Source organism: Pseudomonas sp. SbOxS1 (genome assembly GCF_013416725.1).
GTDB lineage: Bacteria > Pseudomonadota > Gammaproteobacteria > Pseudomonadales > Pseudomonadaceae > Aquipseudomonas.
Window position 1 is genome coordinate 1 of the sequence record NZ_JAAVXC010000014.1, and the last position, 57,671, is coordinate 57,671.

Sequence of the window (57,671 nt, forward strand, 5' to 3'; positions counted from 1 at the left end):
TCAAGATTAAATTCCAAAACCCCTATCTGCGCATGCAGGTAGGGGTTTTGTTTTTGTGCTCCGTTTTTCTGTAGGAGCGAGCCTGCTCGCGATGAACCTGAGTACGCCACGGGGTGTCAGGTTTCCCGCGTCATCGTTGACGACCATCGCGAGCATGCTCGCTCCTATCTCCTACAAATGAAGCCAATCGCCTTCAATGTTAAAGTCGCCCCTCGATTTGCGCTTTCCAAGGAAGCCTTTATGCCGGACGCAACGTCCCTCAGTGCTGGTTTTATGGTGGTCCATGGCAATCGCCTGGACGAGTTACGCAGCCTGGTAGTGAGCTGGATGCGGCGCTACCCGCTGGCTCCCCTGGAAAATGAAATCGCCCTGGTGCAGAGCAACGGCATCGCGCAATGGCTGAAGCTGGCACTGGCAGAAGACGCTGAAGATGACGACATGGGCGGCTGCGGAATCGCCGCCGCCATCGATGTGCAGCTCCCCGGCAGCTTCATGTGGCAGCTCTACCGGATGGTCCTGGGTCGCGACGAAATCCCGGCCAAGTCGCTGCTGGATAAAGCCCCCCTGACTTGGCGCCTGATGCGGTTGTTGCCACAGTTGATCAATCAGCCACACTTCGAGCCGCTACAGCGGTTTCTTACCCATGACCCCGATTTGCGCAAACGCTATCAACTGGCTGAGCGACTCGCGGATCTGTTCGACCAGTACCAGGTGTACCGCGCCGATTGGCTCGAAGACTGGGCGCAAGGTCGTCACCAGTTACGTAACGGCAGGGGCGAAGCCAAGCCGCTGACCGCGGCCAATGCCTGGCAGGCAGAGTTGTGGCGCGCACTGTTGCTGGATGTCGGTGAAGAGGGGATGGCGCAAAGCCGTGCCGGCGTGCATCAGCGGTTTATCGAACGCATCAACAGTCTCGACGTTGCTCCGGTCGGTTTACCGTCCCGGGTCATCGTGTTCGGCATCTCCTCGCTACCCGCCCAAGCGCTCGAGGCCCTGGCCGGGCTGGCCCGGTTCAGCCAGGTTCTGCTGTGCGTGCACAACCCCTGCCGTCACCATTGGGCGGACATCGTCGCCGACAAAGACCTGCTGCGCCATCAATACAAACGTCAGGCGCGCAAGAGCGGCATGCCGGGCGTGCTCGACCCGCAAACCCTGCATCAACACGCCCATCCTTTACTGGCTGCATGGGGCAAGCAGGGGCGGGACTACATCAACCTGCTCGACAGCTACGACGATCCCAACAGCTATCGCTCGGCGTTTCGTGACGGGCGCATCGACCTGTTCAGTGACAGCCAGCCGCTGCACATGCTCAACCAGTTGCAGGACGACATCCTTGAGTTGCGCCCACTGGGCGAAACCCGTGAATGCTGGCCAGCCGTAGACCTGCAGAAAGATACGTCGATCCGTTTCCACATTGCCCACAGCGCCCAGCGCGAAGTGGAGATCCTGCACGATCAATTGCTCGCGCGCTTCAGCGCCGACTCACATTTGCGTCCCCGGGATGTGATTGTCATGGTCCCGGACATCGATGCCTATGCCCCGCACATCCGCGCGGTGTTCGGCCAACTGGAGCGCCACGATCCGCGCTTCGTACCCTTCACCCTCGCAGACCAGGGGCAGCGCGGCCGTGATCCGCTGCTGATTGCGGTGGAGCATCTGCTCAAGCTGCCGGACAGCCGTTTCCCGGTCAGCGAGATTCTCGACCTGCTGGACGTCCCCGCGCTCCGGGAGCGCTTCGGCGTAGAGGAACGCGACCTGCCAACCCTGCATCGCTGGATCGAAGGGGCGGGCATCCGCTGGGGGATGAATGCCGAGCAGCGTGCAGGCCTGGGCCTGCCTGAGGCACTGGAGCAAAACAGTTGGCGTTTTGGCCTGCGGCGGATGTTGCTCGGGTACGCCGTAGGCAGTTCCGGTGCCTGTGGCGGCATCGAACCCTACGACGAGATTGGTGGTCTGGACGCCGCGCTCATAGGCCCGCTGGTGGCGCTGCTGGATGCCCTGGAAATTGCCCATCACGAACTCTCTCGACCGGCCTCGCCCCAGCAATGGAGCCTACGTTTACAGGCGTTGGTGGCCCTGTTCTTCCGGGCCAGTAACGAGCACGACGAGTATTTGCTGACGCAGCTGGAAACGTTGCGCGAAACCTGGTTGGAGAACTGTGAGTCAGTCGGCTTGCAAGACGAACTGCCGCTGACCGTCGTCCGTGAAGCCTGGCTGGCCGGCCTCGATCAGGGGCGGTTGTCCCAGCGCTTTCTGGCCGGAGCGGTCAACTTCTGTACCTTGATGCCCATGCGCGCGATCCCCTTCAAGCTGGTGTGCCTGCTGGGGATGAACGATGGCGACTACCCGCGGGCACAGCCGCCACTGGACTTCGACCTCATGGGCAGCGACTACCGGCCCGGCGATCGCTCGCGGCGTGAGGATGACCGCTATTTGCTGCTGGAGGCCTTGTTGTCGGCACGCGATCAACTCTATGTGAGCTGGGTCGGTCGCAGCATTCGCGATAACAGCGAGCGCCCGGCATCGGTGTTGATCGGCCAGCTCCGTGACCACCTGGCCAGCGGTTGGCGATCGGCCGATGCCGAGCAAGACTTGCTTGAGGCCATGACCCAGGAACATCCGCTGCAACCCTTCAGTGCCCGTTACTTCCACCAGGGCGATGCCCTGTTCAGCTATGCGAGTGAGTGGCAGGTGCTCCATCAAGCCAGCGGGCCAGCGCCTGTTCACGGGATGCTCGATGCCCACGTCCAGGAGGAGCCGTTGAGTCTTGGGCAGTTGCAGGATTTCCTGCGCAACCCGGTGCGACATTTCTTCAGTCAGCGATTGAAGGTGTTCTTTGAAGCGGCCGAAGCGCCTTTGGCCGATGAAGAACCCTTTGTCCTCGATGCCTTGCAACGCTATGGCCTGAGCGACAGTTTGCTCGGCGCGGCACTGGCAGACCTGGATAACACCGACCGGGTGCTGGAGGCGCACGCCAGTCGCCTGCAAAACAGTGGGCTGCTGCCCATGGCGGGGTTTGGCGAATGCCTGCAACGCGAGCTGATCGAACCCTTGCCGGACCTGCTTGCACGTTATCAACAGCTCCTGGCCCTGTGGCCAACGCCCCTGACCAGTGCCCTGCCAGTCAATCTGCAAGTGGATGACCTGCGAATCGAGGGCTGGCTCAGCGGCCTGCATCAACGTGCTGACGGTGGCTTGCTGGCAGTCACGACGATCCCCAACAGCATCGGTTCGGTCAAGACCCGTAAATGGCATCGGCTGACACGGCCGTGGGTCAACCATCTGGTGGCGTGCGCCAGCGGCATGCCGATGACCACCGCCTTGGTGGCCAGTGACGACAGCCTGCTGCTCGACCCGATTGCACAGGACAGTGCCTTGCGTATCCTGGGTGATCTTTTGCTGGCATGGCAATCAGGCATGCGCCAACCGCTGCCGATTGCGGTCAAGACCGCCTTCGCCTGGCTTGGGCAAACCGATCCGGCCAAAGCCCAGGCCGCTGCCCGCAAGGCCTACGAGGGGGACGGTTTGACCACTGACGGTGAGCGCCGCGAAAGCGTGGCGCTCGCGCGGCAGTTCGCCGATTACGACGCCCTGGTCGCCGACGAGACGTTCGTCGACTGGTGCGACGCCCTGTATCGACCGCTGCTTGAGGCGCCTTGGCGTTCAGTGTCCAGTGAGGAAACCCGCCCATGACCACCCAGACACCCTTGGCCCTGGCGTTCCCGCTGCGTGGCAGTCAACTGATCGAGGCCAGTGCCGGGACCGGCAAGACCTTCACCATTTCCGCACTCTACCTGCGCCTGGTCCTGGGCCATGGCGCAGACCTCAATGGTTTCGGACGTGAACTGCTGCCGCCACAGATCCTCGTGGTGACCTTTACCGATGCAGCCACCAAAGAGCTGCGCGAACGTATTCGTACGCGCCTGGCAGAAGCCGCGCGCTTTTTCCGCGACGAAACGCCAGCCCCCGACGGGCTGATCGACCAGTTGCGGGAACAATACGCACCCGAGCAGTGGCCCGGCTGCGCCAATCGCCTGGACATCGCCGCGCAATGGATGGATGAGGCGGCGGTGTCGACCATCCACAGTTGGTGCCAGCGCATGTTGCGCGAGCATGCCTTTGACAGCGGCAGCCTGTTTACCCAGACCCTGGAAACCGACCACAGCGATCTGCTGGGTGAAGTCCTGCGCGACTACTGGCGGCTGTTCTGTTATCCGATGCAAGGCGATGCGTTGAACTGGGTGCGCAGCAATTGGGGCGGGCCGGCGGCTTTGTTGCCGCGAATTCGCGGGCTGTTCGCCAGCGAGCGCGACACCCTCAGCGGTAAAGAACCGGCGCAGTTGATCAGCGAATGCCTGCAGGCGCGGCGAGCCGCCTTGCTTGAACTCAAGAGGCCGTGGAGCCAGTGGGCCGACGAGTTGCTGGCCCTGTGTCACGAAGGTGTCGCCAGCAAGAGCGTCGACGGGCGCAAGATGCAGGCGCGGTATTTCGAGCCCTGGTTCGAGAAAATCAAAGCCTGGGCCGAAGACGAGTCCCTTGAACAACTGGACATCGGTACCGGCTTCACGCGACTGACCCCCGACGGCATGGCTGAAGCCTGGAAGAAGGGCCCCGCGCCGGATCATCCGGGGCTGGACGCGATGCCTGCACTCAAGGCCTGTCTCGATGGCTTGCCGACGCCCGATGCCGTCGTGCTGCAACACGCTGCCCATTGGGTGGGGGCGCGTTTCGAAGAGGAAAAGCGCCGTCGTGCGGAAATGGGCTTCGACGACATGTTGCTGCGCCTGGATGCGGCGCTGCAAAGCGATGGCGGCGAGCGCCTGGCGAGCTTGATTCGTGAACAGTTCCCGGTGGCGTTGATCGACGAATTCCAGGACACCGACCCGGTGCAGTACCGGATCTTCGAGAGCATCTACCGCATTGAAGACAACAGCCCCGACAGTGGACTGTTCCTGATCGGCGACCCGAAGCAGGCGATCTACGCCTTCCGCGGTGCCGACATCTATACCTACCTGCGTGCCCGTCAGGCGACCACTGGCCGCCTGCATACCCTGGGTACCAACTTCCGTTCGAGCCATGGCATGGTCAGTGCCGTGAACCATGTGTTCGACTATGCCGAGTCTCGCGAGTCGGGGCGCGGAGCCTTTCTGTTCCGGGAAAAAAATGGCGACAACCCGGTGCCGTTCCTGCCCGTCGAGTCCCAGGGGCGCAAAGAAGTCCTGCGCATCAATCATCAGGCAGTGCCGGCGTTGAACATCTGGCACCTGTCGGCTGAGCAGCCGTTGTCCGGCGCCGTCTACCGCCAGCAACTGGCCGCCGCCTGCGCCAGTGAAATCACTGCCTTGCTCAACGGCGGTCAACAAGGCCTTGCCGGGTTCGTGCGTGACGACCAGGCGCTGAAAGGCCTGATGCCCTCGGACATTGCCATCCTCGTGCGCGACGGCAAGGAAGCCCAGGCGGTGCGTAGCGAGCTCGCTGCCCGAGGCGTGCGCAGCGTTTACCTGTCGGACAAGGACTCGGTGTTCGCCGCGCAGGAAGCCCACGACGTGCTGACCTGGCTCAAGGCCTGCGCCGAGCCGGACGTCGAGCGGCCTCTGCGCGCTGCATTGGCCAGCATCACGCTGAATCTGTCGTTGACCGAACTTGCGCAGTTGAACCAGGACGAGCTGGCCTGGGAAGCGCGGGTCATGCAGTTCCGTCGTTATCGCGAACTCTGGCGCAAGCAGGGTGTGTTGCCGATGCTGCGACGCCTGCTGCATGACTTCAAGCTGCCCCAGGCATTGATGGCGCGCAGCGATGGCGAGCGCGTGCTGACCAACCTGTTGCACTTGTCCGAGTTGCTGCAGCAGGCGGCCGCCGAACTTGACGGCGAGCAGGCCTTGATCCGGCATTTGTCCGAGCACCTGGCCTTGTCGGGCCAGGCGGGTGAAGAGCAGATCCTGCGCCTGGAAAGCGATGAGCAACTGGTCAAGGTCGTGACCATCCACAAGTCCAAGGGGTTGGAGTACCCGTTGGTGTTCCTGCCGTTCATTTGCTCGGCCAAGCCGGTGGATGGCAGCCGCCTGCCGTTGCATTACCACGACGCCGCGGGCAAGGCCCAGGTGAGCTTGAACCCCACGGCCGAACTGATTGCCCTGGCCGATGACGAGCGCCTGGCCGAAGACCTGCGCCTGTTGTATGTGGCCCTGACCCGGGCGCAACACGCCTGCTGGCTGGGCGTGGCGGATCTCAAGCGTGGTAACGGCAACAGTTCGGTGCTGCACCTGTCGGCACTGGGGTATCTGTTGGGCGGTGGTGCCTGCCTGAACGAGTCGGCGGGTTTGCAGGCCTGGTTACGAGACCTGCAACAGGGCTGTCCGGCGATGGGCTATGGCGAAATGCCTGAGGCCACCTCCGAGCATTACCATCCTCCGAAGAACACCGCCGCGTTGCTGGCACCGTTGACGGTGCAACGCAAGGCCAGTGAAAACTGGTGGATTGCCTCCTACAGCGCCTTGCGCATCGGCGACAGCCTGAGCATCGGCAGTGACCAGGCGCCCGAAAGCCCGCAGGCACAGAAACTCTTCGACGACGAACGTCTCGACCCGCATGCCCCCCGGGAGATGGTAACCGGCGGTGCCGATATCCATCGATTCCCCCGTGGCCCGAACCCGGGCACCTTTCTCCATGGCTTGCTCGAATGGGCAGGCAACGAAGGTTTCGCCGTCACCCCACAAGCCGTGGAAGATGCTATTGGCCGTCGCTGCAACCGCCGTGGCTGGGAGGGCTGGATCAGCACGCTGAGTGAATGGTTGCAGCATCTGCTCAAGTCGCCTTTGCCGCTGGGCAGCGGCGAGGCCCCGGTGGTATTCGGGCAGTTGACCCAGTACCGTGTTGAAATGGAATTCTGGTTCGCCAGCCACAAGGTCGATGTGCTCAAGCTCGATGCCCTGGTGTGCCAACACACCCACAACGGCGTGCCGCGGGTGGCCGCCGAACCGGTGATGCTCAACGGCATGTTCAAGGGCTTCATCGACCTGACGTTCGAGCATGACGGCCGCTACTACGTCGCCGACTACAAATCCAACTGGCTCGGGGTCGACGACACGGCCTATACCGAACAGGCCATGGAACAGTCGATCCTCGACAACCGGTATGACCTGCAATACGTGCTGTACCTGCTGGCCTTGCATCGCCAGCTCAAGGCCCGACTTGCCGATTACGATTACGACCGGCATGTCGGAGGGGCTCTGTACCTGTTCTTGCGCGGCACCCGTGCGCCAAGCCAGGGCGTGTTTTTCGCCCGTCCGCCCCGGGCGCTGATCGAGCGCCTGGACCGCCTGTTCCAAGGCAAGCCGGAGCCCAGGGTCGAACCCGCCTGGGAACAGGGAGTACTGCTATGAACCGTACCTTCGCCGATGTGCTGTCGACGCCACTGAGCGCCGACAGCCTGGCGCAACTCACCCCATTGAGTCGTGCCGAAGACCTGTTGCTGCTGCTCACGCGCTGGGTCGAGCGCGGCTGGTTGCGAGCACTGGACAAGGCCTTCGTCGGCTTTCTCCACGAGCTGGCCCCGGACGATGATCCGCTGGTGCTGCTGGCGGCGGCGTTGACCAGTCACCAGCTGGGGCACGGGCATGTGTGCCTGGATCTGTTCGAGACCCTCAAGGAGCCGGATTTCGCCCTGTCGCTGCCACCGGAAGGCGACATGCAAGGTGGCGCGATGTTGCTGCCTTCGCAGCTGCTCGAAGCGCTGGATGGCGCCCATTGGTGCAAGGTGCTGGCCGCCAGCAGCCTGGTGGCATTGGCTGCGGACGAGCGCGACAGCGTGCAACAGCGGCCCCTGGTGTTGGCCGGCAAGCGCCTGTACCTGCGGCGCTACTGGGCCTACGAGCGGCGTATCGACAATGCCTTGCGTGAGCGCCTTGCAGTGCATGAGAGCGCACCGGATGATTTGTTGCAGCGCCTGACGGGGCTGTTCGGTCCGGCCAGGCCCGGTGAGGTCATCGACTGGCAGAAACTCGCCTGCGCCCTGGCGACGCGCAGTGCTTTCAGCATCGTCACCGGCGGCCCGGGAACCGGCAAGACCACCACGGTCGTGCGCTTGCTCGCTTTACTCCAGGCTCCGGCGGTAGAGGCGGGCAAGCCGCTGCGCATTCGTCTTGCCGCGCCCACCGGCAAGGCCGCGGCGCGGCTGACCGAGTCCATCAGTGCGCAAGTGCGCACGCTGAAAGTCTCTGAAGCCATCCGCGATAAAATCCCCTCTGATGTCACCACCGTGCACCGCCTGCTTGGCAGCCGCCCGGGGACGCGGCATTTCCGTCACCACGCCGGCAATCACTTGCCGCTGGATGTACTGGTGGTGGACGAAGCGTCGATGATCGACCTGGAAATGATGGCCAACCTGCTCGACGCACTGCCCGCTCATGCCCGCCTGGTGCTGCTGGGTGACAAGGACCAGCTGGCGTCGGTGGAGGCCGGTGCCGTGCTGGGCGATCTGTGTCGCGACGCCGAAGCGGGCTGGTATAGCCCGCAGACTCGCCAGTGGCTGCAGGCCGTCAGTGGCGAAAGCCTGGACGCCAGCGGATTGGAGGAAGATACCCAGGGCACCCATCCGCTGGCCCAGCAAGTGGTGATGTTGCGCCACTCGCGGCGATTCGGCGAAGGCAGCGGCATTGGCCAGCTGGCCCGTTGGGTGAACCAGCAACAGCCCACGCAAGCCAGGAAGTTGTTGGCGGCGCGAAGCCACGACGATGTGTTCTGCCTGTCCCTGCGCAATGAACAGGACCGCGCGCTGGAGCGCCTGTTGCTCGAAGGGCATGGTGAGGGGCCGCAAGGCTACCGCTACTACTTGAGCCTGCTGCGCAACCAGCGTCCAGCGCTCGATTGTCCCTTGGAAGACGCACGCTGGACCGATTGGGCCCGGGAGGTCCTGCAGGCATTCGACGCCTTCCAGTTGTTGTGCGCCGTGCGCAAAGGCCCTTGGGGCGTGGAAGGCTTGAACCAGCGGGTGACCGACGCCTTGCTGAAGGCACGGCTGATCGACAGTAACCAGCAGTGGTACGAAGGCCGGCCGGTGCTGATGACACGCAATGATTACGGCCTGGGCTTGATGAATGGCGACATCGGTATTGCCCTCAAGCTCCCCGAGCGCGAGGGGCCCGAAGCCGGCAAACCAGTGCTGCGGGTAGCCTTCCCGAGGAACGACGGACAGGGCGGTGTGCGCTTTGTGTTGCCCAGCCGCCTGAATGATGTCGAAACCGTGTACGCCATGACCGTGCACAAATCCCAGGGCTCGGAATTCGCCCACACCGCGTTGATCCTGCCCGACGCCCTGAACCCGGTGCTCACCAAGGAGCTGATCTACACCGGCATCACCCGGGCCAAGGACTGGTTCACATTGATCGAAACTCGCTCAGGCGTCTTCGAAGAAGCGGTGCGACGCCGGGTCAAACGCTTGAGCGGGCTGATGCTGGAACTCAAGGAGGCGAGCGACTGACAGCGCTCGCAGCGCATCTGCCAAAAAATTGGACGATACACTTCACGCCATGAAAGCAACGTCAAAAAACCAGTTATTCAGCAACTGGCTCGCGACAAAATTTTATCGTGGCGTGAAGTGTAAAGATCAGAAGGTGGCCTAGACTTCAGGCTTGAATGGTCTGGCTCCATGAGATTTTCACTGCTACGACTATTGGGTTTTCATATCCAAAGAGCGAATGCCAATATGAGTGATAGTTCCGTAGCAGGCTCTCGATTAAACGTACTTGATGGATGGCGCGGCATAAGTATCTTGCTGGTCCTGGCGTGTCACTTGCTACCACTTGGCCCAAAGTTTTTGCAGTTGAATTCCGCCGCTGGCGTCATGGGCATGGCTATATTTTTTACGTTGTCGGGTTTCCTGATAACAAGCTTTCTGCTCAATAACGACAGCGTCATTGATTTTCTGATTCGCAGGTTCTTTCGCATAGTGCCTCTCGCCTGGCTGTACATGGCAATAGTTTTGCCTATGATGAGCAGCCCTCCGGATTACTACATCGCAAACTTCTTGTTCTTTGCAAACTGGCCACCCATGTGGCTTGGCAATATAAACGGCCATCTATGGAGTTTGTGCATGGAGGTCCAGTTTTACTTGGCCATCGCGTTGCTGGTCGTTCTGATGAGGAAAAGGTGGATGGTGCTGATCCCTTTTCTCGCCATCGCCGTCACGACCTACCGAGTCATGAATGATGCCCATGTCGTCATCAATACCTATTACCGCATTGATGAAATACTGTCTGGCTGCATACTGGCGCTGATCTATCACAAAAGACTGGGTAGTAACCTTGTGAAAGCTCCAGCACAAATGCTGGTCGTGCAAATAACGTTGTTTGCCCTGTTTGTAGTATCCAGTCATCCCGACGGCGGCTTCATGAACTACTTGCGCCCCTATATTGCTGCGGCCATGGTGGGGAGCACATTACTCAATGGCCGGACATTCATTGCCCACGTTCTGAACAACCGCATTCTGTTTTATATCGCCACCATCTCCTACGCGCTCTACGTGGTTCATCCGTTGCTGGCGCATACCTGGCTGGGTAGCGGAGATACGGTCGTTAAATACCTGAAACGTCCGTTGTTGTTCGCCGCCATTTTCATAACCGCCCATATCTCGACCTTCTACTATGAAAAGTGGTGGATTGCTTTTGGCAAGACATTGTCCAGGAAAGTGGCTGGTCGCCAACCGGTTACAACCTGAACGTTTTTGAAGGTCGTCAGTCGGCGAACAGCATCTGCCGACTGTCCCCCATCAACAGTGCCTGGTTCTGCTCGGTCGCCGCGCGGATGTAATCCCACAACAGGGTAATCCGCTTGAGCTTCCTCAAATCCTCCCGGCAGTACATCCAGAACTGCCGGGTAATGTTGATTTCCTGCGGCAACACCGGCAGCAACCGTGGGTCCTGGGCGGCAAGGAAGCACGGCAGGATGGCCAGCGATCGTCCTTGCTGCGCGGCCACGAACTGCGCGATCACGCTGGTACTGCGCAAATTGGCGCTGGCGCCTGGGAGCACGTTGGCCAGGTACAGCAACTCGGAGCTGAACGCCAGGTCGTCGACATAACTGATGAACGCATGCTTGCCCAGGTCGGCGGGGCGGCGGATCGCCGGGTGTTTGTCGAGATATTGCTGGGTCGCATACAGCTGCAGGCGGTAGTCGGTCAGTTTGCAGCAGACATAGGGCCCGTGCTCCGGGCGTTCCAGGGCGATGACGATGTCGGCCTCGCGCTTGGACAGGCTGATGAAGTGCGGCAGCGGCAGGATGTCCACCGAAATCGCCGGGTAGGCATCGACGAAATGGCTCAGTTGCGGGGTAATGAAAAAGCTGCCGAAACCTTCGGTGCAGCCCATGCGCACATGGCCGGACAACGCCACCCCGGAGCCCGATACCTGTTCGCAGGCCATGTGCAGCGTACTTTCGATCGATTCGGCGTACCCCATCAGACGCTGGCCTTCGGCGGTCAGGACAAAGCCGCTGGTCCGGGATTTCTCGAACAGCAGGGTGCCCAGCGAAGCTTCCAGTGAACTGATGCGCCGCGACACGGTGGTGTAGTCGACGGCCAGGCGCTTGGCTGCTGTGCTGGCCTTGCGGGTACGGGAGACCTCAAGGAAAAACTTGAGGTCATCCCAGTTCAGCGAACCTAGAGACGTGATGTTTTTTTGCATGATGGACCGGCTTTTATGTGCGTTCTTATTAGAAGTTTGCACATCTATACTCCAAAAACAGCCCGATCACCAATTCGCGGCACACGCCTCATCGCAGGGTGACTGTTCGCCCTGGCTCCTGGAATAAAAACAAAGATTTGGAGACCCACATGAACGCTTCGCTTACGCCTAACGAAACCACCGTGCAAAAGGTCAAGCTGTTGATCGATGGCCAGTGGGTCGAATCCCAGACCACTGAGTGGCACGACATCATCAACCCGGCAACCCAGCAAGTGCTGGCCAAGGTGCCGTTTGCCACCGCTGAAGAAGTCGACGCTGCCATCGGCGCTGCCCATCGCGCCTTCCAGACCTGGAAGCTGACGCCGATCGGCGCGCGCATGCGCATCATGCTCAAGCTGCAGGCATTGATCCGCGAACATTCCAAGCGCATTGCGGCGGTCCTGAGCGCCGAGCAGGGCAAAACCATTGCCGACGCTGAAGGCGATATTTTCCGTGGCCTGGAAGTGGTCGAGCACGCGTGCTCCATCGGCAGCCTGCAAATGGGCGAGTTCGCTGAAAACGTGGCGGGCGGCGTGGACACCTACACCCTGCGTCAGCCAATTGGCGTTTGCGCTGGCATCACCCCGTTCAATTTCCCGGCGATGATTCCGCTGTGGATGTTCCCGATGGCCATCGCCTGCGGCAACACCTTCGTGCTCAAGCCGTCCGAACAGGACCCGATGTCGACCATGCTGCTGGTGGAACTGGCCATCGAGGCCGGCGTTCCGGCCGGCGTGCTCAACGTGGTGCACGGCGGCAAGGATGTGGTGGATGCGCTCTGCACCCACAAAGACATCAAGGCCGTTTCCTTCGTCGGTTCAACGGCGGTCGGCACTCACGTCTATGACCTGGCCGGCAAGCACGGCAAGCGCGTGCAATCGATGATGGGTGCGAAGAACCACGCCGTGGTCCTGCCCGATGCCAATCGCGAACAGGCGCTGAATGCGCTGGTGGGCGCCGGCTTCGGCGCGGCCGGTCAACGCTGCATGGCGACTTCGGTGGTGGTGCTGGTCGGCGCGGCCAAGCAATGGCTGCCAGACTTGAAGGCGCTGGCGCAGAAACTCAAGGTGAATGCTGGCAGCGAGCCGGGCACCGATGTCGGTCCGGTCATCTCGAAAAAGGCCAAGGCGCGAATTCTCGACCTGATCGAAAGCGGCATCAAGGAAGGCGCGAAACTCGAGCTCGATGGTCGCGAAATCACCGTTCCCGGTTACGAGAAGGGCAACTTCGTCGGCCCGACCCTGTTCTCCGGTGTGACCACTGACATGCAGATCTACACCCAGGAAATCTTCGGCCCGGTGCTGGTCGTACTGGAAGTGAACACGCTCGACGAGGCCATTGCCCTGGTCAACGCCAACCCGTTCGGTAACGGCACGGGCCTGTTCACCCAATCCGGTGCGGCGGCGCGCAAGTTCCAGAACGAAATCGACGTCGGCCAGGTCGGCATCAACATCCCGATTCCGGTGCCGGTCCCGTTCTTCAGCTTTACCGGTTCCCGCGGTTCCAAGCTCGGCGACCTGGGCCCGTATGGCAAGCAAGTGGTGCAGTTCTACACTCAGACCAAGACCGTCACCAGCCGCTGGTTCGATGACGACAGCGTCAACGACGGTGTGAACACCACCATCAATTTGCGTTAAGGAGCCGGACATGAACATCGCTTTTATCGGTCTCGGCAACATGGGCGCGCCGATGGCGCGCAACCTGATCAAGGCCGGCCATTCACTGCGCCTGGTCGACCTGAACAAGACCGTGCTGGCGGAGCTTGAGCAACTGGGCGGCAGCATTAGCGCTTCGGCCCGTGAGGCGGCGCAAGGTGCGGAACTGGTCATCACCATGCTGCCCGCTGCCGTGCATGTACGCAGCGTCTGGCTGGGCGAAGACGGTGTGCTCGCCGGTATCGGCAAGGGTGTACCTGCGGTGGATTGCAGCACCATCGATCCGCAGACCGCCCGTGACGTGGCCGTCGCCGCTGCCAAGCAGGGCGTGGCCATGGCCGATGCGCCGGTCTCCGGTGGCACCGGTGGCGCTGCGGCAGGGACCTTGACGTTCATGGTCGGTGCGACCCCGGAACTGTTCGCGACCCTGCAACCGGTGCTGGCACAAATGGGCCGCAACATCGTCCATTGCGGCGAAGTCGGCACCGGGCAGATCGCCAAGATCTGCAACAACCTGCTGCTGGGTATCTCCATGGTCGGCGTCAGTGAAGCCATGGCGCTGGGTGATGCCTTGGGTATCGACACCAAGGTGCTGGCGGGCATCATCAACAGCTCCACCGGACGTTGCTGGAGTTCGGAGATGTACAACCCGTGGCCGGGCATCGTCGAAACGGCACCGGCTTCGCGCGGCTACACCGGTGGCTTCGGCGCCGAGTTGATGCTCAAGGATCTTGGGCTGGCCACGGAAGCGGCACGTCAGGCGCACCAACCAGTGGTGCTTGGCGCGGTGGCGCAACAGTTGTATCAGGCGATGAGCCTGCGTGGGGAAGGCGGCAGCGACTTCTCGGCGATCATCAACAGCTATCGCAAACCGCAATAGCAAGACTGTGGCAAAAACTTGTGGGAGAGAGCCTGCTCGCGATAGGGCCGGCACATTCAACACTAATGGTGACTGATCCACCGCTATCGCGAGCAGGCACACACCCACAGTTACTGGATTGCCAGACACTTACCGGGAAATCACGTCGGGTGATTCCCCGGTTTTTTTGCATCAGGCAAACACGAAATACTTGCGCACGGTTTCCACCACTTCCCAGGTGCCTTTCATCCCCGGCTCAATGACAAAGATGTCACCGGCACGCAGGTGGATCGGCTCTTTTCCTTCCGGGGTGATGATGCAGTAGCCCTCGCGGAAGTCGCAGTATTCCCACTTCACGTATTCCACGTACCACTTACCCGGTGTGCAGATCCAGGTGCCCATGATCTTGCTGCCATCTTCGCTGGTGTAGGCGTTGAGGTTGACGGTGTGCGGGTCGCCTTCGAGTTTTTCCCATTTGCAGGCGTCGAGTACGGGCAGCGGATGGGTGTCGCGAAGAACGGTAATCGGTGCGGTCATGATGACTCCGGCGTTGGGGGAGAGCTGAAGTCGAACCCTATAGGGCCTGCCGGGGGACCAGTTGTCTGTGCTCGACATCGAGGTATCCAGAAACGCAGCGGCCGTCACCTGCTCGACGTCAGCTGGCGGCTGTGGAGCCATTGAAATTTCCCCTCGATAAACCGCCGATATCTGGCAGTTTGTGCGAAAGCCCCGGGCTTTTTCGAATGTTTTTGCAAGAACATGCACAGGTATCGCTCGTATCATTCACTTCGGAAAAGGCCGAGAGCTGTGCAATGAAAAAAACAATGTCGTGGTGGGACATCAGCCCGCCCTTGAGTACCGCAACACCGACCTGGCCGGGGGATACGCCGTTTCAGGAGGAGCGCGTCTGGACGTTGGGGCCTGAGTGCCCGGTAAACGTCGGGCGCATCACGCTGTCGCCGCACACCGGCGCCCATGTTGACGCGCCGCTGCACTACAGCAAGGACGGCGCGGCCATCGGCGATGTGCCCCTTGATGTGTATATCGGGCCTTGCCGGGTGCTGCATTGCCTGGGCAGCGACGCTCTGGTGCAACCCGGGCAACTGCAAGGTCGTTTGGCTAACCTGCCCGAACGCGTCCTGCTGCGCACCTATCAGCACGCACCGCTGACGACCTGGGACCCTGAATTCACCGCGGTCGCCAAAGACACCGTCGACCTGCTCGCCAGTCTCGGCGTGCGCCTGATCGGTATCGACACGCCGTCGCTGGACCCGCAGCAATCCAAGACCATGGATGCGCACAACGCCGTGGCGCGTCACGGCATGGCCATTCTCGAAGGCATCGTGCTCGATGACGTCCCGGAAGGGGATTACGAGTTGATCGCGCTGCCGCTGCGCTTTGCCAACCTCGACGCCAGCCCGGTCAGGGCGATCTTGCGTCCATTGAATTCACAGCCACATGAGGAGCCTGCTCAATGAGCCAATGCCCGTATTCGCCTGCTAATCAGACAGAGGAATGGCATAACGCCGAGCTGAATTTTTCCGACTCCATGAGCTACGGCGACTACCTGGACCTGGGGCGCATTCTCAGTGCCCAGCACCCGTTGTCGCCGGACCATAACGAGATGCTGTTCATCGTTCAGCACCAGACCTCCGAACTGTGGATGAAGCTGATGCTGCACGAGCTCAAGGCCGCCCGCGAACATGTTCGGTTGGGTGAGTTGCCGCCGGCCTTCAAGATGCTGGCGCGGGTCTCGCGGATCTTTGATCAGCTGGTGCATGCGTGGACGGTGCTGGCCACCATGACGCCCACCGAGTACCACTCGATCAGGCCTTTCCTGGGGCAATCGTCGGGCTTCCAGTCGTTTCAGTACCGTGAAATCGAGTTTATCCTGGGCAACAAGAGCGCGACGCTGTTGCGCCCCCACGCCCATCGGCCGGAGCTGTTGCAGGCACTCGAAAAAGCCATCGCCACCCCTTCGCTGTATGACGAAGCCATTCGCTTGATGGCCAACGCGGGACTGGCGATTGACCCGCAGCGTTTCGAGCGTGACCCGACCGGCCCGACGCAGCATGACGCCTCGGTCGAAGCGGCCTGGCGTGTGGTCTACAAGGATCCGTCGCGTTATTGGGATCTCTATCAACTGGCCGAGAAGTTCATCGATCTTGAAGATTCGTTCCGGCAGTGGCGCTTCCGCCATGTCACCACGGTCGAGCGGATCATCGGTTTTCAACCCGGCACTGGCGGCACTGAAGGGGTTGGTTATCTGCGCAAGATGCTCGATACCGTGCTGTTCCCGGAGTTGTGGCGGGTGCGTTCGACACTTTGATCTGACCGGAATTGAAAAGCCCCGGCATTCAATGAATGCCGGGGCTTTTTGTTGCGTGCAGGATTATTGCGCGACTGGTAAACCGCGGTTGCGCGCCACACGCATCCGGTAGAACACGTAGATGATCAACACCCACACCGGGATGGCGATGACCGAGGCGCGAATGCCCGGAATCATCCACATCACGCAGATGATCACGGCCATGAACGCCAGGCACAGGTAGTTGCTGTAAGGGAACCAGAACGACTTGAAGCTCGGCACGGTGCCTTGCTGGCCCATGATTTTGCGAAACTTCAGGTGGGTCAGGCTGATCAGCGTCCAGTTGATCATCAACGAGGCGACCACCAGGGCGAACAGCAACTCCAGCGCTTCATGGGGCGCCAGGTAATTGACCAGCACGGACAGCATCGTGATCAGCGCCGAGATGCCCAGCGCCCGCAGTGGCACGCCCTGTTTGTTCAGTTTCATCAGCGACTTCGGTGCATCGCCCTGTTCGGCCAGGCCGTAGAGCATGCGGCTGTTGCAGTAGACGCCGCTGTTGTAGACCGAGAGCGCTGCGGTGAGCACTACGAAGTTGAGGATGTGCGCGGCGGTGTCGCTGCCGATCAGCGAGAAGATCTGGACGAACGGGCTGCCGCTGTAGGCATCGCCGGACGCGCCGAGGGTCTGCAGCAGTTGATCCCAGGGGTACAGCGACAGCAGCACGGTGAGTGCGCCGACGTAGAAGATCAACACGCGGTAAACCACTTGGTTGATCGCCTTGGGAATCACCTTCCTCGGTTCGCTGGCTTCAGCGGCCGTGATGCCGACCAGTTCCAGGCCGCCGAAGGAAAACATGATGAACGCCATCGACATCAGCAGGCCGGTGGTGCCGTTGGGGAAGAAACCGCCGTGGCTCCACAGGTTACTGACCGACGCCTGCGGGCCTCCGGAGCCGCTGAACAGCATGTAGCAGCCCAGGACGATCATGCCGATGATTGCCACGACCTTGATGATCGCGAACCAGAACTCCATCTCGCCGAAGACTTTGACGTTCATCGTGTTGATCAGGTTGACCAGGACGAAGAACACCGCGGCGCTGACCCAGGTCGGGATCTCCGGCCACCAGAACTGCACGTACTTGCCGACGGCCGTCAGTTCGGCCATGCCCACCAGCACGTACAGCACCCAGTAGTTCCAGCCTGACAGGAATCCGGCAAAACCGTTCCAGTACTTGTGGGCGAAGTGACTGAACGAACCGGCCACAGGCTCCTCGACAATCATTTCGCCCAACTGGCGCATGATCAGGAAGGCGATGAACCCGGCAATCGCATAACCGAGGATCATCGACGGGCCAGCCGACTTGAGCACGCCTGCGGAGCCGAGGAACAGCCCGGTGCCAATCGCCCCGCCCAAGGCGATCAGTTGAATATGTCGATTTTTCAACCCTCGCTTGAGCGTTCCCTGTTGCAAGATTTCATCCGCCATCTCGTTCCCTTCTGGTTATTGTTGTCAGGCCTGATTTGAAAGATCAGATATTACTCTCGGTGAACTTTTCGTAATACAGGTGAACGCTGTCCAGTGCCTGGGTCTGCGACCAGTCCTTGATCGACTCGACCATCGGCGGTGGACCACAGACGTACATGTCGACCGGCGCGTCGCGCAGTTCACTGAGGTCGAAGTGCTCGGCAATGTAGCCGCGCTTGCCCGTCCACTGTGGCGATGGATCGCTGACGACTTCGGTGTAGCGAAACCCCGGAAGGTGTTCGGCATAGGCCTCGATCCGTGCGCGTTCGCACAGGTCGGCAGCGTCGCGCACGCCGTAGTACAGGTGCACCGGCTGCGCGCAGCCGCGTTCGGCGAGGTCGTCGAGCATGCCCAGCAGTGCGGACAGCCCGGTGCCGCCGGCCACCAGGATCAACGGTTTGGCCACATGCCGCAGGTAGAACGCACCCAGCGGTGCCTCGAGCATGATTTCGTCGCCCACGCGGCAGCGCTCCCGGATGTAGTTGCTCATCACGCCGTCGGGCAGCAGGCGAATCAGGAACTGCAGTTGATTACGGCTATCGGGGCGGTTGGCGAATGAATAGGAACGCAGGCTTTGCGTACCCGGAACCCGTAGCCGCGCGTATTGCCCCGGCAGATAGTCCAGCGCCTGGTTTGCAGTGCCCAGGTCCAGGTGCAGGATCGCCGTGCTCGCCGAAATCTGCCGCACATCAGTGACCGTCGCGCTGTGGCGATCGGGGCCGCTGGCGTTGCACAGGCTGGAAGCGAAGTCGAAGTAAAACGCCGCATCGGACTTCACCCGGGTCTGGCAGGTGAGCATCTTGCGTTGCTGCAGGTCCAGGCTGGAGAGCGCTTCCTCGTCCACGTAATCCTGGCTGTAGTCGCCCGATTCACAGCGACCCTGACAGGTTCCGCAGACACCTTCGCGGCAATCCAGAGGTATATTGATGCCGTTGCGCAGGGCGGCGTCGAGCAGGATTTCGTTGGGTTGCACGGGAAAGAACAGGGTTTTGCCGTCGGCAAAGCTGAACGCTACTTTGTGATTCATGCCTCGGTCTCCATGGATTCAGAGGTGGTAGAAGTCGAGTACCGAGTTGATGGTGTCGTTGAGCAGCAGCACATGCTTGCGCCTGATCAGCCAGCTGTCGGCGTGGGGCTTGAGCCGGTAGGTCGCGCGGCCATAGAACTGCTCGGAGGTGGCCAGGCGATAGAACAGCGTGTGCCAGTTCAGGCGCACCTCCAGTTCACCGTTTTCCAGTTCGCCGATGCGCACGTTGTTGATCAGGTGCAAGGTGCGCGGCATCGGCGTCGACGACGCTGACTTGCCCGTGCGCAGGCGGAACACGCGATCTTCCAGGCCTGAACGGTTGGGGTAGTAGATCAGCGACATTTCGCGTTTGGGGTCACGGGTGTAGACGTGTTCCGAGTCCCATTGCGGCAGGTGGAATTCACTTTGCTCGTCGAACAGCTTGAGGTAGGCGTCCCAATCCTGGGCATCGCAGAGTTCGGATTTGCGGTAGAAAAACTGTTCGATCTGGTACTGCAATTGCGCATTCATCATTGCACCTCACGGAGTTTCAGGGATTTCGCGTCCAGGCCATCGAGCAGGAATTTCTGCCAGTTGCCGTGCTGGTTGACGTAGAGCCCTTCGTGGGTGAATTCGGTGCCGGTCATGGCCGGGGCAATGCCGATCGACTCGCTGTTGGACGTGGCGCCGGTGGCCCATCGATGACTGCCGCGGGAAATGTCGCTCCAGCGCTCCAGGCGCGCCTGGAAACCGCGCTGGGCTTCACGGAACTCCACCAGGTCGTCCGGTGTGCCCAGGCCCGACACGTTGAAGAAATCCTCGAACTGGCGAATGCGGTTTTCGCGGTCGGCGTCCGATTCGTTTTTCACCCCCAGGCACTGGCTGATGATCTCGGTCTTGTTCCAGGCCACCGGACGGATGATGCGCAATTGCGAGCTGATCTGGTCGAGGAAAAACAGGCTCGGGTAGATGTTCAGGTTGCGCAGGCGATGCATCATCCATTCGGCCTTTTCCTGGCCGTGTTCTTCGACCAGGCGCGGCATGATCGTGGCGTAGCCTGAGCGCACCGTCGGGTTCGGCATGTCACTGAACAAGACGCTGTGACCATTGTTGAAGGCGAACCAGCCGTCATCGGTATTGGCATCGCCGGCACCGAGCTTGCTGTAGTCCAGGGTGCTGCCGCTGCTGGTGCCGTTATCGCTGTTGACCTGCTGGCGATGCTGCACCGTGGCCACGTAGTTGTAGTGCACCGTGCTGACGTGATAGCCGTCGAGGCCGTTTTCGTTCTGCAGTTTCCAGTTGCCGTCGTAGGTGTAGGCCGACTTGCCGGGCAGCACTTCCAGCTCACCGGTTGGCGACTGGGCGACCATCATGTCGAAGAACACCTTGGCGTCGCCGAGGAAGTCTTCAAGGCTGTTGTCGGCGTGAACATCGAGGCTGATGAACACGAAACCCTTGTAGCTCTCGATACGGGCCTTTTTCAGGCCGCGGGTGGCCTTGTCGAAACCTTCCGGATACTCGCCCGGCGCCTTGACCTTCACCAGGCGCCCGTCGCTCTTGTAGCACCAGGCATGGAACGGGCAGGTGAACGTCGACTGGTTGCCCTTGCCGACGCGGGTCAGGGTCGTGCCGCGATGCTGGCAGGCGTTGATCAATGCGTTGAGTTGGCCGTCGCCGTCGCGGGTAATGATCATCGGCTGACGGCCGGCGCGCATCGTGACGAAGTCGTGGTTGTTGGCCAGCTCGCTTTCATGGCAGGCGTAGATCCAGTTCTTCTCGAAGATCAGTTCCATTTCCAGATCGAACAGCTGCGGTTCGGTGAACATGTCCCGGGCGATGCGGAACACGCCTTCTGCCGGACGGAAATCCAGGCAGCCCTGGATAAACGCTTTCCACTGCTCGACGTTTTTTTCGCCACTCATGGGTGTGTACCTGTTTTTTATTGGGGCTAATCGGTGCGCTCATTAGAGGGAGTGGGGCGGGTGGGGGTCTATCCGGTTTGTGGGCGAAGGCAGTCCGTAAAGTTTGTCGGGTAACACGCGCACGGTACCAAGCTGGGCAGCGACTACCCAAACAGCGCGCCAAACGATGAACGGCTGCACCTGTTTGCAGCAATCAGGTACTGTTTTGCGCAACGTCGAGTGCCTGTTGGGTCGCGTTCATCGGCTGCGTTATCCGCATAGTCGAGGATTGCTATCCGCTCAGTTGGCGTTGGTGTTTTGTGGCCTGGAACTTGCCTTTTCCAAGCCAGAGACGCGCCGTCAGAGCGCGCTGAAAAATAGCCCGTAGGTGCACCGTGATGAACAGCAAGACCGATCCGCAGTGTCGCGACATTCGTGTCGACAGCGACGACCTTGAGGCCGCGAGAAGCTGGATGTCCGGAATTTGCGGGCCGCATCGACTCGTGACCACGACGCCCGAGCGCATCCGCTTCCATCACAGCGCCAACATGTTCAAGTCGATGGCCACGACGCTGGGCACTATCGAATACGGCACCGATGTCACCATCGATATCGAAGACCCCGAGCACTTCAGCAGCTACAGCCTGAGCCTGCCCCTGGTGGGCGAGCAGGAACTCAGCAAGAACGGTAGCGTGGTGAAGTCCGACCGCGACCAGGGCGTGATCATTTCGCCGAATGAAAACCAGTTGCTGGCGATTTCCGGCGACTGCCGTAAAGTCCAGGTGGTGATCACCCGCGTTGCCATGAGCGAGTCCCTGGAAGGCTTGCTGCAGCGGCCGCTGGATGCGCCGCTGCGCTTTGAACCGGTGATGGATGCGGTCGACGGCGCGTCGGCGTCCTGGTGGCGCATGGCGCGCTATTTCATCGCCGAGCTGGAACGCAGCAGCGAACTCTACGAGCAAGTGGCCTTCACCCGGGACATTGAAAGCTCGCTGATCAAAGGCTTGATCTTCGCCCAGCCGAACAATTATTCAGAAGAGTTGCGCGAGGTGCTGGGTACAAAGTTGCCGCACTACCTGATCCGGGCGCGGCAATACATTCACGACAATGCTCGCGAGGCCTTGCACCTGGAGGACATCGAAGCCGCCGCCGGGGTTTCGCGCTTCAAGCTGTTCGAGGCGTTCAAGAAGTACTTCGCGTTGTCGCCGATGGTCTACCTGAAGAAATACCGCTTGAACGGTGTGCGCCAGGAGATTCTCGAGCACGGCTCGGCGCGCAATATTTCCGCGATCGCCATGGGTTGGGGCTTCACCCATTTGGGGCGTTTTTCCGCGGAGTACCGCAAGCTGTTCGACGAGTCCCCGAGCATGACCCTGCAGCGAAATGAAGCCCGGCGCATGCGCGGCTTATGAGCGATTCGGCCCTTACTTGCGCACTACCAGGTCCAGCAACTCTTCACGCTCCTTGATTTTCTGCAGGACGATTTCCGAGCGGATATCGGTGACCCCCGCCGTGCGGTTCAAGTGGTTGACGATGAAATCGGAGAAGTGCTTGAGGTTGCGCGCCTGGACCCGCAGCACATAGTTGCTCGCGCCCGTAATCACGTACGCGGTGACCACTTCCGGCCACGACTGGACCTTCTTGATGAAGGTCTCGTGCCAGTCCTCGACGTCCTGTCGCAATGACACGTGGACGATGGCTTCCAGTTCGATTCCCAGCCGTTCGGCATTCAGCACGGCGCGATAGCCCGTGATGATTCCCTCGCTTTCCAGCAGGCGTAAGCGGCGCAGACAGGCTGACGGCGACAGGGCGACTTTCTCCGCCAGTTCCTGGTTGCTGATACGGCCATCCTGTTGCAGTTGATGGAGGATTCGCAGGTCTGTCGCGTCGAGATTCATGGTTGGTGTAAATCCGCGTTTATAGGTGTTGGATTCGAATTTTGTGCGAAATAACTACCCTATAGCCGCTTACTTTGCACGAAAATTCTCCAAAGCTTCGTTCATTATCTCTCCACGAAAAAGGGGCCGACAACGCCTGAAAAAACGCTTCGACCTTCAAGGAACAGGACACCCGATGACAACAAGAAACGATTGCCTGGAACGTGATGCCCAGGACTCTCTCGCGCCGCTACGCCAGCAATTTGCGCTACCCGACGGTGTGATTTATCTCGATGGCAACTCGTTGGGCGCACGACCGGTCGCGGCATTGGCGCGTGCCCAGGAAGTGATTGCCCAAGAGTGGGGCGATGGCCTGATCCGCAGCTGGAACAGTGCCGGTTGGCGCGATCTGTCCGAGCGCCTGGGTAACCGCCTGGCCGGGTTGATTGGCGCCCGTGACGGTGAAGTGGTGGTGACCGACACGACCTCGATCAACCTGTTCAAGGTACTCAGTGCCGCGCTGCGGGTGCAAGCCACAAGGTCGCCAGCACGGCGGGTGATTGTCACCGAAACCAGTAACTTCCCCACCGACCTGTACATCGCCGAAGGCTTGGCCGACATGCTGCAGCAGGGTTATACCCTGCGCCTGGTCGACAGCCCTGAAGAGCTGCCGCAAGCGATTGACCAGGACACGGCGGTGGTGATGCTCACCCACGTCAACTACAAGACCGGCTACATGCACGACATGCAAGCGCTGACCGCGCTGACCCATGAGTGTGGGGCGCTGGCCATCTGGGACCTGGCGCATTCCGCTGGCGCGGTGCCGGTCAACCTGCATCAGGCGGGTGCCGACTACGCCATCGGCTGCACCTACAAGTACCTCAACGGCGGTCCGGGTTCGCAGGCGTTTGCCTGGGTCTCGCCGCAGTTGTGCGATCTGGTGCCGCAGCCGCTGTCCGGTTGGTTCGGCCACTCGCGGCAGTTCGCCATGGAGTCGCGCTACGAGCCGAGCAGCGGCATCGCTCGTTACCTGTGCGGCACCCAGCCGATCACTTCGTTGGCGATGGTCGAGTGCGGGCTGGATGTGTTCGCCCAGACCGACATGGCCAGCTTGCGTAGCAAATCCCTGGCCCTGACGGACTTGTTCATCGAGTTGGTCGAGCAGCGTTGCGCGGCTCACGAACTGAAGTTGATCACGCCGCGCGAGCACGCCAAACGTGGCAGTCACGTGAGCTTCGAGCACCCCGAAGGCTATGCAGTGATCCAGGCCTTGATCGAGCGGGGCGTGATCGGCGATTACCGCGAACCGCGAATCATGCGCTTCGGCTTTACCCCGCTGTACACGACCTTCACCGAGGTCTGGGATGCGGTGCAGATCCTGGGCGAGATTCTCGATCAGAGCACCTGGGCGCAAGCGAAGTTCCAGGTTCGCCACAGCGTCACCTGATACCTGCGTTGCCGAGGTCTTGCTGCTGGATTTCCTGGCGGCAGGGCCTCGATCGCCATCGATAAAGAGTTCTGTGCAATCACAATAATAAGGAGCACGCAGAATGAGACTGTCCCCCTGGCCTGCCTTGTCGCTCGCCATCAGCAGTGGCTTTGGGCAAATGGCCTATGCCGCCCCAGACAACGGGTTCGTCGAAGACAGCAGCCTGACCCTGACCAACAGTAACTTCTATTTCTACCGCAACAACCTCAACAACCCTGGCGGGCAGAATTATCGGGATGAATGGGCCCACGGGATCATGCTCGATTTCCGCTCCGGGTACACCCAAGGCACGGTTGGGTTTGGAGTCGATGCCTATGCGCAGTTGGGTCTCAAACTCGACAGCGGCAAGGGACGCACGGGCACCGGTTTGCTGCCGGTCGATTCTGACGGTCGCCCCGAGGATGAATACTCGGAAGCCGGTGGCGCGGTGAAGGCGCGGATCTCCCAGACCGAACTCAAGTACGGCAACCTGACCCCGCTCAACCCGGTGTTCGGCACCGGCAATGCGCGACTGTTCACCAGTGTTGCCACCGGCTTCCAGCTGACCAGCAATGAGCTCAAGGCATTGCAACTGGACATCGGTCATTTCACCTCTGGCAACGACAGTAACTCGACCAATGCCGATGGCGCGCTGAAAGCGCTGTACGCTGGCGTGGAAACCCGCAGCGTCGATTATCTGGGCGGCAGTTACGCCCTGAGCGATCAACTGAACGTCAGCCTCTACGGTTCGCAGTTCACCGACATCTGGCGCCAGTACTACGCCAATGGCAACTATACCTTTGCCCTGGGTGAAGGTCAGTCGCTGAACCTGGATTTCAACCTCTATCGCACCAACGACGATGGCCAGAGCCTGGCCGGCAAGATCGACAACACCACCTGGTCGCTGGCCACCGCCTACAAGTTCGGTGCCCATCGATTGACCCTGGCTTATCAACAGGTCGATGGCGATGAGCCGTTCGATTACCTGGGTTTCGACCAGCAGCCAGGCACTTCGATTTTCCTCGCCAACTCGGTTCAGGTGCTCGACTTCAACGCCCCCAACGAGCGTTCATGGCAACTGCGCTATGACCTGGACATGGCGGCCTTCGGCGTGCCGGGCCTGAGCTTCATGTCGCGTTACGTCAGCGGTGATCATATCGACGACAGCCATTACGACGGTGGTCCCAACGGCGCCTATGGTCGCTACGGCGATGACGGCAAGCGCTGGGAGCGCGACATCGAGGCGCGCTACGTCGTGCAGTCGGGCAAGGCCAGGGACCTGTCGGTGCGGGTGCGCCAGGCCAGTGTGCGGTCGACCGCGCAAGTGGCGCGTGCCGACACCACGGACAACAACGAAGTCCGCGTCATCATCGAGTATCCACTGAGTATTTTCTGATCCGTGTCCTGTTGTGCGTGGCTGATCCCCACCGGGTAAAAACCAAGACGTGCCCTTCAAGAAAGACAATATTCAGAGGACATAAAAATGACCGATAACGCCGGTTTTGAAACGATATCCAACCGTGAACAGGGGTTGCGGCGTCAGTTGACGTCAGGGCAGATGAGCATGATCGCCATTGGTGGTGCGATTGGCACCGGGCTGTTCATGGGCAGTGCCTACGCGATCGGCTATGCCGGGCCCAGCGTGCTGCTCAGCTACGCCATCGGCGCGATCATCACTTTGTTGTTGATGGGCTGCCTGGCGGAAATGACCGTGGCCCATTCGACCTCCGGTTCGTTCGGTGCCTATGCCGAATTCTATGTCAGCCCGCTGGCCGGTTTCCTGGTGCGCTATGCCTATTGGGCGGCGATCGTGCTGGCGGTTGGCACGGAAGTGACGGCGGTGGCGATGTACATGAAGTACTGGTTTGCCAACGTGCCGGAGTGGGTGTGGATCGTCTCGTTCTCCAGTGTGCTCATCGTGCTCAATGCGATCAGCGTGAAGACCTTCGGCACTTTCGAGTACTGGTTCTCGACCATCAAGATCGGCGCGATTGTCGGCTTCATCATTCTCGCGGTGTACGTGGTGTTCGGTTCCGGCAACCCGGAATACGGCGTGCACAATTACACCGCCCACGGCGGTTTTTTCCCTAATGGCCTGCAAGGCATGTGGGTCGCGGTCATCGTGTCGATCTTCAGTTACCTGAGCGTGGAGATGATCGCCGTGGCCGCCGGTGAAGCGCAGGACCCGGAGCAGGCCGTGAAGAAAGCCTTTCGCGCGACCATCGTGCGGCTGGTGGTGTTCTATCTGCTGACCCTGGCACTGATGCTGGCGATCGTGCCGTGGGTCCAGGCCGGCCATGCCCAGAGCCCGTTCGTCACGGTCATGCAAGCCATCGGCATTCCCGGCGCAACCGGGGTGATGAATTTCGTGATCCTGATCGCCGCGCTGTCGGCGATGAACAGCCAGTTGTACATCACCACGCGCATGATGTTCAGCCTGTCCCGTGGCGGTTACGCACCCAAGTCCATGGGCAAGTTGAGCAAGACCGGGATTCCGCTGAACGCACTGTTGTTGTCGAGCTCGGGCATTGCCCTGGCGACGTTGCTCAACATCCTGTACCCGGAAAGTTCGTTCACCTTGATGATGGCGATCTCCATGTTCGGCGCCATCTTCACCTGGTTCATGATCTTCCTGACGCACTATTGTTTCCGTCGTTATCACCAGCGTCACGGTGAGCGAAAACTGTCGTTTCGCATGCGCCTGTTCCCTTACAGCACGTGGTTGGGGTTGGTGCTGATGGGCGCGGTGATGATCACCACCTACTTCACCGAAGCCTTCAAGATGACCCTGGTCTTCGGCGTGCCGTTCCTGGTGCTGCTGACGGTGGTCTACGGCCTGTTTTTCAGGAAGCCAAAACCGGCCTCACTCAGTGAGCAACGCCTCGAGCAGCGCTCTGGCATAACCGGGCAGGCCAGTGAATGAGCGCGCGCACAACAGCAGTTTTCGCTGAGCCCAGTCCTCCTTCAAGGCGAAGCTTTTGAGCGGTTGATCCAGTGCCCGGCGCTGGATCGCCGCCAGCGGCACGATCGCCAGCCCGGCGCCGCGAGCCACCATGCGAATCACCCCGTCGAAGCCGTCCGCACGGATGCGGATCTGCATGCGCATACCCGCGTGCAACGCCTGTTCTTCGAGGTACACCGCGAGTGCGCTATTGGCGGATAGGCCCACGTAGTCGTGCTGCAAGGTATCGCTGAAACTGGGTGGGTCGCCGTCGGCCAGCGCATGCCCGGGCGGCATGATCAGCACCAGCGGGTCGTCGCGAAAGGGCAGGGTTTCGAGGGCGTGGGTGTCCACCGCGTCGGAGACGATGCCCAGGTCGGCGGCACCCTGGCGCAAGGCGTGGGTGATGCGTGCGCTGGGCCGTTCCTGCAGGTCGATGTCGAGGTTGGGGTGCTCGCGCAGGAAGTCGGCGAGCAACTCCGGCAGGTATTCAGTGATCGCCGTGGTGTTGCACAGCAACCGCACCTGGCCTTTGACGCCCTTGGCGTATTCGGCCAGGTCCTGCTGCATGCGGTCGGCCTGTTGCAGCAGGACCCGGGCGTGTTGTGCGAGGGCTTTACCGGCCGGCGTGGGGGATACGCCGCGCCGGCCGCGTTCCAGGAAATCGGTGCCGAGTGAAGATTCCATCGCACGGATTCGTGCGCTCGCGGCGGCCAGGGACAGATGGCTGCGCGCGGCACCGGCGGTGATGTTGCCGGTGTCGAGGATGTTCAGGTAGAGGCGCAGGTCGGTCAGGTCGAAGTGCATCGTTACGGCCTCAGGAGGTGTGTCGTTTTGGCGGGCCTCTTCGCGGGCAAGCCCGCTCCCACAGGTGACCGAGTTCCCATTGGCAAAATGCAATCCACTGTGGGAGCGGGCTTGCCCGCGAAGGCGTCAGCAGCCACGGCGATTACCTAAGCCTCTGCCAAATCAAGAGGCACCCTCAGTATATGGCAGATTTTCATCCGGCCCATCCAGCCTCACCATAGCCCCATGAATACACTCGCCTCGTTCTACCAGAATCTCGGATTGACCCTGTCTTTGCTGGTCATTGCCACCTTCCTGCTGGCCGGTATGATCAAGGGTGTCATCGGTCTCGGCCTGCCGACCATCGCCATGGGCCTGCTCGGTCTGGCTATGGCCCCATCACAGGCTGCTGCACTGTTGATCATTCCCGCCACCCTGACCAACGTCTGGCAGCTGGCTTTCGGCGGGCATCTGCGCGGGTTGATCAAGCGGCTGTGGCCGATGTTGCTGGCGATTTTCATCGGCACTGGCGCGGGTACGCTGTGGATCGGCATGGCGGGTGGGCATTGGGTGGTGCGCGGATTGGGCGCGGCGTTGTTGCTCTATGCGCTGAGTGGCTTGTTCCTGCCGACCTTGCGTGTAGGCGCGGGTCATGAGCGCTGGCTAGGTCCGTTGTGCGGCGTGCTGACAGGTGTGATTACGTCGGCCACGGGTGTGTTCGTGATTCCGGCGGTGCCTTACCTGCAGGCGCTGGGCTTGAGCAGGGACGAACTGGTGCAGGCATTGGGCCTGTCGTTCACCGTCTCGACCCTCGCCCTTGCGGGTGGACTGCTATGGCGCGGCGCCCTCGGCGGTGGCGAGTTGAGTGCGTCGCTGTTGGCGCTGATCCCGGCGGTACTCGGCATGTGGCTGGGGCAGTGGCTGCGCCAGCGGATCAGCGCCCTGTTGTTCAAGCGCGTATTTTTCATTGGCCTCGGGTTGCTCGGCGGCCATTTGTTGATCAGCGGCTAGCGGATGACGGGCTGATCATTTCGATGGCGCGGATCTCGAAATCCCGTTCCAGGTACTCGTCGCGCTGATCGAGGAACTGCTTCATGTGCGGCAGGTTCGAGTGCACGTCGAGGTGTGCCTGGGACTGCCAGACCTCGTAGAAAATAAACAGGGTAGGGTCCTGCTTGTCGCGCAGCATGTGGTACTCGATGCAGCCGGGTTCGGCGCGACTCGCCTCTACATAGCCGCTGAAAAACGCTTCGAAGGCGTCGGATTTTTCCGGGCGGGTCTTGGCGTGCAGGATGAAGCCTTGCATTTCACTCATTGGAAAACACTCCTCAAGTCAGAATCGGCGCCAGTCTAAGACAACAATCGCCTATTGATTCGTGCGTCTGGGTCAAATGAATTTTGCGAAATCGGCGCTTATTCCGCGCGAGGCAGATCGTTACTCTGCCGCCATCCGATTCCTGACCCTTCCGAGACCTCCCATGAAAAAAGTCCTGCTGCTCAATGGCGGTAAAAAATTCGCCCACTCCGATGGCCGCTACAACACCACCTTGCATGAAGCCGCGCTGAGCGTGCTGGATCGCGGCGGTGTGGATGTCAAAGCCACCTTCATCGACGAGGGTTACGACGTCGCTGAAGAAGTCGCCAAATTCCTCTGGGCCGACGTGATCATCTATCAGATGCCCGGCTGGTGGATGGGCGCGCCATGGACCGTGAAGAAGTACATCGACGAAGTCTTCACCGAAGGTCACGGCAGCCTCTACGCCAGCGACGGCCGCACCCGTTCCGACGCCTCGCAGAAGTACGGCAGTGGCGGCCTGATCCAAGGCAAGCAATACATGTTGTCGCTGACCTGGAACGCGCCGCAGCAAGCCTTCGACGACCCAACCGACTTCTTCGAGGCCAAAGGCGTGGACGCGGTGTACTTCCCGTTCCACAAGGCCAACGAATTCCTCGGCATGACCGCCTTGCCAACTTTCCTCTGCGTGGACGTGATGAAGCGCCCGAACATCGAGGCCGATGTGGTGCGTTATGAGCAGCATCTGGCCGAGGTGTTTGGCCTGAAGGCTTGATGCTCCGCTACTATCGATAACTGGAACCAGAACCTGTAGGAGTCCGGCTTGCCGGCGAAGGCGATCTTGAGGTCGCTTTCGCCGGCAAGCCGGGCTCCTACGAAAAGCAATTGATGTGCGCCGCAAGTTATCGATAAGGAACACACGTGAAAGCCAGATCCGATGAGTTGCAGATTTTCGTCTGCGTGATCGAGTGCGGGTCGATTTCCGCGGCTGCCGAGCAGGTCGGGCAGACGCCGTCGGCGGTCAGCCGCACGCTGTCGCGGCTGGAGGCCAAGCTCGATACCACGTTGATCAACCGCACCACGCGGCGCATGGACCTGACCGAGGAGGGCAAGTATTTCTTCGAGCACGCCAAGCTGATTCTCGATCAGATGGATCAACTCGAAGAGCGCTTGTCCTCGCGCCAGCAAACGCCGTCCGGGCGTTTGCGCATCAACGCCGCGTCGCCGTTCATGCTGCACGCCATCGTGCCCTACATCGATGAGTTCCGTAGGCTGTATCCGGATATCCAGCTCGAACTCAACAGCAACGACCTGATCATCGACCTGCTGGAGCAAAGCACCGACATTGCCATCCGCATCGGCACCCTCGCCGACTCGACCCTGCACGCCCGCTCCCTGGGTTGCAGTCCGCTGCACATCGTCGCAAGCCCGGCGTACCTGGAAAAACACGGCACACCGACCGCCGTGGCGGACCTGGCCGAACACACCCTGCTGGGATTCACCCAGAACGAAGGCCTCAACCAATGGCCGCTGCGCTACGTGCATGGCGATCGCTGGCCGATCCAGGCGTCACTGAGCGCGTCCAGCGGTGAAACCATCCGCCATCTGGCACTGGAAGGCCAGGGCATCGCCAGCCTGTCGCATTACATGACCATCGAAGACATTCGTGCCGGACGGTTGAAGGTGTTGCTGGGCGAGTTCAACAGCGGCTATCGCCAGCCGATCAACGCGGTGTACTACCGCAACTCGCAACTGGCCTTGCGTATCCAGTGCTTCCTCGACTTCATCCAGGGCAAATTGGCGGTTTACGCTTCCACGGATTTCAGCGGCTGATTCGTGATTCCTGCGCAAGAGTGAATTGGGTCAGCAGGGATTTTTCGTCAGGGATCGCTGCTTGATACTCGTTGCATCACTTATCAACGCAGGGAGTTACTCCATGAACGTATTCGTTACCGGTGCTGCCGGTTTTATCGGTGGCTCCATCGCCACCGGCCTGGTCAAGGCCGGCCACACCGTTACCGGTCTGGTGCGCAACGCCGAACAAGCGGATGAGCTCAAGGCGCTGGGCATCACGCCAATCACCGGCACACTGGATGACAGCGCGCTATTGGCCGAACAGGCCCGGGCCGCCGACGCCGTGATCAACGCCGCCAGCAGCGACCATCGCGGCGCTGTCGAAGCCTTGCTCGATGCCCTGCGCGGCTCCAACAAAGTATTCCTGCACACCAGCGGTTCGAGCATCGTCGGCGATGCCTCGGGCGGTCAGTCCAGCGACGTCATCTACGTTGAGGACAACTTGCCGGAACCCACCGTGGACAAGGCCGCACGGGTGGCCATCGATAACCTGATCCTCGCCGCGGCCAAGGATGGCGTGAACTCGGCCGTCATCTGCAACACGCTGATCTACGGCCACAGCCTGGGCGTCAATCGCGACAGCGTGCAGTTGCCGCGCTTGCTCAAACAGGCGCGCAAAAGCGGCGTGGTCCGCCATGTCGGGACCGGGCAGAACATCTGGTCCAACGTGCACATCGAAGACGTGGTGTCGCTGTACCTGCTGGCGCTGACCAAAAATGTCCCAGGCACGTTCTACTTCGTCGAAAGCGGTGAAGCGTCTTTCATCGACATGACCACGGCAATCGCCGAGGCGTTGAACCTGGGCAAGCCGCAAGACTGGCCGTTGAAGGACGCCGAAGCCGAGTGGGGTTATGAAATGGCCAACTATGGCCTGGGCTCCAACAGCCGGGTTCGCGGCAAGCATGCGCGGGAATTGCTGGGCTGGGTGCCCAAGCGTACCTCGGTGCTGGAGTGGATTCGTAACGAGATGGTGTGAGTCCGCTCAACACCGAGTTGCTGCCATCGCGAGCAGGCTCACTCCCACATTAGACCGTGCCCGTCTGGACAACGCGGTCCACTGTAGGAGTGAGCCTGCTCGCGATGGCGTTTTCAAGGTCTCACAACTGGCCGGGCCGCCCTCTATTCCGTAACATCCGCACACTCCTTCTGCGACTCCCTGCATGCGGTCCCCCATGAAACCAAAACATCTACGCGCTGATGCCCTCGCTGGCCTCACGACGTCTTTCGCCCTGTTGCCCGAATGCATCGCCTTCGCGCTGGTGGCTCATCTCAATCCGCTGATGGGGCTGTACGGTGCGTTCATCCTTTGCACCCTGACCGCGTTGTTCGGTGGTCGGCCGGGCATGGTGTCGGGTGCTGCCGGCTCGATGGCGGTGGTGATCGTCGCGCTGGTGGTGCAGCACGGTGTGCAGTACTTGCTGGCGACGGTGCTGCTGGGCGGGTTGATCATGTCGGCGTTCGGGCTGTTGCGCCTGGGCAAGCTGGTGCGCATGGTGCCGCACCCGGTGATGCTCGGTTTCGTCAATGGCCTGGCGATCATCATTGCCCTGGCGCAACTGGAGCATTTCAAGAGCGGCGAGACCTGGCTGAGCGGTACGCCCCTGTACTACATGATCGGGTTGGTGGCGGTGACGATGGCGATTGTCTATGTGCTGCCGCGCCTGACCCGCGCGGTGCCGCCGGCATTGGTGGCGATCCTCGGGGTGGGTCTGGCGGTTTACTTGCTCGGCCTGCCAACCCGCACCCTGGGCGACATGGCACATATTGCAGGTGGCTTGCCGACATTTGCCTTGCCAGACATTCCCTGGAGCCTGGAAACCCTGCACATCATCGCGCCCTACGCGATCCTGATGGCGATGGTCGGCCTGCTGGAGACGTTGCTGACCCTGAACCTCACCGACGAAATCACCGAGAGCCGCGGCTACCCCGATCGCGAGTGCGTGGCATTGGGGGCGGCCAACGTGGTGTCCGGTCTGTTCGGCGGCATGGGCGGTTGCGCGATGATCGGGCAGACCGTGATCAACTTGAGTTCCGGGGGGCGTGGCCGGTTGTCCGGTGTGGTCGCCGGTGTGTCGATCCTGCTGTTCATCCTGTTCCTGTCGCCGCTGATCGAACGTATTCCGTTGGCGGCGTTGGTGGGGGTGATGTTTGTGGTCTCGCAGCAAACTTTCGCCTGGGCTTCGCTGCGGGTGCTGAACAAGGTGCCGTTGAACGATGTGCTGGTGATCATCGCGGTGACGGTGATCACGGTGTTCACCGACCTGGCCACGGCGGTGTTGTGCGGCATCATCATTGCTGCGCTGAATTTCGCCTGGCAGCAGGCTCGGCAGCTGTACGCCGACAGTCACCTGGAAAACGACGGCAGCAAGCTTTACCGCGTGCATGGCACCTTGTTTTTTGCCTCGACCACGCCGTTTCTCAACCAGTTCGACCCGGCCAACGACCCTGCGCAAGTGACCCTCGATTGTCGCCACCTGAGCTTCGTCGATTACTCCGCCATCGCGGCATTGGATACCTTGCGCGAGCGCTACAGCAAGGCTGGCAAGCACCTGCGGGTGCTGGGCCTGTCCGAGCGCTGCAAGAAACTGCTCAAGCGTGCCCGGGTGCAGCACGACTGAAATCCGCCTGGCCGATGATCGTTCCCACGCAGAGCGTGGGAACGATCAGTGAGGTCATGAAAATCCGCCTGCCTGATTTTCATTAATCGCGACACGGCATATCTCTAAGCGACATCCCTTACCTCTGCACGAAAATTACTTTCACCTCGTTTGAAAATAACGCTTCGAAATGTTTTAAGAGTTTCACAAAACTTTCGACGTGACCCTCTCGAGGAGTACCGCATGACCCTGTCCTTCGGCTATTGGCTGCTGGTGTACGCCGCCATCGCCATCATCGCGCTGATCGTGCTGATCGCCCGTTACCGGCTCAATCCGTTCATCGTCATCACCCTGATTTCCATCGGCCTGGCGCTGGTGGCGGGCATGCCGCCGTCCGGCGTGGTCGGGGCCTATGAGGCGGGTGTCGGCAAGACCCTGGGGCATATCGCACTGGTGGTGGCGCTGGGCACCATGCTCGGCAAAATGATGGCCGAGTCCGGCGGCGCCGAGCAGGTGGCGCGCACCTTGATCGACCGCTTCGGCGAAAAGAACGCGCATTGGGCGATGGTCTGCATCGCCTTCCTGGTGGGGCTGCCGTTGTTCTTCGAGGTCGGTTTCGTGTTGCTGGTGCCGATTGCGTTCACCGTGGCGCGGCGGGTTGGCGTGTCGATCCTGATGGTCGGCTTGCCGATGGTTGCCGGCCTGTCGGTGGTGCATGCGCTGGTACCACCGCACCCGGCAGCGATGCTGGCGGTACAGGTGTACCAGGCGTCGGTGGGGCAGACCTTGCTCTATGCGATTGCGATCGGCATTCCCACGGCGATCATCGCCGGTCCCCTGTACGCCAAGTTCATCGTGCCGCGCATCCAGTTGCCGGCGGAAAACCCGCTGGAGCGGCAGTTCCTCGAGCGTGAACCGCGCGATAGCCTGCCGAGTTTCGGCCTGACCATGGCGACTATCCTGTTGCCGGTGGTGCTAATGCTGATCGGCGGCTGGGCCAACCTGATTTCCACTCCGGGCACGGGCCTCAACCAGTTCCTGCTGTTCATCGGCAACTCGGTCATCGCATTGCTGCTGGCGACATTGTTGAGCTTCTGGACCCTGGGCCTGGCCCAGGGTTTCAATCGCGAGTCGATCCTCAAGTTCACCAACGAATGCCTGGCACCGACCGCCAGCATTACCTTGCTGGTGGGCGCCGGCGGCGGCCTGAACCGGATCCTGGTGGATGCCGGCGTCACCGACCAGATCGTCGGCCTGGCCAACGAATTTCACTTGTCGCCGTTGCTGATGGGCTGGTTGTTTGCCGCGTTGATGCGCATCGCCACCGGTTCCGCCACCGTGGCCATGACCACCGCCTCGGGCGTGGTCGCGCCCGTGGCCATCGCGATGGGGTATCCGCATCCGGAGCTGCTGGTGTTGGCGACGGGGGCGGGCTCGGTGATTTTTTCCCACGTCAACGACGGCGGCTTCTGGCTGATCAAGGAATACTTCAATATGACGGTGACCCAGACCTTCAAGACCTGGACGGTGCTGGAGACCCTGATCTCGCTCGTCGCCTTCGGCCTGACCGTGGGCCTTTCCTACCTGATTTAACCGGAGCCGCCTGCCATGGACATCCTCTACCAGATCCGCGCCCGCCAGGATTCCTTCAGCGCCGGAGAAGGACGCATCGCGCGCCTGATGCTCGACGATGTGGGGTTTGCCGCCTCCGCAAGCCTGGATGAGCTGGCGCTGCGCGCAGAAGTCAGCACCGCCACGCTGTCGCGTTTCGCTCGCACGGTCGGCTGCAAGGACTTGCGCGACCTGCGTTTACAACTGGCCCAGGCCAGTGGCGTCGGCAGCCGTTTTCTCGACCCGGCGGGCACACCGGATCAGTCGGCGTTCTACGGGCAGATCGTCGGCGACATCGAATCGACCCTGCGCCAGCACCTGTCGGCCTTCGACGAGTCGCGATTCGCCGATGCGGTGAAACTGTTGGGCAAGGCGCGGATGATTCACGCCTTCGGCATGGGCGGCTGCTCGACCTTGTGCAGCGATGAGTTGCAGGTGCGCCTGGTGCGCCTTGGCTACCCGATCGCGGTCTGTCACGACGCGGTGATGATGCGGATCACGGCGGCCAGTCTCAGTGCCGATCAGGTGGTCATCGTCTGTTCATTGACAGGTATCACCCCTGAACTGCTGGAAACCGTGGAGCTGGCCCGCAGCTACGGCGCGCCCATCCTGGCCATCACCCGAGGCGATTCGCCGCTGGCGCAACTGGCCGACATCGTGCTGCCGCTGCAAAGCGCCGAGACCTCGTTCATCTACAAACCGACAGCGGCACGCTACGGCATGCTGCTGGCCATCGATGTGCTTGCCACCGAGCTGGCACTGGCCAATCCTCAAGACAATCAAGAGCGCCTGCGGCGGATCAAACTCGCCCTGGACGATTACCGCGGCGGCGACGATCACTTGCCGCTGGGAGACTGACATGATGTACGACACGCTGATTCGCAATGCCCTGGTCATCGACGGCAGCAACAGCCCTGGCTACCTGGCCGACGTGGCGATCCGCAATGGTCGCATCGAGCGCATCGGCGACTTGCAGGATGCCCGTGCCACCGAGGAAATCGACGCTGCCGGTCGCGTGCTGGCGCCCGGCTTCATCGATGTGCACACCCACGACGACACGGTGGTGATCCGTCAGCCGCAGATGCTGCCCAAGATCAGCCAGGGCGTGACCACGGTGATCGTCGGCAACTGCGGGATCAGCGCCTCGCCGGTGAGCCTGCGCGGCGATCCGCCGGACCCGATGAACTTGCTCGGCAGCGCTGCGGCGTTTGTCTATCCGAAGTTCAGTGATTACCGTGCGGCGGTCGAGGCGGCGAACACCACACTGAACGTCGCCGCGCTGGTGGGCCACACCGCGTTGCGCAGCAACCACCTCGACGACCTGTTTCGCACCGCTACGGCCGACGAAATTGCCGCGATGCGCGAGCAGTTGCGCGAAAGCCTGGAGGCTGGCGCCCTGGGCTTGTCCACCGGTCTTGCCTACGCCAGTGCGTTCTCGGCATCCACCGAGGAAGTGATGCAACTGACCGAAGAGCTGACGGCGTTCGGCGCGGTCTATACCACCCATTTGCGCAGCGAATTCGAGCCGGTACTGGAAGCCATGGACGAGGCGTTCCAGATCGGCCGCCATGCGCAATCCCCGGTGATCATTTCCCATCTCAAATGTGCCGGCGCCGGTAACTGGGGGCGCAGCCCGCAACTGTTGGCGTCCCTCGAACAGGCGGCGAAAACCCACCCGGTGGGCTGCGATTGCTACCCCTATGCCGCCAGTTCCTCGACCCTGGACCTCAAGCAAGTCACCGATGCCCACCGCATCACCATCACCTGGTCAACGCCGCACCCGCAGATGGGCGGGCGCGACCTGATGGATATCGCCGCCGAGTGGAACCTGTCCTTGCTCGAGGCCGCCCGCCAGCTGCAACCGGCTGGCGCTGTGTACTACGGGATGGACGAAGCCGATGTGCGACGAATCCTGGCGCACCCGTTGTCGATGGTCGGCTCCGATGGCCTGCCGGAAGACCCGTTTCCCCATCCACGCTTGTGGGGCGCCTTCCCGCGGGTGCTCGGCCATTTCAGCCGTGACGTAGGCCTGTTTCCCCTGCACACCGCCGTGCACAAGATGACCGGGTTGTCGGCGGCGCGATTCGGCCTGAAGCAAAGGGGCGAGATCCGTGAAGGCCATTGGGCCGACCTGGTGCTGTTCGACCCGGCGACCATTCGCGATGTCGCCGATTTCAACGATCCGCAACGGGCGGCCGAAGGCATCGATGGCGTGTGGGTCAACGGGGTGTTGAGTTACCAGGACGGTCAGGCGAACGGGCGCAGGGAAGGGCGGTTTTTGGCGCGGGAAGGGGATTTGCGCGCAGGATTTGTGTGACGCTAAAAGATCGCAACCTGCGGCAGCTCCAGAGGAGGCTTCGTGCTAGTGTCGTCCGATGATCTTGATAAGTTCGGGAGGCGCTTGTGGCCAGCATCACCATCAGTAATTTTGACTCTCGGCTTTTTGAGTTACTGCGCGTAGCGGCAGACACCAACGGTCGGTCGATGGAGGAAGAGGCTCGCATTATTCTTGGGCACTCACTCAATCAGAAGGATTGTGTGAGTGGCTTGGGGACTCGAATACACAATCGGTTCAAATCCGAAGGTGGTGTGGAGTTGAATCTGCCTGCTCGCTGATGCGGGCATATAGGTTGCTTGTCATATCGCCATCGCGAGCAGGCTCGCTCCCACAGGATGCTCATTGAACCTGTGGGAGCGAGCCTGCTCGCGAATGGATCGTTCATTCCCCGCGCAATGAACGTCAGACGCGGAAGTGGCTGACCATCATCTGCAACTGATTCCCCAACCGCGCCAGTTCAACGCTGGACTTGGCCGTCTCATCGCTGGCCGCAGCGGTCTGTTCCGATACATCACGCACGTTGATGATGCTACGGCTGATTTCCTCAGCCACGGCGCTTTGCTGCTCGGCAGCGGCCGCGATCTGCTGGTTCATCGACTGGATGTTGGACACTGTGCGGGTGATGTTTTCCAGTGAGGCGCCGGCCTTGCGGGTCAGGGCCACGCTACTGTCGGTCAGGGTGCGGCTGTTGTTCATCACGGTCGCCACTTGCTGGGTGCCGTTCTGCAGGGCGGCCACCAGGCCTTCGATTTCCTCGGTGGATTTCTGCGTGCGTTGGGCCAGGCCCCGCACTTCGTCGGCCACCACGGCGAACCCGCGACCGGCTTCCCCGGCGCGTGCCGCTTCAATGGCGGCGTTGAGTGCCAGCAGGTTGGTCTGTTCGGCCACGGCCTTGATCACGTCCATGACGCTGCCGATCTTGTCGCTTTCCTGTTGCAGCAGGCCCATGGCTTCGGTGGAGCGCGCCACCTCGTTGGCCAGGCGCTCGATCTGGGTGATGGCTTCGCCGACCACCTTGTCGCCTTCGCGTGCTTCACCATCCGCCGCGGCGGCGGCCTGGGAGGCTTGTTCGGCATTGCGCGCGACTTCCTGCACGGTGGCGGTCATCTCGTGCATGGCGGTGGCGACCTGGTCGGTCTCGACTTTCTGGCTGTTGACCCCGGCGCTGGTCTGCTCGGTCACGGCCGACAGTTCCTCGGCCGCGCTGGCGATCTGGGTGACACCGTCGCGGATACCGCTGATCAGGTCGCGCAGGGTCACGCCCATGCGCGCAATGCCTTGTTGCAAGACACCCAGCTCATCGCGGCGTGTCACCTGGACGTCATGGGACAGGTCGCCGCTGGCGATGCGATCGACCACGGCCAGGGTCTCGCGCAAGGGGCCTGTGATCTGCCGGGTAATGATGACGGCGGCAATAATGCCCACCAACAACGCCAGCAGGGCGCTGATCAGTTGCAGGGTACGCGCCTGGGCGCTTTCGGCGTCACGACGGTCGAGCTGGATCTGATACAGCTGCTCGCTCAGGCTCACGATGGCCGCGCCCTGGTCGGTCATTTCCTTGCGCGCCTGTACGGCATCGCTGTTCGCGGCTTTGTAGGCCTGCAAGGCGCTGCGGTAGTTGCCCAGCGCGGTCTCCAGTTGACGCAGGGCCTCGGGCTGGATGTCGGTGAGATGCACGTTGAGCTGTTTCAGGCTGGCTATTGCGGCGTCCAGTTGGGCGACGGCTTTTTGCTCGGTTTCGGCATTGGTGGTCGCGGTGTAGCCACGTACTTCGTAGCGGGCCAGCAAGAACGCTTGTTTGGCGGCGGTGATGGCCTGGAACTGTTCGAAGCGCTGATCGCTCGGTGGCAGTTGTTGCACGCGGCTGTTCAGATCGTCGATCAACGTGCTGGCCGTTTCGGCGTTGGCGCCCATGACGTCGCGGGCGCTGTTGCCGGTGCGGTAGGCGCCACGCATCTTGGCCAGGGACGTCTTGTAGGCGTCGATGACGGTGCCTTGCTCTTTGAGCAGCTTGAGGTTTTCCGGGCTCTTGAACTTGGCCAGCAAGGCTTGTTGCTGATCGGAAAAGGCCTGCAGCGTGGCCTGGACATTCTGCGCGGTGGCTTCGTCGCCGTTGGTCAGCATGTATTGCAGGCGCACCACGCGCAGCTTGGTCAGGCCGGCGTTGAGCTGGGTAATGTCGCTCATCCAGTTGCTGCGGTCGATCAAACTGCCCAGGCTGGTCCAGCCGGTCAGGGCGAGGATGCAGGTCAGGGCCAGGACCAGGCCGAAGCCCAGGCCCAGTTTCAGGTTCACGCTGATGTTGCCGAACCAGCTATTCATCAAAATTCCTCCAGGAACGTGTGTTTCTTGATCGTCGGTTGGCTGGAAGATTGTTGTTTTTAGGCGCCAGCAAGGTGGGTTGCAGGTCTGTATCGGCAGCAATCACGAGAGCTGAAAGGATTTTGTCGGACGGAATCTGTAACAAGTTTTTTGCCGCAGGCTTAAGCTTTTTTTCACATCTGTTTCACTGCCTGCCGACGCCACCCTCATTACCCTCGCGGGATCGAATGAAGGGCTGCATGCCGGCGAGGCGGCTTGATGTGGAATTGAGACTGAGTCTGTTCGGAATAAACCGCTCGATCGACCTGAGCCGTTTTGCCCGTTATCGCAATGCGCTCGTGGTGCTGGCCTCGGCGCTGCTGGCGATCCCCGTGACATTATTGCTGCTACGTCCTGCCGCCGTGCCGGACCTGGCCCATGGCAACGTGGAGGGCGCGCGGGCGCTGTTGGCGGGTTGGGCCAAGGGCGACATGATCGTGCTGGTGCGCCATGTCGAACGTTGCGATCACTCCAGCGCGCCCTGCCTGAGTGGCAACGATGGCATTACCGATCGCTCGCGCAGCGTTGCGGTGGCCGTCGGTGCGCGGTTCGAGCAGCTTGGACTGGGGAAGGCCGACATCTACAACAGCCCGATGGTGCGTACGGCACAGACGAGCGGGTACATGTTCAACAAGGTCGGCACCGGCGACGACTGGCTGATCAACTGCAAGGGCACGATGTTGCGCGACGCCCTGGCGCACAAGGTTGCCGGGCGCAACCTGATCCTGGTGACGCACAGCGAATGCATGGCGCAACTGCAAAAGGATCTCAAATTACCGACTTCGACCCTCGGCTATGGCTCCGCACTTTTTGTCACCGCCCAAGCGCTGCAAGCGCCACGCGTACTCGGCTTCATTGAGGCCTCGGACTGGCAATCGGTGACCACCGAATGAATTCACTCTCTGAATCAGGACGCACCATGCTGACGGCTTCCCGCTCCCGCTTTTACTGGCTGAACTTCGGTATCCCACTGGCCTGCGCGGTCGTGGTGTTCCTGATGTTCGACCTGACCCGGATCGACATCGCCTTCAACGATCTTTTTTTTGACCCGGTGACGCAGACGTTCCCCCTGGACCATGTGCACCTGTTCGAAAAAATCACCCATAAATGGGCGCGGATCATTCCTAACTGGACCGGCGAAATCGCCATCATCGGTGCCTTGCTGTCGTTTCTCTGGCCGCGTTTGAAGGCCGAAAAACACGCGAAAATCATCGCCTTCCTGGAGAAGATCAAAGTCGCGCCGGTACTGCGCTTTGCCACCAGGCATCGTCGTGATTTCCTCTACGTGGTGTTTGCCTTCTCCATCAGCACCGGCGTGATTCACTACCTCAAGGGCCATACCAGCGTGTATTGCCCGATCGAGACCACCCAGTACGGCGGGAAGATCGAACACAAGGAGTGGTACGAGAATTTCGATTTGCTCAAGGTCGCGGGGGAAGGGCGCTGCTGGCCGGGCGGGCATGCCTCCGGCGGTTTCACCATGCTCGCGTTGTACTTTGTTGCACGCCGTTACCGCTGGCGCCATGCCAAGGCGCTCATGTACGGCTCGCTGGCCCTGGGGTTCGTGTATGGCACGACGCGGGTGTTGCAGGGCTGGCACTACATGTCCCACACCTTCTGGGCCGGGATCTTCGTGTGGCTGGCGTGCCTGCTGACGGCGCTGGCGTTTTACGGGCGAGCACGGTTGGAGATGCCGGTGCTGCGCAAGGCTGAAAAACCGGTATTGGTGGCTCAACCTGTCGGACTTACGCCTGCGGATCAATAGAATCCAGCGCCCGGTTCACAGCCAGCTCCGCCAGGGTCTTTTCCCTGGGAGCTGTCCCGGAGCGGGACCTTTCTCAAGACAAAAAAAAGCCCGCGGGAGGGCGGGCAAACCGTAGTTTCTTGAATGAGCAAGGCAAATGTACAGCGAGTTGCCTGAACGCGGGGTGAAGAAAAGTTCATGTCGTTCCCGAGGCGCACTCCGCCGCGCCTAAGGCAGATGATCCGCTGCAAAATCCGCTTCCGAGCGCGCGTGTAATTTTCCCTTGCGACACGCTTGCTGGAAGTGTTCGAAGTCGCGCTCGTTCTGTTCGCCATAGCCTTGGGCATACTGGTAGAGCGCATCGGCCAGTGCCTCGCTCTTGCCGAGGTAGCCGCTGATGTACGCGGCGTGTCCTGAAGACTTGGCGTGCGCGCGGGCCAGGGCGCGGCCACAAACCCGTGCGTAGGCCGCGAACGCTTCCCCGTCGAAGGTCTCGAGTTCGGCCGAGACCTTCATGTCGCGCAACTGCCGCACATAGAAGTGACGCCCGCTGGGGCCGGTGGTCCAGCCAAGGAACAGGTCGCTGGCCGATTGCATCAGGCGTTGGCCGTCCACCACGCGCTGCCCCTCATGCCGGGCCCGTGATTTGGTTTTCACATAGCCGGCGAGCACCGAGCGTCGTGCTTCCTTGAATTGCAGGAACAACGGGAATTCCTGCTCGTCGGTCAGCAGCGCCACCAGGCAACGCGTACCGACGCTGCCGACACCCACCACTTTGAACGCCATGTCCTGCGCCTCAAAGCGCGACAGCAGCTCGCGGCGGTCGGCTTGCAGCGTGCCTCGGTAGTCGCGCAGGAAGGTTTCATACAACGGTCGCCAGTCCGCAAGGCGCAGCCAGTCATCGTCGGCATTCAGCAGGGTGGTGTGGTTGTGCAGGTGGAAAATTTCCGGCAGGTCATCGCGAATGATCAGGCGGCCCTGTTTGTCGCGCTCGCTGATTTTCGGCAGCAGTTGCGCATGGGTACGACGTTCGGCTTTCTCTATCGCCCGTTGCACATGCTCCAGGGTGTTTTTGCTCGCCTGTGCGCGTAAGTCGTCATAGGTGATGGACTCGTACCAGGTGTCCATCGCGCTCTGTTCGGCGCATTCGAGCATCGTTTGCTGATAAGCGCCCACCAGTTGGCGGCAGACCGTTTCTTCCACCGAACTGCCATGGCGCAGGTCACGGGTGGCCACCAGGAAACTGGCCACCAACCGTTTCAAGTCCCACTCCCAGGGACCGGGATGGACCTCGTCGAAGTCGTTGACGCTGAACAGCAGATTGCGCTCGGGGGTGGCAAAACCACCAAAATTCATCAGGTGACAGTCGCCACAGATCGGCGCAACCAGCCCCATGTCTGGTGTCCCCGCCAGGTCGTGCGCCTGCAGCAACGCATTGCCGCGATAGAAGCTGAAAGGCGATTCCAGCATGCGGCCATAACGCAATTCGACCAACGATCGGATGCGACCCTCACTCGATGCCTTGATCAGCGGAACAGGATCGCGCCTGGCTTTGCCCATTGAAGCCTGCTGGTTGCGTGGACACTTCTTGCGGGCTTCCTTGCCTTGCTTGAGACGGTCTTTGAGTGCAGTCATGTGGGCTCTTTCGGCGGGAGAGGCGGGAGGTGTGCGATTGAGTGTAGAAGGGGTTTGGGGGGAAGCCGCTGTTACACCGATCATCCTCAATATTCCGTCACCTTCTGCCTGCGCAAAATCCACCCTGCCTCCCCGGGCATCAACCGGTACTGAATTTCGCGCATTTTCCCGGTCCGACCCGCCGAGGCGTCCGTGCTGTCATACAGCGCAAACCGCTGTACCAATGTGTTTTCCACTACGGCAAACTCGTCCTCGCCCCGATACCCCTCGGCGATCTTCGGGTCTTCGCTGACCGGTGGCAGATAGATCGCGCTGAGGGATTTTTTACGGTTGGCGGCGTAGGCCACGAGTTCGCCGGGCAATCCGCGCCCGGGTGACCTGACGAACACGTAAATTTCCGGTGAACCATCCCCATCGAGGTCCCCGACCTCCGCCCGGGCAATGTTGCCAGCCAGGGGATGAGACATGGCGGAATTATCGATTTCCAGCCCTTGGGGAACGATGCGCAATGCCCGGCTGCCATCGACCGACGCCTGCGTCACATGAAAAGTAATGCCCTGTAGTTCAAGCGTCTGGTCGAAAGGCTGCTTGCCATTGCCCGGCTCTGCGGCGCCAAGGTTCAACGAGAGGCTGTAGTTCGCCACCTCGTTGCGCCGCGCGGCGTTGCGCATGAGGTACACCTGGACAATGTATTCGCCATCGACGGGCAGCGGTCCGCGGAAGTGATTGCCCATGATCGAGCCGTTGAACAGCGCGTATTCCTCGCCTTTGGCGGTGATATTGAAATAGGCGGACGCGTTGGAAGGCTTGAGGTCGACGGTCAACATCTGGCCCGCCTTCGCGCGCAGGCGATACTCGGCGGTCAGCCGGCCCTTGATGGCGTCGGAGAATTCGACGGTATCGACGCCGTTGTTGAAAGAGACATGTTCGACCCGAGGGGCGACTGCGCTGTCGGCCTGTGCCGGCAGGGTGACCATCGCCGCCAGCAGGGCCAGAATCCGGATGTTCATGTTCTGCGTCCCGAATGCTTCTGTTCAGTGGAGGGATGAGCATAGATCCGCTTGCCAGTTCGCACCGCTCACGATCGGCCAGTGACCTATTCTTTGATTCTGGCCAGCATTGAAAGGGGCAAGCCCCATGAACGACTTGCTGAAAAAAGTACTCGACGCCCATGGCGGCCTGGAGCGCTGGGACAGGTTCACCACGCTCAACGCCACCATCGTCACGGGCGGGGAGCTATGGGCAATGAAGGGCGTGGTGCAAGACACGATGCCCCGTCAGATGACCGTCAGCCTGCACCAGCAAAGCGCCAGCGTGACGCCGTTCGGCAACCCGCACTGGCGCACGGCATTCCGCGCCGACTACATCGCCATCGAAACCACCGATGGCGAAATCGTGCGCGAACGAGCGAACCCGCGAGAATCATTCGCCGGGCACGCCATGGACACACCCTGGGACCCGCTGCACCGCGCGTACTTCAGCGGATACGCCATGTGGACCTACCTGACGACGCCGTTTTTCATGGCGATGCCGGGGTTCAACGTCACTGAGATCGCGCCCTGGCAGGAAGGCCCCGAGATCTGGCGCGGTCTGCGGGTCGAGTTTGCGCAACACATCGCCAGTCATAGCCGCTTCCAGGATTTTTACTTCGCAGATGACGGCCTGTTGCGTCGACACGACTATCTCGTCGACGTGGCCGGGGGCTTTGCAGCTGCCCAATACGTGAGCGAGTACGTTGAAGCGCAAGGCTTTCGTTTTCCCTCCCGACGTAGAGCCTACCTGCGGGGTGAGGATCGGCAGCCGGTGCGCGGGAGGGTGATGGTTTCGATTGACTTGAGCGAGTTTCGTTTGAGTTGAGGGATAAAACGCGGGTAACAAAAAAGCCGTAAAACGTTGGCTTTACGGCTTTATACTTGACCGGTTTACTTGTCCGAGTAGTCAGTTAGCTCGTTTGGTTTGAGCTTCCATCATCACAAGGTTTTGCTGCTTGGTAGCTTCAGTCAGTACTTCGCTGTAGACACGCTTTTTCTGCTCTGATTTAGCATTGCGAATGAAATCAGCAAAGGGGCTCTTGGTGCCCTTGGATAAGTCTAGCTTGATCGAAATCATTGATTCGCTCCTGATCCTAACCCGAGCTCGGCCATTAAGTCAGCCCGCGTGTGTCGCTCAGGGGTATGGTAGTCAATTTTATCGACTCCAGCCTTGTAAAGACGTCCTGAATTATCGATATGCTTGAGCAGTAAATCCACGTGCACGCCGCCTCCGTACTCTAGCTTAAGAGTGTTTACCACGTCACGCGCGGCGAAATACTGATCGATGAAGTGCTCGGACCGGATTCTTCTCCCTTCAGCGGCTTCGCGGGCTTTGACAAAGTCCCATGCGAGGAGTGGATTTTGGTAGACGTAGAGGATTTGTACGAACCGTCCCTTGCGCAGTGATCGCTCCACATTCCTTCTTGCCACTTCGATATTGGAAAGTGTTCCATCCAGGACAAATGACTGTCTCTGATCGAAGGCGCAATCCAGAATTTTTTCGACCAGAATCGACACTCCACTCTGGAAAATCCAGGCGTTTCCCCCGGAATACTCACAAAATTCGCTGCGAAGCTCATCAGGATCAATTCTTAGGATTGCTGTATCAGCAAAAAGATTCACTAGAGCGATTGACGCTTCTGTCTTCCCTGCTCCCGGCGAGCCAGCCATAAATACTGATACAGGATCTTGCTCCGGAGGGTATATCGCTATGTCAGTTCGACGCCTGGCTATGGCTTTCTTGTTCGACCGGGCAAAGGAAATCGCTTCATTCTGCATGAGCTGTTCATCAGGAGTCATCGCCAGTCCTTTGGTATGGAGTACATCAAAGGTGAAGCACAGATTGGAGACCGAATCGTTGTGAAACAAAGCATACAGATTTACTTATCGCGCTCCAGTGCCTGGCGGGCGACACGAGTTGAAGGAAATTTCCTAGGACTGGAACCATATGCTTGGCATGGCAGCTTCCGCTCTAACCTTGTCGAATTGCTCCCAACGTCACCGTGTGCTTGAAATGATGCTCCCAAAGCCTCACCCCCATTGCTCCCGTGCGATCCAGCGATGACCCCACTGTCAAATCCGTGATCAACGTCGGCTGCAACCCCGCATCGAACAACGCGAACCCGGCCGCCAGGCAGCAGGTTTCGGTTTGCAGGCCGCACACCAGTACCCGCTCCACTTTCAGGCTCAGCAAATACTCGATGGTTTCCGGCGACGGTGCGTAGCCGTGCTTGATGAAGATACGGTCGGCCTCGATCAGGCTGTCGTCGTCTGGCGCGGGTTGCCAGCCGAGTTGTTTCTGGAAGGGTGTTATCGATTCGTCGTGGCGTTCGACGGTGGCGACACTGGGCAGGGTGCCGATCAATGGGCGGATGCCATCGACGAGCCATTGGGGTGGGGTGAAGCTGGGTTGCACGTCGATGATCAGGAGGGCTTGGCGCATTGGCTTCTCCGAGGGGGGCGTTGTGGAGGTGGCTGCGAATCTTGCGGTAGTCTCGCTGGCCTCTTCGCGGGCAAGCTCCGCTCCTACAGGGGGAGGCGTGTGAGTCTGGGATTACGAACCCCCAGATGCAACAAAACCCGCACTGGGCGGGTTTTGTCTTGCTTCGTATTTGGTGGAGCCGGGGGGATTTGAACCCCCGTCCGCCAGTACTCCGCTGTCGGTACTACATGCGTAGCCGTGTCTATTAAGTTAACCCTCAGCGACCCGACGGGCAGGGTGCTTTGGGCGAGTTGTGTAAGTTTTAGCCGCTTCGTCCACAACGTACTGCACGGCGATTCTGTTCTATATGACAATCACTTTGGGTTTACAGACATCCCCTGGTGATTGCTGGACCCGAAGGTACCAGAAGCTCAGGGCTAAGGCTGCTTACGCAGCGAGAGCGAATTCCTGGCCGTAGTTTTCGTCATTGGCAACTATAAGTAGTTGCAACAGTGGATTTACGAGTTCTGTTACCAACTCGGCATGCACCTAAAGTTTCGCAACCGGCGTCGAATCCTAAACGGCCCCGAACTCATTGCCCGAAAATCTCGTTGAGCAACAAGCCTGTACAGTGTACGCCAATGAGGCGCGGAAGGCCAACCCGAAGGTTGGCCTTGCCTGTGATCACTTTTTAGTAGGGCTGCGCTGCTGAATTTTCTCAAGCATCTGACCGGAGACCTCGATGCAGTCCTTGTCGTTACCGGACGCCTGGGCCTTTTTCGCATCGGCCAGTGCGGTTTTCGCGTTATCCATGGAGTTCTCGGATACGGCGGGTGCGGTGGTGATTGCGTCTTCCAGTTTTTGAACTTGCGCGTCACAAAGATCTTTGTCCGCCGCAAACACCGGCGAGGCCAACAGTGCAGCAGAAATGAACAATCCAGCCATTGCAGAGTGCTTCATGGGTATCTCCTTGCGCATGAGGGCTCGGTGCTGCCGGTCGATGGGGCTGCTGGCCGAGGTGGTTATAAGCCCGTTTTGCAGGGCCTAGCTAAATGACTATAGCCGCGCGCAGGAATTCGGTTTTCTTTTGCTGGAAGTGAGTACAAATGCAAAAAGGGGCGAAAACGCCCCTTTTCATTGCGTCATCCTCAAGCCGGGCGCGCTTGTGTCACGCGGTCCACCAGATAGACCAACCCGTGATAGTCGATCCCGCCATGCTGGCTCAAGCCGATCTCACAGGTGCGGCTGGTGGAAATGCCTTCGCTGCAATATTGCACCGCATCCTTCAAGGTGCGCAGCGAATGGGCGTTCAGCTCGGGGGTGGTGAAGCCCTTGTCGCCGGCAAACCCGCAGCAGTGAATGCCTTCGGGGATGACTACGTTCTTGCTGCATTTGCGCGCCAGATCGATCAGCGCCTGGCTTTCGCCCAGGTGCTGGGTACTGCAGGTGACATGCACCGCGATGGGCGCTTCCTGCGGCGTGAACTGCAGTCGATCCATCAAGTGCGTACGGATGAAACGTACCGGGTCGTACAGGTCCAGGCGCACATCGCCCAGGTCCTGGGTCAGGCGCAACGTGCAGGGGCTGGTGTCGCAATAGATCGGATCGAGCCCGCCACGGCTGGCGTGGAGCAGGGCGCCGATCAACTCCTGGCGCTTATGTTCGGCTTGTTCCGCATAACCTTTGGAGGCGAATGGCTGCCCGCAGCAGAGGTTGTCCAGATTGTCCGGGAAGACCACCTGATAACCGGCTTTTTCCAGCAGGCCACGGGTCTTGTCGTACAGCGACATTTGCTCCTTGTCGCCCGCCGCCGGGCCCATGGCTCGTGAAACGCAGGCTGCCAGGTACACCACGCGCGGGCGTTCGTCGGTCACCGACGGGCTGAAGCGAATGGCTTTTTCCGGCTGCGGCATGGCGTTGGTCCATTGCGGGACCTGGCCTTTGGACAAGCGGGTCAGCGTTGCCGATAACTTTGCCAGGCGTGGCGCACCCAGCAACATCCGTGCACCGTTGGCCACGTGCAGGGTAAAGCGCGCACCTTGCAGCGCCGTGGCGAAATTGCCTTCAAGCCAGTTGGCGGTTTTCTTATGGGTGGCGTGCTGCCCACGAAGCTTTTTCACCAGCTCGCCGGTGTTGATTCCTACAGGGCAACGTTGCGCACAAAGACCGGTGGCGGCACAGGTGTCGATGCCCTGGTATTCATAGGCCGCCTCGAGTTCGCGGGTATCGACACCGGCGCGTTTCTTCGCCTGGATGTCACGCCAGATCACGATGCGCTGGCGCGGGCTCAAGGTCAGGCCTTTGGAGGGGCAGACCGGCTCGCAGAAGCCGCATTCGATGCACTTGTCCACAATCTCGTCGGCGGCCGGCAGCGGTTTCAGGTGCTTGAGGTGGATCTGCGGGTCTTCGCTGAGCACCACGTCCGGATTGAGAATGCCGTTGGGGTCGAGCAGGCGCTTGAGCTGCCACATCAACTGGTAGGCGTCGCTGCCCCATTCCAGTTCGACGAAGGGTGCCATGTTGCGTCCGGTGCCGTGCTCGGCCTTGAGCGAACCACCGAACTCGACAGCCACCAGTTGCGCCACGTCATCCATGAACGCCTGGTAGCGTGCGACTTCCTGCGGGTTGTTGAAGCCTTGGGTGAAGACGAAGTGCAGATTGCCTTCCAGTGCATGTCCGAAAAGGATCGCTTCGTCGTAGTGATGTTTGTCGAACAGTTCGATCAGCCGGTTCACACCGATGGCCAGTTGTTCCACCGGGAAGGTCACGTCCTCGATGATCACCGTGGTCCCGGTTTTACGCACCGCACCAACGGCGGGGAAGGTGTCCTTGCGGATCGCCCAGAGCCGCGCGTTTTCCAGCGGGTCTTCGGTGAAATCGACTTGTTTCTCTACCGGGAACGAGGACAGTGACGCCATGATCTGCGCCAGTTGTTCCTGCAGCAACGAGGAAGATGCCGCGCGGGATTCGATCAGCAGGGCGCAGGCATTGTTCGACAGCTGTTGTACGAAAGCGGGCATGCCGGGTTTGTTCTGCACCGAGCGCAGGCTGCGGCGGTCCAGCAGTTCTACCGCTGACACCGGTTGGCTTTTCAGCACGGTGACGGCGTTGCAGCAGGTTTCCACGTCCGGGAACACGATCAGCGCCGAGGCTTTGTTCGGGTGATCGATCACCGTGTCGTAGGTCACCGCGCTGATGAAGCCCAGAGTGCCTTCGGAACCCACCAGCAAATGGCTCAAGATATCCACAGGCTCGTCGTAATCCACCAGGGCGTTGAGTGACAGGCCTGTGGTGTTTTTCAGACGATACTTGTGGCGAATTTTCGCAGCCAGTTCGGCATTGGCGCGGGTCTCGCGGCCCAGGGTCGCAAGACGCTCCAGCAGGTCGCCATGACTGGCGCGAAACGCCGCGACACTGGCAGCGTCTTCGGTGTCGAGACGGCTGCCGTCGGCCAGCACCAGGCGGATGCCCGCCAGGGTGTGATAGGTATTTTGCGCCGTGCCGCAGCACATGCCGCTGGCATTGTTGGCAACGATGCCGCCGATTTTGCAGGCGTTGATCGACGCTGGATCCGGGCCGATCTTGCGTCCGAACGGTGCCAGCCAGGCATTGGCCTGCGCACCGATCACCCCCGGTTGCAGGCGGATTTGTGTGCCCTGGCCACGGATCTCGCGACCGTTCCAGTTATCCCCCAGCACAATCAGCACCGAATCGCTGATGGCTTGCCCGGACAGGCTGGTGCCAGCCGCGCGGAAGGTCACGGGAACCTGGTCGCGCTGCGCCAGCTGCAGCAGCGCTACCACTTCATCTTCGGACTCGACGCGAATCACCAGTTGCGGAATCAGGCGATAGAAGCTGGCATCGGTGCCGAAGGCCAGCGTCGACAGCGGATCGTCGAAACGCCGTTCCCGGGGAATCAGTTGCTGCGCATCGCGCAGGAAAGCGGCCGGTAGACTCATTGGTCCTCCAGGATCAACACCACCAGGTCTTTCGGACCGTGGGCGCCGTAGGCCAGGACTTGCTCGATGTCAGCGGTTTTCGACGGGCCGGAAACCAGCAAGGCATTGGTCGGCATGCCCTGGGCCCATTCGAATTCCTGTTGTACCTGATAGAAGTTATCGCGGATTTCACTGGCCTTGAGCAAGGCAAAATGCACCGGCGGCGCCAGGCTCATGAGGCGCGGTTCTTCCCGCGTCGGCCAGATAATCAGGCTACCCGTGGCGGCGATTGCGCCCAGGGTGGTGGTCAGGCTCGCCGGGGTGTCGTTGAACAGTTCCGCTTTCCATTCTTCAACCGGGCGGTCGTAGGCCTTGAGCGTCGGCAGGTCGGGATTTTTCGCCCAATGCTGTGAGACACGTTGCCCGTGCGGCGTAGTCGGGGCGATCAACAGGCTGGGCAACTGGCGATCTTGCAGCAGTGTTGCCAGCAAGGCTGGCCAGTGTTCACCCGAGGTCAGGTGGATTTCCGTGTGCACCGCTTCCATCAATTTGCGCAGTTGCGGGATGCGTTGATCCGGCGTGTAGGTGTAGGGCTTCGTCACCAGCTCGACGTCGAAGTTGTCCGCCACCGGGGTGGTGCCTGTCAGGCTTTTGCGCAGCTTGGCGAGGATATTTTGCTTGGCGCTCATCAACGATCTCCCTGTTTGGCCAGATGCTCGCGGGCCATGTCATGCAGCGAGCGGGCGGCGGGTTTCGGCGCGCTGTGGTTTTGCGTCCAGGGGCCGACATTGCTCGGTGTAAGGGCGCGCAGGCGGGTAGCGGCCAAGCCGAACAGGCGATACAGCGTCGGAGAACTGTTGAGTCTGGCCCAGGCGTTCCAGATGAACCGCTCCTTGCGCGAGTACTTGCTGCCCTGGCCACGCATCACTTGATCCGGGCTGTCCGGCGCCTTGACGTTCTCTTCGCGCAAACGGCGCAGCAAGGCAGGGATCGGGATTTTTACCGGGCACACTTCACCGCAGGCACCGCACAACGAAGAGGCGCTCGGGTGGTCTGGGACTTTGGCCAGGCCAACCATGTGCGGGGTGATGATTTTGCCGATAGGGCCGGGGTAGACCTCGCCGTAGGCATGACCGCCGATTCGGGTGTAGACCGGGCAATGATTCATGCAGGCGCCACAGCGGATGCAGTTCAAGGTTTGGCGCAGTTCGCTGTCGGCAAACGCCTGGCTGCGACCGTTGTCGAGCAGGACCAGATGCACTTCCTGCGGGCCGTCGAGCTCATGTTCCTTGCGCGGGCCGGAGATCATGTTGACGTAGGTGGTGATCGGGATGCCCAGGGCCGAACGGGTCAGCAACGACAGCAACGGCACCACGTCGCGCAGGTTCTCCACGACTTTCTCGATGCCGGTGACGGCGATGTGCACCGGTGGCACAGTGGTCGTCATGCGGCCGTTGCCTTCGTTTTCCACCAGCAGCAGGGTGCCGGTTTCGGCCACGGCGAAGTTGACGCCGGAGACGCCGATGTCCGCTTCGAAGAATTTCTGCCGCAGGACCCTGCGACCGATCTGAATGAGTTGGTCAACGTCCTTGGTGTATTCCACACCCAGTTTGTCGTGGAACAAGGACGCGACCTGACCGGCATTCTTGTGGATCGCCGGCATGATTATGTGTGAAGGCTTCTCGTGGTCGAGCTGGACGATGTACTCGCCCATGTCCGATTCCAGGCATTCAATGCCCTGTTCAGCGAGGACATGGTTCATCTCCATCTCTTCGCTGACCATCGATTTACCCTTGATCACTTGCCGCCCCTCGTGAGCGCGGATGATCGAGAGGACGATGCCATTGGCTTCGTCCACCGTTTCCGCCCAGTGCACTGTCACACCGTTGCGGGTCAGGTTCTGTTCAAGTTGCTCGAGCAATTCGGGCAACTTCGATAACGCACGGGCGCGGACGGCATTGCCCAGCGCTCGCAGATGTTCTCTTTCATGGGCATCGCTGAAAGCCGTTGCCCGTTTGGTCATCAGTGAATCCATCGCCTTGCGAAAGTTGCCTCGCAATTGCGCATCACCCAAGGCTTCGTGAGCCCGGGTGCGGAAGTCTTCTTCTACGGCGACCGTAGGAATAATCTCGGCGGCACTCATTGGGCACCCCCGGTACGCTGCCAGAGGAAGCTGGCCAGGTGTTGACCGCGCAACGCTTCCTTCTGTTTCTCCAGCGAGCCGTTGATGTTCATCAGGCAACCGCAGTCGGCACTGAGTACCTGGTGCGCGCCGGATTCCTTCAGCGAGCGGGTCTTGTCAGCCACCATCGCGCCGGAAATGTCTGGCATACGGACGCTGAAAGTCCCACCGAAGCCACAGCATTCGCTTTCGTGACTGTGCTCCACTCGTTCCACGTTGCCCAGTTGCGACAACAACTCGCGGCCGTGCAGGTGGGTGTTCATTTCACGGCGTGCCGAACACGACGTGTGCAACGCTACCTTCACCGGCGTGCCGCTGTCCTTGAACTGCACCTTGCAGACGAACAACAGAAACTCGGCCAGCTCATAGGTCCTGGCTGCCAGGGCCCGGACCTGTTGCAACGTGTCCGGCTCATCCTTGAACAGGTCGGCATAGTGCTCGCGCAACATGCCCGCGCAGGAGCCCGAAGGCACCACCACCGGATAATCCCCGGCGAACAGCGCCAGTTGCGAGCGCGCGACGGTCCTGGCCTGCTCGGTGTAGCCCGAGGTGTAGGCCGGTTGACCGCAGCAGCTTTGCCCTTGCGGGTACTCGACACGAATGCCCTCGCGTTCCAGCAGGTGGATCGCGTCCATTCCGGCTTGCGGGTAGAACAGATCCACTACGCAGGTCCCGAACAGGTACACCCGTTGCGGTTTCTCGCTGGGGTATTGCCGAGGCTCGGGCAGTGGCGGGGCGACACGGGTCGCATTCGGCACAGCGTTGTAAAAAAGCTCGCTCATCAGGCGTGTCTCCGGGTGGGCCCGGTTATCCGTCCGTTGAGGCCGCTGAATATAGAGTGGGATTCTTTCAGCAGCCTTACAGACCGGGTAGTGAATAGCTGACGCCGGGGTCGTGGCCCGGCGTCGGTTTTTTCCATGTCGCTTGTAGTGCTTAGTGCACCAGCATGCCGGTGAACCAGTAGGCCTGGGCCAGGGTGATCAGGCCGACAATCGTTGCAAAGAACAGGCTGTGCTTGAGGGTGAAGCGGAACAGGTCCGATTCCTTGCCCACCAGGCCGGTCGCCGCGCAGGCCACGGCGATCGATTGTGGCGAGATCATCTTGCCGGTCACGCCGCCGCTGGTGTTCGCAGCCACCAGCAAGGTGTCGTTGACGCCGATCTGGTGGGCGGTGGTGGCCTGCAACGAACTGAACAGTGCGTTGGACGAGGTATCGGAGCCGGTCAGGAACACGCCCAGCCAGCCGAGGAACGGCGAGAAGAACGGGAAGGCTGCGCCCGTGCCGGCCAGGACCAGGGCCATGGTCGACGACATGCCCGAGTAGTTGGTGACGAACGCGAAGGCCAGCACCATGCCGATGGACAGGATCGGCCAGCGCAATTCGTAGAAGGTCTCTTTCAAAGTGGTAAGACCAGTTTTGAGGTTGATCTTCAGGACCAGCATCGAGATCAGCGCCGAGAAGAAAATCGCGGTGCCGGTGGCGGAAATCGGGTCAAGCTTGAACACCGCCGGGAGGGCAGTCGGCGCGGCCACGATCGGTGCCACCTTGATCACCAACTGATCCAGGTGCGGGATGGCGAAGTTGAACACGAAGCTGTACATCGAACCGCCAGCGGCAAACATCGCTTTGAACGGCTTGAGCGTCCAGATGGTCACCAGCACGGTCAGGATCAGGAACGGCGACCAGGCTTTGAAAATCTCTCCGAGGCTGTAAGGCGAAGCCACGGTGGTGCGCTTTTGCCCGAAACCACCGACGCTGGCGCTGACCACGGAAGCCGAGACGGCGCCGACGATGTGTTGGCCAGCGGCGCGTTTCGGCTGCCAGACCTTCAGGAACAGGGTCAGGGAAATCAGGCTGGCCAGGGCCGACGTGATGTCCGGCAGTTCCGGGCCGATGAAGTTCGAAGTGAAGTACTGGGTTACGGCAAAGCTCAAGCCGGCGACCAGCGCAGCAGGCCAGGTTTCCCGCACGCCGCGCAGGCCATCCATCATGAACACCAGCCAGAACGGCACGAACAGCGACAGCAGCGGCAGCTGGCGACCGGTCATGGCGCCGATCTTGAAGGCGTCGATGCCGGTCACTTGCCCGGCCACGATGATCGGAATACCCAGGGCACCGAAGGCGACCGGCGCGGTGTTCGCGATCAGGCACAGGCCGGCGGCGTACAGCGGGTTGAAGCCCAGTCCTACCAGCAGCGCGGCGGTAATCGCCACCGGTGCGCCGAAACCGGCCGCGCCTTCGAGGAACGCGCCGAAGCAGAAGCCGATCAGCAACACCTGCAGGCGCTGGTCGTCGGTGATCGACAGCACCGAGCTGCGGATCACTTCGAACTGGCCACTCTTGACCGTCAGTTTGTAGAGGAATACCGCCGCCACGATGATCCAGGCGATCGGCCACAGGCCGTAGGCGAAACCATACCCGGCGGCAGCGAACGCCATGTCGACCGGCATCTTGAAAGCAAGGATTGCCACCAGGATCGACAAGGCCAGGGTGATGCTGCCGGCCACGTGTCCTTTGAGGCGGAACACGGCCAGGGCCAGGAAGAAAAACACAATGGGGATAACGGCTGCGAGTGCGGACAGGCCGAGGCTGCCGAGCGGGCTGTAGAGCTGTTGCCAGGTTTGCATATGGGGTGGCCCCTAATTGTTGTTGGTCAGGCACTGATCAGCGTTCTTGGATAATTGGTAAGACCAATTTACAATCGCTGTTGGCTAGGGTAAAAGCCTTGTAGGTGGTGTGTCAATTTGCCGCCCTAAAACTTTTGTCGTAGGCAGGGTTTTGCACAGGATCTGGCCTGTTCGGGTAATGGTCGCGTGGCAGGTGCCTGCGTCGCATGGATAGGCCAGAATAGAGCCCCGGCGCACCGTCGGGATGGTGGAGAAATTGAGTTATGGGGTTTGATCAGATTCGGCAGCGCCGTTTGTCAGACGATATTGTCGAGCAGCTCGAGAGCATGATCCTCGAGGGCACGCTGAAGGCTGGTGAGCGCTTGCCGGCGGAACGCACGTTGGCCGAACAATTTGGCGTTTCTCGTCCTTCATTGCGCGAAGCCATTCAGAAACTGACCGCCAGGGGGCTGTTGGTCAGTCGCCAGGGGGGCGGCAATTACGTGGTGGAGTCCCTGGGTACGACGTTCAGTGATCCACTGTTGCATCTGCTGGAAAACAATCCCGAAGCGCAACGCGACCTGCTGGAGTTTCGCCACACGCTGGAAGCGTCCTGCGCCTATTACGCCGCATTACGCGCCACCGACGTTGACCGTGAGCGATTGACCGCGGCGTTCAATCAGCTACTGGACTGCTATTCGCGTCACGAGGAAGTCAGCCGGGCGGAAGAGGGCGCAGCGGATGCAAATTTCCATCTGGCGATTGCCGAAGCCAGCCATAACGCGGTGCTGCTGCACACCATTCGTGGGTTGTTCGACCTGCTCAAGCGCAACGTGGTCACGAACATCGGCGGCATGTACAAACAGCGCACCGAGACCCGCGACATGCTGATTACGCAACACCGGGAGTTGTATCAGGCGATTGTCGAAGGCCGTGCTGAACAGGCGCGGGAAGTCTCCAGTCGACACATCCTGTATGTGCAGGAAGTGCTGGAGGAGGTGCGTCAGGAAGTGCAGCGCGTGGCTCGGGCGGAGCGGCGCAAGGGTATGTAGTCAGTTGGTGATCGTTCCCACGCTCTGCGTGGGAATGCATCCCGTGACGCTCCGCGTCACAAAGCGGACGCAGAGCGTGGGAACGATCAGGCCGCGGAATTAATCTTCCTTGCCCTTGTTGCGCACCGCGCGCTGCAATTCGCGGCCGGCGTCGCGTTCGCGCTCGGTGTCACGCTTGTCGTATTCCTTCTTGCCCTTGCCCAGGGCAATTTCGCACTTGACCATGTGCTTGCTCCAGTACCAGGACAGGCACACGCAGGCGTAGCCTTTTTGCTGCACGGCAGCGGCGAGCTTTTCCAGCTCCCGCCGGTTGAGCAGCAGCTTGCGCGTGCGCACCGGATCAGCGATGACGTGGGTGCTGGCGGTCGTCAGGGGCGTGATGTGACTGCCGAGCAGCCAGGCTTCGCCATCCTTGAGCAGTACGTAACTGTCAACCAGTTGCAACTTGCTTGCCCGCAGACTTTTTACTTCCCAGCCGGCCAGGACCAGACCAGCCTCGAACCGATGTTCGATGAAGTAATCGTGTCGCGCCTTTTTATTTTGCGCGATGGTCCCTGTTGGGTGTTTCTTCTGTTTAGCCATAGGGGCGGCATTATAGGGAGTTGCACGCGAGTCGGCTACGGGATTGCTACATGCTTGAGCAGGTTGATTGAATCCCGGACAATGCGGCCTCTTTTTTGAACGCTTGGTCGTAATATCGATGTCGACAGACAAGGTTTCTGTCCACGGCAGTTGGGCTAGCCGCTGGGTCTTCATACTCGCCGCGACCGGTTCGGCCGTGGGCCTGGGTAGTATCTGGAAATTCCCCTACATGGTTGGCGTCTACGGCGGCGGCGCCTTCGTGCTGATGTTCCTGGCTTGTATCGCGTTGATCGGTGTGCCGGTCATGCTCGCGGAAACCCTGATCGGCCGGCGTGCCCGGCAGAGCCCGGCCAACGCCTTGAAGGTGCTGGCGCTGGA

General features: G+C 60.7%; 48 protein-coding genes and 1 other RNA gene (1 of these 49 running past the window's edge). 26 read left to right on the forward strand and 23 right to left on the reverse strand.

Annotated elements, in window-relative coordinates; translation table 11 throughout:
• Positions 1-240 precede the first annotated feature (240 nt).
• The 4 genes from recC to HFK74_RS15900 all read left to right on the forward strand — a co-directional run bounded on the left by recC (position 241) and on the right by HFK74_RS15900 (position 10,714).
• The gene (recC, locus tag HFK74_RS15885; protein ID WP_180204327.1) at positions 241-3,693 is read left to right on the forward strand and encodes an exodeoxyribonuclease V subunit gamma; all 3,453 of its coding nucleotides are present in this window, start codon (positions 241-243) and stop codon (positions 3,691-3,693) included.
• Entirely contained in the window at positions 3,690-7,382 is a 3,693-nt protein-coding gene (recB, locus tag HFK74_RS15890) for an exodeoxyribonuclease V subunit beta (RefSeq protein WP_180204328.1), read from the forward strand. Before recC ends, recB begins: the two co-directional genes overlap by 4 nt.
• Entirely contained in the window at positions 7,379-9,478 is a 2,100-nt protein-coding gene (gene recD, locus HFK74_RS15895) for an exodeoxyribonuclease V subunit alpha (protein WP_180204329.1), read from the forward strand. Before recB ends, recD begins: the two co-directional genes overlap by 4 nt.
• Before the next feature lie 225 nt (positions 9,479-9,703).
• Positions 9,704-10,714, forward strand: a complete 1,011-nt coding sequence (locus tag HFK74_RS15900; RefSeq protein WP_180204330.1) for an acyltransferase — start codon at positions 9,704-9,706, stop codon at positions 10,712-10,714.
• 16 nt (positions 10,715-10,730) lie between these two features.
• On the opposite strand, the gene HFK74_RS15905 is transcribed toward HFK74_RS15900, so the two are convergent.
• Positions 10,731-11,678 (reverse strand): LysR family transcriptional regulator, encoded by a 948-nt coding sequence (locus tag HFK74_RS15905; protein WP_180204331.1) that lies wholly within the window; start codon positions 11,676-11,678, stop codon positions 10,731-10,733.
• Between the two features lie 149 nt (positions 11,679-11,827).
• Here HFK74_RS15905 and HFK74_RS15910 point away from each other — a divergent pair, with 149 nt between their 5' ends.
• Both HFK74_RS15910 and mmsB read left to right on the forward strand, forming a co-directional pair.
• Positions 11,828-13,354, forward strand: a complete 1,527-nt coding sequence (locus tag HFK74_RS15910; protein ID WP_180204332.1) for a CoA-acylating methylmalonate-semialdehyde dehydrogenase — start codon at positions 11,828-11,830, stop codon at positions 13,352-13,354.
• A 10-nt stretch (positions 13,355-13,364) separates the two neighbouring features.
• A complete protein-coding gene (gene mmsB / locus HFK74_RS15915) occupies positions 13,365-14,252 on the forward strand; it encodes a 3-hydroxyisobutyrate dehydrogenase (RefSeq protein ID WP_180204333.1) in 888 nt (295 codons plus the stop codon).
• A gap of 171 nt (positions 14,253-14,423) precedes the next feature.
• On the opposite strand, the gene HFK74_RS15920 is transcribed toward mmsB, so the two are convergent.
• Complete coding sequence (locus HFK74_RS15920; RefSeq protein ID WP_007946320.1) at positions 14,424-14,768, reverse strand: cupin domain-containing protein; 345 nt, start codon at positions 14,766-14,768, stop codon at positions 14,424-14,426.
• Positions 14,769-15,043: 275 nt separating this feature from the next.
• Between HFK74_RS15920 and kynB the strand changes: the two genes are divergently transcribed.
• Positions 15,044-15,709, forward strand: a complete 666-nt coding sequence (kynB, locus tag HFK74_RS15925; RefSeq protein ID WP_180204334.1) for an arylformamidase — start codon at positions 15,044-15,046, stop codon at positions 15,707-15,709.
• Entirely contained in the window at positions 15,706-16,560 is an 855-nt protein-coding gene (kynA, locus tag HFK74_RS15930; RefSeq protein WP_180204335.1) for a tryptophan 2,3-dioxygenase, read from the forward strand. The genes kynB and kynA overlap by 4 nt, the downstream gene beginning before the upstream one ends.
• 63 nt (positions 16,561-16,623) lie before the next feature.
• Here the strand turns inward: kynA and HFK74_RS15935 are convergent, their stop codons facing one another.
• The 4 genes from HFK74_RS15935 to antA are packed head-to-tail and all read right to left on the reverse strand — an operon-like array spanning position 16,624 to position 20,994.
• Positions 16,624-18,027 (reverse strand): amino acid permease, encoded by a 1,404-nt coding sequence (locus HFK74_RS15935; protein ID WP_180204336.1) that lies wholly within the window; start codon positions 18,025-18,027, stop codon positions 16,624-16,626.
• 43 nt (positions 18,028-18,070) lie between these two features.
• Complete coding sequence (gene antC, locus HFK74_RS15940) at positions 18,071-19,093, reverse strand: anthranilate 1,2-dioxygenase electron transfer component AntC (protein WP_180204337.1); 1,023 nt, start codon at positions 19,091-19,093, stop codon at positions 18,071-18,073.
• Between the two features lie 18 nt (positions 19,094-19,111).
• Positions 19,112-19,603: an anthranilate 1,2-dioxygenase small subunit gene (antB, locus tag HFK74_RS15945; protein ID WP_180204338.1), complete on the reverse strand. Its 492-nt coding sequence runs from the start codon at positions 19,601-19,603 to the stop codon at positions 19,112-19,114.
• A complete protein-coding gene (antA, locus tag HFK74_RS15950; RefSeq protein WP_180204339.1) occupies positions 19,603-20,994 on the reverse strand; it encodes an anthranilate 1,2-dioxygenase large subunit in 1,392 nt (463 codons plus the stop codon). The genes antB and antA overlap by 1 nt, the downstream gene beginning before the upstream one ends.
• A 377-nt stretch (positions 20,995-21,371) precedes the next feature.
• Here antA and HFK74_RS15955 point away from each other — a divergent pair, with 377 nt between their 5' ends.
• Positions 21,372-22,385 (forward strand): helix-turn-helix domain-containing protein, encoded by a 1,014-nt coding sequence (locus HFK74_RS15955; protein WP_180204340.1) that lies wholly within the window; start codon positions 21,372-21,374, stop codon positions 22,383-22,385.
• A gap of 12 nt (positions 22,386-22,397) precedes the next feature.
• On the opposite strand, the gene HFK74_RS15960 is transcribed toward HFK74_RS15955, so the two are convergent.
• Positions 22,398-22,871: an Lrp/AsnC family transcriptional regulator gene (locus HFK74_RS15960; protein WP_180204341.1), complete on the reverse strand. Its 474-nt coding sequence runs from the start codon at positions 22,869-22,871 to the stop codon at positions 22,398-22,400.
• Positions 22,872-23,046: 175 nt separating this feature from the next.
• Here HFK74_RS15960 and kynU point away from each other — a divergent pair, with 175 nt between their 5' ends.
• From kynU to HFK74_RS15975, 3 genes are all read left to right on the forward strand, one after another.
• A complete protein-coding gene (kynU, locus tag HFK74_RS15965) occupies positions 23,047-24,297 on the forward strand; it encodes a kynureninase (RefSeq protein WP_180204342.1) in 1,251 nt (416 codons plus the stop codon).
• A 103-nt stretch (positions 24,298-24,400) separates the two neighbouring features.
• On the forward strand, positions 24,401-25,714 hold the full coding sequence (locus HFK74_RS15970) for an OprD family porin (protein ID WP_180204343.1): 1,314 nt from the start codon (positions 24,401-24,403) through the stop codon (positions 25,712-25,714).
• Between the two features lie 87 nt (positions 25,715-25,801).
• A complete protein-coding gene (locus tag HFK74_RS15975; RefSeq protein ID WP_180204344.1) occupies positions 25,802-27,241 on the forward strand; it encodes an amino acid permease in 1,440 nt (479 codons plus the stop codon).
• Here the strand turns inward: HFK74_RS15975 and HFK74_RS15980 are convergent.
• Positions 27,182-28,066 (reverse strand): LysR substrate-binding domain-containing protein, encoded by an 885-nt coding sequence (locus HFK74_RS15980; RefSeq protein WP_180204345.1) that lies wholly within the window; start codon positions 28,064-28,066, stop codon positions 27,182-27,184. The genes HFK74_RS15975 and HFK74_RS15980 overlap by 60 nt on opposite strands.
• Positions 28,067-28,291: 225 nt before the next feature.
• Here HFK74_RS15980 and HFK74_RS15985 point away from each other — a divergent pair, with 225 nt between their 5' ends.
• The gene (locus HFK74_RS15985; RefSeq protein ID WP_180204346.1) at positions 28,292-29,056 is read left to right on the forward strand and encodes a sulfite exporter TauE/SafE family protein; all 765 of its coding nucleotides are present in this window, start codon (positions 28,292-28,294) and stop codon (positions 29,054-29,056) included.
• Here the strand turns inward: HFK74_RS15985 and HFK74_RS15990 are convergent.
• Positions 29,046-29,360 carry a putative quinol monooxygenase gene (locus tag HFK74_RS15990; protein WP_180204347.1) on the reverse strand — a complete coding sequence of 105 codons (315 nt, stop codon included), beginning with the start codon at positions 29,358-29,360 and terminating at the stop codon, positions 29,046-29,048. The genes HFK74_RS15985 and HFK74_RS15990 overlap by 11 nt on opposite strands.
• A 163-nt stretch (positions 29,361-29,523) precedes the next feature.
• Between HFK74_RS15990 and HFK74_RS15995 the strand changes: the two genes are divergently transcribed.
• From HFK74_RS15995 to HFK74_RS33190, 8 genes are all read left to right on the forward strand, one after another.
• Complete coding sequence (locus HFK74_RS15995) at positions 29,524-30,114, forward strand: NAD(P)H-dependent oxidoreductase (protein ID WP_180204348.1); 591 nt, start codon at positions 29,524-29,526, stop codon at positions 30,112-30,114.
• Between the two features lie 146 nt (positions 30,115-30,260).
• Positions 30,261-31,172: a LysR family transcriptional regulator gene (locus tag HFK74_RS16000; protein ID WP_180204349.1), complete on the forward strand. Its 912-nt coding sequence runs from the start codon at positions 30,261-30,263 to the stop codon at positions 31,170-31,172.
• A 103-nt stretch (positions 31,173-31,275) separates the two neighbouring features.
• On the forward strand, positions 31,276-32,169 hold the full coding sequence (locus tag HFK74_RS16005) for an NAD-dependent epimerase/dehydratase family protein (protein ID WP_180204350.1): 894 nt from the start codon (positions 31,276-31,278) through the stop codon (positions 32,167-32,169).
• 196 nt (positions 32,170-32,365) lie between these two features.
• A complete protein-coding gene (locus tag HFK74_RS16010) occupies positions 32,366-33,811 on the forward strand; it encodes a SulP family inorganic anion transporter (RefSeq protein ID WP_180204351.1) in 1,446 nt (481 codons plus the stop codon).
• A 222-nt stretch (positions 33,812-34,033) separates the two neighbouring features.
• Positions 34,034-35,383 (forward strand): gluconate:H+ symporter, encoded by a 1,350-nt coding sequence (locus HFK74_RS16015; RefSeq protein ID WP_180204352.1) that lies wholly within the window; start codon positions 34,034-34,036, stop codon positions 35,381-35,383.
• Positions 35,384-35,398: 15 nt separating this feature from the next.
• Entirely contained in the window at positions 35,399-36,259 is an 861-nt protein-coding gene (locus tag HFK74_RS16020) for a MurR/RpiR family transcriptional regulator (protein WP_180204353.1), read from the forward strand.
• Position 36,260: 1 nt separating this feature from the next.
• Positions 36,261-37,718, forward strand: a complete 1,458-nt coding sequence (locus HFK74_RS16025) for an amidohydrolase family protein (protein WP_180204354.1) — start codon at positions 36,261-36,263, stop codon at positions 37,716-37,718.
• Positions 37,719-37,804: 86 nt separating this feature from the next.
• Positions 37,805-38,017, forward strand: coding sequence for a plasmid stabilization protein (locus HFK74_RS33190; protein ID WP_368738164.1), 213 nt, complete (start codon positions 37,805-37,807; stop codon positions 38,015-38,017).
• A 124-nt stretch (positions 38,018-38,141) separates the two neighbouring features.
• Here HFK74_RS33190 and HFK74_RS16030 read toward each other — a convergent pair whose 3' ends face one another.
• Complete coding sequence (locus tag HFK74_RS16030; protein ID WP_180204355.1) at positions 38,142-40,061, reverse strand: methyl-accepting chemotaxis protein; 1,920 nt, start codon at positions 40,059-40,061, stop codon at positions 38,142-38,144.
• 260 nt (positions 40,062-40,321) lie between these two features.
• Here HFK74_RS16030 and HFK74_RS16035 point away from each other — a divergent pair, with 260 nt between their 5' ends.
• Positions 40,322-40,993 carry a histidine phosphatase family protein gene (locus HFK74_RS16035; protein WP_180204356.1) on the forward strand — a complete coding sequence of 224 codons (672 nt, stop codon included), beginning with the start codon at positions 40,322-40,324 and terminating at the stop codon, positions 40,991-40,993.
• A gap of 26 nt (positions 40,994-41,019) precedes the next feature.
• Complete coding sequence (locus HFK74_RS16040) at positions 41,020-41,865, forward strand: phosphatase PAP2 family protein (protein ID WP_180204357.1); 846 nt, start codon at positions 41,020-41,022, stop codon at positions 41,863-41,865.
• A gap of 207 nt (positions 41,866-42,072) precedes the next feature.
• Here the strand turns inward: HFK74_RS16040 and HFK74_RS16045 are convergent, their stop codons facing one another.
• Together HFK74_RS16045 and HFK74_RS16050 are read right to left on the reverse strand one after the other, a co-directional pair.
• On the reverse strand, positions 42,073-43,479 hold the full coding sequence (locus HFK74_RS16045; protein WP_180204358.1) for a DUF2252 domain-containing protein: 1,407 nt from the start codon (positions 43,477-43,479) through the stop codon (positions 42,073-42,075).
• Positions 43,480-43,565: 86 nt separating this feature from the next.
• Positions 43,566-44,489 carry a hypothetical protein gene (locus tag HFK74_RS16050; protein ID WP_180204359.1) on the reverse strand — a complete coding sequence of 308 codons (924 nt, stop codon included), beginning with the start codon at positions 44,487-44,489 and terminating at the stop codon, positions 43,566-43,568.
• Between the two features lie 127 nt (positions 44,490-44,616).
• Here HFK74_RS16050 and HFK74_RS16055 point away from each other — a divergent pair, with 127 nt between their 5' ends.
• The gene (locus HFK74_RS16055) at positions 44,617-45,336 is read left to right on the forward strand and encodes a hypothetical protein (RefSeq protein WP_180204360.1); all 720 of its coding nucleotides are present in this window, start codon (positions 44,617-44,619) and stop codon (positions 45,334-45,336) included.
• An 81-nt stretch (positions 45,337-45,417) separates the two neighbouring features.
• On the opposite strand, the gene HFK74_RS16060 is transcribed toward HFK74_RS16055, so the two are convergent.
• From HFK74_RS16060 to HFK74_RS16105, 10 genes are all read right to left on the reverse strand, one after another.
• The gene (locus HFK74_RS16060; protein ID WP_180204361.1) at positions 45,418-45,588 is read right to left on the reverse strand and encodes a hypothetical protein; all 171 of its coding nucleotides are present in this window, start codon (positions 45,586-45,588) and stop codon (positions 45,418-45,420) included.
• Positions 45,585-46,310, reverse strand: coding sequence for a zeta toxin family protein (locus tag HFK74_RS16065; protein ID WP_180204362.1), 726 nt, complete (start codon positions 46,308-46,310; stop codon positions 45,585-45,587). Before HFK74_RS16065 ends, HFK74_RS16060 begins: the two co-directional genes overlap by 4 nt.
• 172 nt (positions 46,311-46,482) lie before the next feature.
• A complete protein-coding gene (locus HFK74_RS16070) occupies positions 46,483-46,953 on the reverse strand; it encodes an isochorismatase family protein (protein ID WP_180204363.1) in 471 nt (156 codons plus the stop codon).
• Positions 46,954-47,123: 170 nt separating this feature from the next.
• Positions 47,124-47,520, reverse strand: a transfer-messenger RNA (tmRNA) gene (gene ssrA, locus HFK74_RS16075).
• A gap of 96 nt (positions 47,521-47,616) precedes the next feature.
• Positions 47,617-47,892, reverse strand: coding sequence for a hypothetical protein (locus HFK74_RS16080; protein WP_180204364.1), 276 nt, complete (start codon positions 47,890-47,892; stop codon positions 47,617-47,619).
• Between the two features lie 188 nt (positions 47,893-48,080).
• Positions 48,081-50,891: an FAD-binding and (Fe-S)-binding domain-containing protein gene (locus HFK74_RS16085; protein WP_180204365.1), complete on the reverse strand. Its 2,811-nt coding sequence runs from the start codon at positions 50,889-50,891 to the stop codon at positions 48,081-48,083.
• Positions 50,888-51,559: a lactate utilization protein C gene (locus HFK74_RS16090; RefSeq protein ID WP_180204366.1), complete on the reverse strand. Its 672-nt coding sequence runs from the start codon at positions 51,557-51,559 to the stop codon at positions 50,888-50,890. Before HFK74_RS16090 ends, HFK74_RS16085 begins: the two co-directional genes overlap by 4 nt.
• Complete coding sequence (locus tag HFK74_RS16095; protein ID WP_180204367.1) at positions 51,559-53,013, reverse strand: LutB/LldF family L-lactate oxidation iron-sulfur protein; 1,455 nt, start codon at positions 53,011-53,013, stop codon at positions 51,559-51,561. The genes HFK74_RS16090 and HFK74_RS16095 overlap by 1 nt, the downstream gene beginning before the upstream one ends.
• On the reverse strand, positions 53,010-53,834 hold the full coding sequence (locus HFK74_RS16100) for a (Fe-S)-binding protein (protein WP_180204368.1): 825 nt from the start codon (positions 53,832-53,834) through the stop codon (positions 53,010-53,012). Before HFK74_RS16100 ends, HFK74_RS16095 begins: the two co-directional genes overlap by 4 nt.
• A gap of 151 nt (positions 53,835-53,985) precedes the next feature.
• A complete protein-coding gene (locus HFK74_RS16105) occupies positions 53,986-55,680 on the reverse strand; it encodes a lactate permease LctP family transporter (protein ID WP_180204369.1) in 1,695 nt (564 codons plus the stop codon).
• A 263-nt stretch (positions 55,681-55,943) separates the two neighbouring features.
• On the opposite strand from HFK74_RS16105, the gene HFK74_RS16110 reads away from it, so the two are divergent.
• Positions 55,944-56,711: a GntR family transcriptional regulator gene (locus tag HFK74_RS16110; RefSeq protein ID WP_180204370.1), complete on the forward strand. Its 768-nt coding sequence runs from the start codon at positions 55,944-55,946 to the stop codon at positions 56,709-56,711.
• A 99-nt stretch (positions 56,712-56,810) separates the two neighbouring features.
• Here the strand turns inward: HFK74_RS16110 and smpB are convergent, their stop codons facing one another.
• Positions 56,811-57,293 carry an SsrA-binding protein SmpB gene (smpB, locus tag HFK74_RS16115; RefSeq protein WP_008057382.1) on the reverse strand — a complete coding sequence of 161 codons (483 nt, stop codon included), beginning with the start codon at positions 57,291-57,293 and terminating at the stop codon, positions 56,811-56,813.
• Between the two features lie 118 nt (positions 57,294-57,411).
• On the opposite strand from smpB, the gene HFK74_RS16120 reads away from it, so the two are divergent.
• A protein-coding gene (locus HFK74_RS16120) for a sodium-dependent transporter (protein ID WP_180204371.1) crosses the window boundary here: on the forward strand, positions 57,412-57,671 show its beginning. It continues 1,144 nt past the right edge of the window; only the first 260 of its 1,404 coding nucleotides appear in the window; the start codon lies at positions 57,412-57,414; the stop codon falls past the right edge of the window.

What these genes read in the sequence shown, in the direction of transcription:
- recC (WP_180204327.1), top strand. Translation starts at nt 241, where the DNA reads ATGCCGGACGCAACGTCCCTCAGTGCTGGTTTTATGGTGGTCCATGGC.
- recB (WP_180204328.1), top strand. Translation starts at nt 3,690, where the DNA reads ATGACCACCCAGACACCCTTGGCCCTGGCGTTCCCGCTGCGTGGCAGT.
- recD (WP_180204329.1), top strand. Translation starts at nt 7,379, where the DNA reads ATGAACCGTACCTTCGCCGATGTGCTGTCGACGCCACTGAGCGCCGAC.
- HFK74_RS15900 (WP_180204330.1), top strand. Translation starts at nt 9,704, where the DNA reads ATGAGTGATAGTTCCGTAGCAGGCTCTCGATTAAACGTACTTGATGGA.
- HFK74_RS15905 (WP_180204331.1), bottom strand. Translation starts at nt 11,678, where the DNA reads ATGCAAAAAAACATCACGTCTCTAGGTTCGCTGAACTGGGATGACCTC.
- HFK74_RS15910 (WP_180204332.1), top strand. Translation starts at nt 11,828, where the DNA reads ATGAACGCTTCGCTTACGCCTAACGAAACCACCGTGCAAAAGGTCAAG.
- mmsB (WP_180204333.1), top strand. Translation starts at nt 13,365, where the DNA reads ATGAACATCGCTTTTATCGGTCTCGGCAACATGGGCGCGCCGATGGCG.
- HFK74_RS15920 (WP_007946320.1), bottom strand. Translation starts at nt 14,768, where the DNA reads ATGACCGCACCGATTACCGTTCTTCGCGACACCCATCCGCTGCCCGTA.
- kynB (WP_180204334.1), top strand. Translation starts at nt 15,044, where the DNA reads ATGAAAAAAACAATGTCGTGGTGGGACATCAGCCCGCCCTTGAGTACC.
- kynA (WP_180204335.1), top strand. Translation starts at nt 15,706, where the DNA reads ATGAGCCAATGCCCGTATTCGCCTGCTAATCAGACAGAGGAATGGCAT.
- HFK74_RS15935 (WP_180204336.1), bottom strand. Translation starts at nt 18,027, where the DNA reads ATGGCGGATGAAATCTTGCAACAGGGAACGCTCAAGCGAGGGTTGAAA.
- antC (WP_180204337.1), bottom strand. Translation starts at nt 19,093, where the DNA reads ATGAATCACAAAGTAGCGTTCAGCTTTGCCGACGGCAAAACCCTGTTC.
- antB (WP_180204338.1), bottom strand. Translation starts at nt 19,603, where the DNA reads ATGAATGCGCAATTGCAGTACCAGATCGAACAGTTTTTCTACCGCAAA.
- antA (WP_180204339.1), bottom strand. Translation starts at nt 20,994, where the DNA reads ATGAGTGGCGAAAAAAACGTCGAGCAGTGGAAAGCGTTTATCCAGGGC.
- HFK74_RS15955 (WP_180204340.1), top strand. Translation starts at nt 21,372, where the DNA reads ATGAACAGCAAGACCGATCCGCAGTGTCGCGACATTCGTGTCGACAGC.
- HFK74_RS15960 (WP_180204341.1), bottom strand. Translation starts at nt 22,871, where the DNA reads ATGAATCTCGACGCGACAGACCTGCGAATCCTCCATCAACTGCAACAG.
- kynU (WP_180204342.1), top strand. Translation starts at nt 23,047, where the DNA reads ATGACAACAAGAAACGATTGCCTGGAACGTGATGCCCAGGACTCTCTC.
- HFK74_RS15970 (WP_180204343.1), top strand. Translation starts at nt 24,401, where the DNA reads ATGAGACTGTCCCCCTGGCCTGCCTTGTCGCTCGCCATCAGCAGTGGC.
- HFK74_RS15975 (WP_180204344.1), top strand. Translation starts at nt 25,802, where the DNA reads ATGACCGATAACGCCGGTTTTGAAACGATATCCAACCGTGAACAGGGG.
- HFK74_RS15980 (WP_180204345.1), bottom strand. Translation starts at nt 28,066, where the DNA reads ATGCACTTCGACCTGACCGACCTGCGCCTCTACCTGAACATCCTCGAC.
- HFK74_RS15985 (WP_180204346.1), top strand. Translation starts at nt 28,292, where the DNA reads ATGAATACACTCGCCTCGTTCTACCAGAATCTCGGATTGACCCTGTCT.
- HFK74_RS15990 (WP_180204347.1), bottom strand. Translation starts at nt 29,360, where the DNA reads ATGAGTGAAATGCAAGGCTTCATCCTGCACGCCAAGACCCGCCCGGAA.
- HFK74_RS15995 (WP_180204348.1), top strand. Translation starts at nt 29,524, where the DNA reads ATGAAAAAAGTCCTGCTGCTCAATGGCGGTAAAAAATTCGCCCACTCC.
- HFK74_RS16005 (WP_180204350.1), top strand. Translation starts at nt 31,276, where the DNA reads ATGAACGTATTCGTTACCGGTGCTGCCGGTTTTATCGGTGGCTCCATC.
- HFK74_RS16010 (WP_180204351.1), top strand. Translation starts at nt 32,366, where the DNA reads ATGAAACCAAAACATCTACGCGCTGATGCCCTCGCTGGCCTCACGACG.
- HFK74_RS16015 (WP_180204352.1), top strand. Translation starts at nt 34,034, where the DNA reads ATGACCCTGTCCTTCGGCTATTGGCTGCTGGTGTACGCCGCCATCGCC.
- HFK74_RS16020 (WP_180204353.1), top strand. Translation starts at nt 35,399, where the DNA reads ATGGACATCCTCTACCAGATCCGCGCCCGCCAGGATTCCTTCAGCGCC.
- HFK74_RS16025 (WP_180204354.1), top strand. Translation starts at nt 36,261, where the DNA reads ATGATGTACGACACGCTGATTCGCAATGCCCTGGTCATCGACGGCAGC.
- HFK74_RS16030 (WP_180204355.1), bottom strand. Translation starts at nt 40,061, where the DNA reads ATGAATAGCTGGTTCGGCAACATCAGCGTGAACCTGAAACTGGGCCTG.
- HFK74_RS16040 (WP_180204357.1), top strand. Translation starts at nt 41,020, where the DNA reads ATGCTGACGGCTTCCCGCTCCCGCTTTTACTGGCTGAACTTCGGTATC.
- HFK74_RS16045 (WP_180204358.1), bottom strand. Translation starts at nt 43,479, where the DNA reads ATGACTGCACTCAAAGACCGTCTCAAGCAAGGCAAGGAAGCCCGCAAG.
- HFK74_RS16050 (WP_180204359.1), bottom strand. Translation starts at nt 44,489, where the DNA reads ATGAACATCCGGATTCTGGCCCTGCTGGCGGCGATGGTCACCCTGCCG.
- HFK74_RS16055 (WP_180204360.1), top strand. Translation starts at nt 44,617, where the DNA reads ATGAACGACTTGCTGAAAAAAGTACTCGACGCCCATGGCGGCCTGGAG.
- HFK74_RS16060 (WP_180204361.1), bottom strand. Translation starts at nt 45,588, where the DNA reads ATGATTTCGATCAAGCTAGACTTATCCAAGGGCACCAAGAGCCCCTTT.
- HFK74_RS16065 (WP_180204362.1), bottom strand. Translation starts at nt 46,310, where the DNA reads ATGACTCCTGATGAACAGCTCATGCAGAATGAAGCGATTTCCTTTGCC.
- HFK74_RS16070 (WP_180204363.1), bottom strand. Translation starts at nt 46,953, where the DNA reads ATGCGCCAAGCCCTCCTGATCATCGACGTGCAACCCAGCTTCACCCCA.
- HFK74_RS16080 (WP_180204364.1), bottom strand. Translation starts at nt 47,892, where the DNA reads ATGAAGCACTCTGCAATGGCTGGATTGTTCATTTCTGCTGCACTGTTG.
- HFK74_RS16085 (WP_180204365.1), bottom strand. Translation starts at nt 50,891, where the DNA reads ATGAGTCTACCGGCCGCTTTCCTGCGCGATGCGCAGCAACTGATTCCC.
- HFK74_RS16090 (WP_180204366.1), bottom strand. Translation starts at nt 51,559, where the DNA reads ATGAGCGCCAAGCAAAATATCCTCGCCAAGCTGCGCAAAAGCCTGACA.
- HFK74_RS16095 (WP_180204367.1), bottom strand. Translation starts at nt 53,013, where the DNA reads ATGAGTGCCGCCGAGATTATTCCTACGGTCGCCGTAGAAGAAGACTTC.
- HFK74_RS16100 (WP_180204368.1), bottom strand. Translation starts at nt 53,834, where the DNA reads ATGAGCGAGCTTTTTTACAACGCTGTGCCGAATGCGACCCGTGTCGCC.
- HFK74_RS16105 (WP_180204369.1), bottom strand. Translation starts at nt 55,680, where the DNA reads ATGCAAACCTGGCAACAGCTCTACAGCCCGCTCGGCAGCCTCGGCCTG.
- HFK74_RS16110 (WP_180204370.1), top strand. Translation starts at nt 55,944, where the DNA reads ATGGGGTTTGATCAGATTCGGCAGCGCCGTTTGTCAGACGATATTGTC.
- smpB (WP_008057382.1), bottom strand. Translation starts at nt 57,293, where the DNA reads ATGGCTAAACAGAAGAAACACCCAACAGGGACCATCGCGCAAAATAAA.